The sequence below is a fragment of the Pseudohaliea sp. genome (assembly GCF_040217025.1).
GTDB lineage: Bacteria > Pseudomonadota > Gammaproteobacteria > Pseudomonadales > Halieaceae > Pseudohaliea.
In genome coordinates, this window is the sequence record NZ_JAVJOA010000008.1 from 797,717 (window position 1) to 855,156 (window position 57,440).

General features: G+C 70.1%; 48 protein-coding genes and 1 pseudogene (2 of these 49 running past the window's edge). 12 read left to right on the forward strand and 37 right to left on the reverse strand.

Translation table 11 applies throughout. The features are described 5' to 3' along the window. From RKE50_RS07880 to RKE50_RS07890, 3 genes are all read left to right on the forward strand, one after another. Positions 1 to 1,413, forward strand: partial view of a fibronectin type III domain-containing protein gene (locus RKE50_RS07880; RefSeq protein WP_350035677.1) — the 3' portion only. Its footprint begins 624 nt before the window's first position; the window shows 1,413 of its 2,037 coding nt (coding positions 625-2,037); the start codon falls outside the window, past its left edge; the stop codon is at positions 1,411 to 1,413. Positions 1,414 to 1,677: 264 nt separating this feature from the next. Next, on the forward strand, positions 1,678 to 2,652 hold the full coding sequence (locus RKE50_RS07885) for a universal stress protein (protein ID WP_350035678.1): 975 nt from the start codon (positions 1,678 to 1,680) through the stop codon (positions 2,650 to 2,652). Further along, the gene (locus tag RKE50_RS07890; protein WP_350035679.1) at positions 2,645 to 4,363 is read left to right on the forward strand and encodes a cation:proton antiporter; all 1,719 of its coding nucleotides are present in this window, start codon (positions 2,645 to 2,647) and stop codon (positions 4,361 to 4,363) included. Before RKE50_RS07885 ends, RKE50_RS07890 begins: the two co-directional genes overlap by 8 nt. A gap of 18 nt (positions 4,364 to 4,381) precedes the next feature. Here RKE50_RS07890 and RKE50_RS07895 read toward each other — a convergent pair whose 3' ends face one another. The 3 genes from RKE50_RS07895 to RKE50_RS07905 form a co-directional block, all read right to left on the reverse strand. Continuing rightward, positions 4,382 to 4,558 (reverse strand): hypothetical protein, encoded by a 177-nt coding sequence (locus RKE50_RS07895; RefSeq protein WP_350035681.1) that lies wholly within the window; start codon positions 4,556 to 4,558, stop codon positions 4,382 to 4,384. Positions 4,559 to 4,577: 19 nt separating this feature from the next. After that, positions 4,578 to 5,753, reverse strand: a complete 1,176-nt coding sequence (locus RKE50_RS07900; protein WP_350035683.1) for a helix-turn-helix transcriptional regulator — start codon at positions 5,751 to 5,753, stop codon at positions 4,578 to 4,580. Positions 5,754 to 5,993: 240 nt separating this feature from the next. Beyond that, the gene (locus RKE50_RS07905; protein ID WP_350035685.1) at positions 5,994 to 6,335 is read right to left on the reverse strand and encodes a hypothetical protein; all 342 of its coding nucleotides are present in this window, start codon (positions 6,333 to 6,335) and stop codon (positions 5,994 to 5,996) included. 349 nt (positions 6,336 to 6,684) lie between these two features. Here RKE50_RS07905 and RKE50_RS07910 point away from each other — a divergent pair, with 349 nt between their 5' ends. Continuing rightward, entirely contained in the window at positions 6,685 to 7,896 is a 1,212-nt protein-coding gene (locus tag RKE50_RS07910) for a hypothetical protein (RefSeq protein ID WP_350035686.1), read from the forward strand. A 12-nt stretch (positions 7,897 to 7,908) separates the two neighbouring features. Here the strand turns inward: RKE50_RS07910 and RKE50_RS07915 are convergent, their stop codons facing one another. Next, positions 7,909 to 8,484 carry a hypothetical protein gene (locus RKE50_RS07915; RefSeq protein WP_350035688.1) on the reverse strand — a complete coding sequence of 192 codons (576 nt, stop codon included), beginning with the start codon at positions 8,482 to 8,484 and terminating at the stop codon, positions 7,909 to 7,911. A 284-nt stretch (positions 8,485 to 8,768) separates the two neighbouring features. Between RKE50_RS07915 and RKE50_RS07920 the strand changes: the two genes are divergently transcribed. Continuing rightward, positions 8,769 to 9,200, forward strand: a complete 432-nt coding sequence (locus RKE50_RS07920) for a hypothetical protein (protein WP_350035690.1) — start codon at positions 8,769 to 8,771, stop codon at positions 9,198 to 9,200. A 12-nt stretch (positions 9,201 to 9,212) separates the two neighbouring features. On the opposite strand, the gene RKE50_RS07925 is transcribed toward RKE50_RS07920, so the two are convergent. The 24 genes and pseudogenes from RKE50_RS07925 to RKE50_RS08040 form a co-directional block, all read right to left on the reverse strand. Further along, positions 9,213 to 11,198: a transglutaminase TgpA family protein gene (locus RKE50_RS07925; RefSeq protein ID WP_350035692.1), complete on the reverse strand. Its 1,986-nt coding sequence runs from the start codon at positions 11,196 to 11,198 to the stop codon at positions 9,213 to 9,215. Beyond that, positions 11,195 to 12,214 carry a DUF58 domain-containing protein gene (locus RKE50_RS07930; RefSeq protein WP_350035694.1) on the reverse strand — a complete coding sequence of 340 codons (1,020 nt, stop codon included), beginning with the start codon at positions 12,212 to 12,214 and terminating at the stop codon, positions 11,195 to 11,197. The genes RKE50_RS07925 and RKE50_RS07930 overlap by 4 nt, the downstream gene beginning before the upstream one ends. Beyond that, entirely contained in the window at positions 12,198 to 13,133 is a 936-nt protein-coding gene (locus tag RKE50_RS07935; protein WP_502937874.1) for an AAA family ATPase, read from the reverse strand. Before RKE50_RS07935 ends, RKE50_RS07930 begins: the two co-directional genes overlap by 17 nt. After that, complete coding sequence (locus tag RKE50_RS07940; RefSeq protein WP_350035695.1) at positions 13,130 to 14,335, reverse strand: O-succinylhomoserine sulfhydrylase; 1,206 nt, start codon at positions 14,333 to 14,335, stop codon at positions 13,130 to 13,132. The genes RKE50_RS07935 and RKE50_RS07940 overlap by 4 nt, the downstream gene beginning before the upstream one ends. 22 nt (positions 14,336 to 14,357) lie before the next feature. After that, the gene (purF, locus tag RKE50_RS07945) at positions 14,358 to 15,884 is read right to left on the reverse strand and encodes an amidophosphoribosyltransferase (protein WP_350035696.1); all 1,527 of its coding nucleotides are present in this window, start codon (positions 15,882 to 15,884) and stop codon (positions 14,358 to 14,360) included. Between the two features lie 21 nt (positions 15,885 to 15,905). Then, complete coding sequence (locus RKE50_RS07950) at positions 15,906 to 16,436, reverse strand: CvpA family protein (protein WP_350035697.1); 531 nt, start codon at positions 16,434 to 16,436, stop codon at positions 15,906 to 15,908. 18 nt (positions 16,437 to 16,454) lie between these two features. Further along, positions 16,455 to 17,081, reverse strand: a complete 627-nt coding sequence (locus RKE50_RS07955) for an SPOR domain-containing protein (RefSeq protein WP_350035698.1) — start codon at positions 17,079 to 17,081, stop codon at positions 16,455 to 16,457. Beyond that, positions 17,074 to 18,357 carry a bifunctional folylpolyglutamate synthase/dihydrofolate synthase gene (locus RKE50_RS07960; protein ID WP_350035699.1) on the reverse strand — a complete coding sequence of 428 codons (1,284 nt, stop codon included), beginning with the start codon at positions 18,355 to 18,357 and terminating at the stop codon, positions 17,074 to 17,076. Before RKE50_RS07960 ends, RKE50_RS07955 begins: the two co-directional genes overlap by 8 nt. Before the next feature lie 283 nt (positions 18,358 to 18,640). After that, positions 18,641 to 19,486 (reverse strand): annotated as a pseudogene (gene accD, locus RKE50_RS07965) (acetyl-CoA carboxylase, carboxyltransferase subunit beta); the annotation flags it as partial. 43 nt (positions 19,487 to 19,529) lie between these two features. Next, positions 19,530 to 20,354: a tryptophan synthase subunit alpha gene (gene trpA, locus RKE50_RS07970; protein WP_350035701.1), complete on the reverse strand. Its 825-nt coding sequence runs from the start codon at positions 20,352 to 20,354 to the stop codon at positions 19,530 to 19,532. Between the two features lie 11 nt (positions 20,355 to 20,365). Beyond that, on the reverse strand, positions 20,366 to 21,586 hold the full coding sequence (trpB, locus tag RKE50_RS07975; protein WP_350035702.1) for a tryptophan synthase subunit beta: 1,221 nt from the start codon (positions 21,584 to 21,586) through the stop codon (positions 20,366 to 20,368). Then, positions 21,583 to 22,335: a phosphoribosylanthranilate isomerase gene (locus RKE50_RS07980; protein ID WP_350035703.1), complete on the reverse strand. Its 753-nt coding sequence runs from the start codon at positions 22,333 to 22,335 to the stop codon at positions 21,583 to 21,585. The genes trpB and RKE50_RS07980 overlap by 4 nt, the downstream gene beginning before the upstream one ends. Further along, entirely contained in the window at positions 22,332 to 23,171 is an 840-nt protein-coding gene (truA, locus tag RKE50_RS07985) for a tRNA pseudouridine(38-40) synthase TruA (protein ID WP_350035705.1), read from the reverse strand. Before truA ends, RKE50_RS07980 begins: the two co-directional genes overlap by 4 nt. After that, positions 23,164 to 25,602, reverse strand: a complete 2,439-nt coding sequence (locus RKE50_RS07990) for a motility hub landmark protein FimV (RefSeq protein WP_350035707.1) — start codon at positions 25,600 to 25,602, stop codon at positions 23,164 to 23,166. The genes truA and RKE50_RS07990 overlap by 8 nt, the downstream gene beginning before the upstream one ends. Before the next feature lie 335 nt (positions 25,603 to 25,937). After that, a complete protein-coding gene (locus RKE50_RS07995; protein WP_350035709.1) occupies positions 25,938 to 26,963 on the reverse strand; it encodes an aspartate-semialdehyde dehydrogenase in 1,026 nt (341 codons plus the stop codon). A gap of 41 nt (positions 26,964 to 27,004) precedes the next feature. Further along, positions 27,005 to 28,102 (reverse strand): 3-isopropylmalate dehydrogenase, encoded by a 1,098-nt coding sequence (gene leuB, locus RKE50_RS08000; RefSeq protein ID WP_350035710.1) that lies wholly within the window; start codon positions 28,100 to 28,102, stop codon positions 27,005 to 27,007. A gap of 1 nt (position 28,103) precedes the next feature. Beyond that, the gene (gene leuD, locus RKE50_RS08005) at positions 28,104 to 28,763 is read right to left on the reverse strand and encodes a 3-isopropylmalate dehydratase small subunit (RefSeq protein ID WP_350036494.1); all 660 of its coding nucleotides are present in this window, start codon (positions 28,761 to 28,763) and stop codon (positions 28,104 to 28,106) included. Between the two features lie 7 nt (positions 28,764 to 28,770). Beyond that, positions 28,771 to 30,198 (reverse strand): 3-isopropylmalate dehydratase large subunit, encoded by a 1,428-nt coding sequence (gene leuC / locus RKE50_RS08010; protein ID WP_350035711.1) that lies wholly within the window; start codon positions 30,196 to 30,198, stop codon positions 28,771 to 28,773. A gap of 104 nt (positions 30,199 to 30,302) precedes the next feature. After that, a complete protein-coding gene (locus RKE50_RS08015) occupies positions 30,303 to 30,782 on the reverse strand; it encodes a PaaI family thioesterase (protein WP_350035713.1) in 480 nt (159 codons plus the stop codon). A 67-nt stretch (positions 30,783 to 30,849) separates the two neighbouring features. Then, positions 30,850 to 31,314, reverse strand: a complete 465-nt coding sequence (locus tag RKE50_RS08020; RefSeq protein ID WP_350035714.1) for a flavodoxin family protein — start codon at positions 31,312 to 31,314, stop codon at positions 30,850 to 30,852. Between the two features lie 255 nt (positions 31,315 to 31,569). Beyond that, positions 31,570 to 33,774 (reverse strand): bifunctional 23S rRNA (guanine(2069)-N(7))-methyltransferase RlmK/23S rRNA (guanine(2445)-N(2))-methyltransferase RlmL, encoded by a 2,205-nt coding sequence (gene rlmKL / locus RKE50_RS08025; RefSeq protein ID WP_350035715.1) that lies wholly within the window; start codon positions 33,772 to 33,774, stop codon positions 31,570 to 31,572. Positions 33,775 to 33,782: 8 nt separating this feature from the next. Continuing rightward, positions 33,783 to 34,478: a helix-turn-helix domain-containing protein gene (locus RKE50_RS08030; RefSeq protein ID WP_350035717.1), complete on the reverse strand. Its 696-nt coding sequence runs from the start codon at positions 34,476 to 34,478 to the stop codon at positions 33,783 to 33,785. Between the two features lie 62 nt (positions 34,479 to 34,540). Then, positions 34,541 to 35,668: a hypothetical protein gene (locus tag RKE50_RS08035; protein ID WP_350035719.1), complete on the reverse strand. Its 1,128-nt coding sequence runs from the start codon at positions 35,666 to 35,668 to the stop codon at positions 34,541 to 34,543. Continuing rightward, positions 35,668 to 36,354 carry a hypothetical protein gene (locus tag RKE50_RS08040; RefSeq protein WP_350035720.1) on the reverse strand — a complete coding sequence of 229 codons (687 nt, stop codon included), beginning with the start codon at positions 36,352 to 36,354 and terminating at the stop codon, positions 35,668 to 35,670. Before RKE50_RS08040 ends, RKE50_RS08035 begins: the two co-directional genes overlap by 1 nt. Before the next feature lie 136 nt (positions 36,355 to 36,490). Here RKE50_RS08040 and ppdK point away from each other — a divergent pair, with 136 nt between their 5' ends. Together ppdK and RKE50_RS08050 are read left to right on the forward strand one after the other, a co-directional pair. Further along, entirely contained in the window at positions 36,491 to 39,091 is a 2,601-nt protein-coding gene (gene ppdK, locus RKE50_RS08045) for a pyruvate, phosphate dikinase (protein ID WP_350035721.1), read from the forward strand. A 39-nt stretch (positions 39,092 to 39,130) separates the two neighbouring features. After that, complete coding sequence (locus tag RKE50_RS08050) at positions 39,131 to 40,309, forward strand: pyridoxal-phosphate-dependent aminotransferase family protein (protein WP_350035722.1); 1,179 nt, start codon at positions 39,131 to 39,133, stop codon at positions 40,307 to 40,309. A gap of 9 nt (positions 40,310 to 40,318) precedes the next feature. Here RKE50_RS08050 and RKE50_RS08055 read toward each other — a convergent pair whose 3' ends face one another. Genes RKE50_RS08055 through RKE50_RS08065 form a run of 3 tightly spaced genes read right to left on the reverse strand, consistent with a single transcriptional unit; the run spans position 40,319 to position 45,931 of the window. Then, positions 40,319 to 43,528 (reverse strand): translocation/assembly module TamB domain-containing protein, encoded by a 3,210-nt coding sequence (locus tag RKE50_RS08055; RefSeq protein WP_350035723.1) that lies wholly within the window; start codon positions 43,526 to 43,528, stop codon positions 40,319 to 40,321. Then, complete coding sequence (locus RKE50_RS08060; protein ID WP_350035724.1) at positions 43,525 to 45,330, reverse strand: autotransporter assembly complex protein TamA; 1,806 nt, start codon at positions 45,328 to 45,330, stop codon at positions 43,525 to 43,527. The genes RKE50_RS08055 and RKE50_RS08060 overlap by 4 nt, the downstream gene beginning before the upstream one ends. Continuing rightward, positions 45,311 to 45,931, reverse strand: coding sequence for a class I SAM-dependent methyltransferase (locus RKE50_RS08065; protein WP_350035725.1), 621 nt, complete (start codon positions 45,929 to 45,931; stop codon positions 45,311 to 45,313). The genes RKE50_RS08060 and RKE50_RS08065 overlap by 20 nt, the downstream gene beginning before the upstream one ends. An 85-nt stretch (positions 45,932 to 46,016) precedes the next feature. On the opposite strand from RKE50_RS08065, the gene pap reads away from it, so the two are divergent. Both pap and RKE50_RS08075 read left to right on the forward strand, forming a co-directional pair. Beyond that, a complete protein-coding gene (pap, locus tag RKE50_RS08070) occupies positions 46,017 to 47,567 on the forward strand; it encodes a polyphosphate:AMP phosphotransferase (RefSeq protein ID WP_350035726.1) in 1,551 nt (516 codons plus the stop codon). Between the two features lie 32 nt (positions 47,568 to 47,599). Further along, positions 47,600 to 48,103 (forward strand): asparaginase domain-containing protein, encoded by a 504-nt coding sequence (locus RKE50_RS08075; RefSeq protein WP_350035727.1) that lies wholly within the window; start codon positions 47,600 to 47,602, stop codon positions 48,101 to 48,103. An 89-nt stretch (positions 48,104 to 48,192) separates the two neighbouring features. Here RKE50_RS08075 and RKE50_RS08080 read toward each other — a convergent pair whose 3' ends face one another. Then, complete coding sequence (locus RKE50_RS08080) at positions 48,193 to 48,663, reverse strand: DUF6316 family protein (RefSeq protein WP_350035728.1); 471 nt, start codon at positions 48,661 to 48,663, stop codon at positions 48,193 to 48,195. A gap of 357 nt (positions 48,664 to 49,020) precedes the next feature. Between RKE50_RS08080 and RKE50_RS08085 the strand changes: the two genes are divergently transcribed. From RKE50_RS08085 to RKE50_RS08095, 3 genes are all read left to right on the forward strand, one after another. Continuing rightward, on the forward strand, positions 49,021 to 49,470 hold the full coding sequence (locus RKE50_RS08085; RefSeq protein ID WP_350035729.1) for a CBS domain-containing protein: 450 nt from the start codon (positions 49,021 to 49,023) through the stop codon (positions 49,468 to 49,470). 161 nt (positions 49,471 to 49,631) lie between these two features. Continuing rightward, positions 49,632 to 50,132, forward strand: coding sequence for an ASCH domain-containing protein (locus tag RKE50_RS08090; protein WP_350035731.1), 501 nt, complete (start codon positions 49,632 to 49,634; stop codon positions 50,130 to 50,132). A 22-nt stretch (positions 50,133 to 50,154) separates the two neighbouring features. Beyond that, positions 50,155 to 50,568, forward strand: a complete 414-nt coding sequence (locus RKE50_RS08095) for a RidA family protein (RefSeq protein ID WP_350035732.1) — start codon at positions 50,155 to 50,157, stop codon at positions 50,566 to 50,568. A gap of 54 nt (positions 50,569 to 50,622) precedes the next feature. Here the strand turns inward: RKE50_RS08095 and RKE50_RS08100 are convergent, their stop codons facing one another. The 5 genes from RKE50_RS08100 to RKE50_RS08120 form a co-directional block, all read right to left on the reverse strand. Next, positions 50,623 to 51,297 (reverse strand): type 1 glutamine amidotransferase domain-containing protein, encoded by a 675-nt coding sequence (locus RKE50_RS08100; RefSeq protein WP_350035734.1) that lies wholly within the window; start codon positions 51,295 to 51,297, stop codon positions 50,623 to 50,625. A 163-nt stretch (positions 51,298 to 51,460) separates the two neighbouring features. Beyond that, positions 51,461 to 53,812: an efflux RND transporter permease subunit gene (locus RKE50_RS08105; RefSeq protein ID WP_350035735.1), complete on the reverse strand. Its 2,352-nt coding sequence runs from the start codon at positions 53,810 to 53,812 to the stop codon at positions 51,461 to 51,463. Between the two features lie 10 nt (positions 53,813 to 53,822). Beyond that, complete coding sequence (locus RKE50_RS08110; protein ID WP_350035736.1) at positions 53,823 to 54,950, reverse strand: WD40/YVTN/BNR-like repeat-containing protein; 1,128 nt, start codon at positions 54,948 to 54,950, stop codon at positions 53,823 to 53,825. Then, positions 54,950 to 56,314, reverse strand: a complete 1,365-nt coding sequence (locus tag RKE50_RS08115) for a DUF1329 domain-containing protein (RefSeq protein ID WP_350035737.1) — start codon at positions 56,312 to 56,314, stop codon at positions 54,950 to 54,952. Before RKE50_RS08115 ends, RKE50_RS08110 begins: the two co-directional genes overlap by 1 nt. A 47-nt stretch (positions 56,315 to 56,361) precedes the next feature. After that, positions 56,362 to 57,440 carry the 3' portion of a DUF1302 domain-containing protein gene (locus RKE50_RS08120; RefSeq protein ID WP_350035739.1) on the reverse strand. The gene runs 754 nt beyond the window's last position, so only the last 1,079 of its 1,833 coding nucleotides appear in the window; the start codon falls outside the window, past its right edge; it ends in the stop codon at positions 56,362 to 56,364.

Below are 57,440 nucleotides of genomic sequence, written 5' to 3' on the forward strand. Positions count from 1 at the left end.
ACGCGCACAGGCCCCCAGCAGCCCAAGCGGGCGCGCTACCTGGATACCCGCGTGAAGGGCAACGTGCGCTATCGCTACGCGGTGGAAGTCTGCACCCAGCGAGGCTGCTCGACCCCCGTCGTGGCCTTCGGCAAGAAAGTCCCCGGGGGGCCCGATAACGCCGGTGGCGGGACCGGTAATGGCAACGGCGGCGACAATGCAAAGCCACCAGCGCCGAACGCTGTAAGCGCCACCGATGGCGGTCTCGGGGACCGCATCGAAGTCACCTGGCAGGCCGCACCGCGGGCCAAGCGCTACCAGATCCAGCGCTCCCGCTTCGGGGGGGCCGGGCCTTTTGTCTTCCACGGGCAGGTCTTCCAAAGCGGTGCCGGGCGCGTTGCCTTCACGGACAGGCGCGTTCAGGAGGGGTTCACTTATGCCTACCGAGTCAAGGCATGCAACCCGGCGGGCTGCTCAGCGTTCAGTGCCTTCGACGAGGGGCGCATCGCCGGGGGCAACGAGGGCGCGTCCATGCGCCCGGCCCGGGTCGCCGGCGTGACCGCCTCAGACGGCACCCGCAGCGACGCGATCCGCGTCAGCTGGCCCACCGCACAGGACGCGGTCCGCTACAAGGTCCAGCGCTCCCGACAGCGCAACGGCCCGTTTTTTTTCGTCGGTCAGGTCTTCGAGCCTGTGACCTTCTTCGAAGATGGGAAAGTCCCCCCGGGCGAGACGTTCTACTACCGCGTCCAGGCCTGCAACCCCGCCGGCTGTGGGCCTGCAAGCGAGCCGGACGCCGGCCGCCGCGGGCGTGACGATAATGGCGGCAATGGCAATGGCAATGGCAATGGCAATGGGAGCACAGTGACTACCACGCTGCGTATCAGCAACGATGTCCTAATCGACGAGATCGTTCAACGATGTAGTGATCCATCAACGACCTTTAATCGGATCGACGAGGTTATAGCGAGATACGAATTCTCTCTTCGCGTACCGGAACTCGAGCAACGGCGACTTTATAGGTTGTTGTTCGGCCCCGGATTGACCATGACCGTGGCCGCAACCCCCTACGATGTGCTGCCCAATGTGGTATTTCTGGAGCGAGTGGACTACTCACTTCCTCGCCCACTGCCGAGCCCTGAACAGGTTTACCTTACACTGCGTGTCGAATTCTACGCCCCAAATCATAACTACACTTACTCATATACCGACGAGGAGCTTCCGGACGTTGGCGAACGCTGGTCAAAGGATTTCAGGACGTCCGATGATTATCTGAATTTTGAACCCAATGACAACCCCGCCCTGCTCCGCCCGCCTTATGGCGCGTATGGAGAGTTTGCTCGCGTCGGCGATGGCAGGCGCAGGAGTTACGAGACCGTAGTGCTTGTAGGCCTAAATTGCGGCAGAGTGAATCAGGGCTCGGCTGCGCAGTAGCGGATGAGGCCGAGCCAAGGTCCCGCACCAACTGCTGCTACGAATGTCTGCCCGCGGGCACCGGCGGCTACCGCGAGGGGGGGCCTACTGACGAGCGACTGAGCGCAGCCGCACACTGACCACCCTCAACACCGTTTCGTCAAAAGCGAGCGGACGAAGACTCCCGACCCGGGCGCTTGACGGGCTGCGGGGGTCCGCTATCCTGCAGCCGATGCGCTTACTTCTCACCCCCGCGCTGCCGCGCACCGTCCCGGAGACCCCGCCGTGAACGAAGTCCACCGCGTGCTCTGCGTTGCCCGCCAAGCCGACGCGCAGGCCGCGACGTTGGTACAGCACGCCGGCACCCTGGCGGGGGCGCACCAGGCGGAGCTCACGCTGCTCGACGTGCTGCCGGAGCTGGATCCGGACCTGCGACTGATCCCTCACGCCCAGCCCTTCTCGAAGCTGAACGAGCGCCGCCAGCGGCTGCGCAAGGAGGAGCTGGCTGCGCTCGCGCAGGCGGCCGGTGCCGGCAAGGCTAAGCTCGCGGTGCGCGAGGGCATCTTTTTTATCGAGGTCATCCGCGAAGTGGTCGGCGGCGGGCACGACCTGCTGATCACCAACGCCGGCAACGCCGTGGGCCTGCAGCGCTTCTTCAGCAACGAGGACCTGCGCCTGCTGCGCAAGTGCCCCTGCCCGGTCTGGCTGCTGCGCCCGGAGCGCCCGCCGCAGCCGCGGCGCATCCTGGTCGCGGTGGACTGCGGCCAGGAGTACGACGACGAGCGCCTGGAAACCAACCGGCGCCTGAACCGCCGGCTGCTAGCGCACGCGCTGGAGCTGGCCACCGCCAACCACGCCGAGGTACACCTGGTGCATGCTTGGCGCACGCTTACCGAGAGCTACGTCCACACCCTGCTCAGCGATGTGTCCCGGGAAGAGCGGGAGGAATTCGTGGAAGAGCTGCAGCACCTGCACGAGGAAGGCATGCGCGCGTTGCTCTCCGACGCCGCCGGCGCCGGCCTCGAAGAGGCGCTGGCCTTCACCTCGCCGGCGACACACGTGATCAAGGGCGACCCGCGCGAGGTGGTGCCGGCGCTTGCCCGGGACCTCGACGTCGACCTCACCGTCATGGGTACCATGGCGCGCACGGGTATCGCCGGCTTTTTCATGGGCAACACGGCCGAGGCCATCATCGACCAGCTGCACTGCTCGCTGCTCGCCCTGAAGCCCGAAGGCTACGTGACGCCGATCGATGCCTGAATTCGTCGCCCTCCTCCACGCCTCGCCCTTCTACGAGCTCGCGGCGCTGCTTGCGCTCGCCGCCGCCGTGGCCTGCGTGGGCGGCCTGCTGCGCCAGCCGATCGTGGTCAGCTTCATCGCCGTGGGCATTCTCGCCGGGCCCTCGGGGCTGGACCTGGTGCACTCCCACGACAAGATCAACCTGCTGGCGGAACTCGGCATCGCCGTGCTGCTGTTCCTGGTTGGGCTGAAGCTGGACCTGCAGCTGCTCAAATCCCTCGGCGCCGTGTCCCTCGCCACCGGCCTGGGCCAGGTCGCCTTCACCGCCGGCTTCGGCTTCTTCATCGCCCTGGGCCTCGGCATGGCGGTGGTGCCGGCCCTGTACGTGGCCGTGGCGCTGACCTTCTCGAGCACGATCATCATCGTCAAGCTGCTCTCGGACAAGCGCGAGCTGGACGCGCTGCACGGGCGCATCGCAGTCGGCTTCCTCATCGTGCAGGACGTGGTCGTGGTCTTCGCCATGCTGGCGCTGTCGTCCTTCGGCGTGGGTGCCGCGAGCGAGGGCGCCGCCGGCGCGGCCTTCCTCGGCATCCTGCTCAAGGCGCTCGCCATGGGTGCCGCGGTGCTCCTGTTTGCCCGCTACGCCGCCGGGCCGGTCACCCGGCTGGTGGCGCAGTCGCAGGAACTCATGGTGACCTTCGCCATCGCCTGGGCCGTGCTGCTGGCGGCCCTGGGCAGCCACCTGGGCTTCAGCAAGGAGCTGGGTGGCCTGCTCGCCGGGGTCAGCCTGGCCTCCACGCCGGTGCGCGACGCCATGAGCGCGCGGCTGGCCACGCTGCGCGACTTCCTGCTGCTGTTCTTCTTCATTGGCCTCGGCAGCCAGCTGCAGCTGGGGCTCCTCGGCGAGCAGCTGCTGCCGGCACTGGTGCTGTCGGTGTTCGTGCTGGTGGGCAACCCGCTGATCGTCATGGTGATCTTGGGCCTGCTCGGCTACCGAAGCCGCACCGGCTTTCTTGCCGGGCTGACGGTGGCGCAGATCAGCGAGTTCTCGCTGATCTTCATGGCCATGGGCGTGACCCTGGGCCACGTCGGGCAGGGCGACCTGGGGCTGGTGACCCTGGTGGGGCTGGTGACCATCGCCCTGTCGGTGTACATGATCACCTACTCGCACAGCCTCTACCGCTGGCTGGAGCGCTGGCTGCGCATCTTCGAGCGCGCCGACCCGTCCCGGGAGAGCAGCACCGCCCCGGCGGACACGGTGGCCGCCGACACCCTGCTCATCGGCCTCGGCCGCTTCGGCGAGGCCATCTTCAACCGGCTGCGCGAGGGCGGGCGCAACGTACTGGCCGTGGACTTCAACCCGGCGCTGGTGGGCCGCGCCCAGGGCGCCGGGCTGCCGGTGCGCTACGGCGACGCGACCGACCCGGAGTTTCTCGCCCACCTGCCGCTGGACCGGCTGGAGTGGGTGATCGCCGCCCTGCCCCACACCGAGACCGGCCTCACCCACGAAGACCCGCGGCAGGTGCTGCTGGCGACGCTGAAGGCCCAGGGCTACCGCGGCAAGGTGGCCCTGTGCACCTACGACCCGACCGAGGCCGACGAACTGCGCGCCGCTGGCGCCACGGTGGTGTTCAGCCCGCACGCGGATGCGGCGGCCTGCGCGGCGACCTTCGTGCTCGGGGAGGACGCGCCGCCCGCGGTGGCGGCAGCGGTGCGCCCTCCCGATGCATGAACCCGCTGTGGCAGCGAGCTAGGAGGGCGGCGAGCCCAACCAGGCCTGCAGCTGCGGAAGCACCACGGCAGCGGTGATCAGGCCGAGCATCCAGGTTTGCAGGCCCTGTCTGCGCTCCAGTTTCGTGAAGCGCGACTCGAATTTCTCGTCCGGCGCAACCTGCGCGTCGAAAGACCTCGGTAAACGGTGCGGCATGCCCCGGATCGAAACAACATCAAAGGTGGTCGACCGGGATATTGACGCTGTGCGCCAGGTGCACCAGGTCACCGCGGCGGCGGCAGCCGGTCTTCTGCAGCAGCGACTTCATCTGGGTAGCAACGGTCTCCGGGTCCACGTTGCGGATGTCGGCCACCTCGCGGTTGGTATGGCCGCGGACGACGAGGTCGAACACGGCCGCCTCGGCGGGTGTGAACCCGAACAGCTCCCCCACCCTTTCGCCGTTGACGATCGACGTCCGCTCCGGGTCGACGATCACCGCGAGGATGCCCCGCTCGCCGCTGGCGGTGCCCAGCTCCGCGGAGCGCAGCAGAGAGAAGTCGGCCACGTAGGGTTCGCGCACGGCCGGGTCGCCGAAGCGGCGGCGGACCGAGCGCGCGGGACCGCCCTCCCCGCCCTGGCACAGTGTCGCCACCGCCTCCGCGAGGGCGCTCCGCGCGTGCGGTGACACCCCCGTCAGTCGCCCGTCCGCCCGGAGCTGGAAGGCGTCGCGGTTGCCGATGATTTCCTGCGCCGAGTCATTGCTGAGCCAGACGCTCAGATCCTCGCCGAGTATGAGTACCCCGAGGCGGAAGCGGTCCAGCACCTCCAGCACGGCCCGGAAACGCCGCTTGAGCAGTACGAAGGGCCGGTTGATCGCCATGGCCTTGGCCAGGTGCGGCAGCAGGAGGTCGCCCAGGGCGACGCGGTCCGCCGGGAAGCGTGGATCGTCGTAGTGGTGCGGGTAGTGCAGGGTGAGGAATTCGTAGTGGTGCGGTTCCCGGTTCAGCGGCGCCGTGTAGCGGCTGCGTATGCCGTAGTCCCGGTCGAGGATGGCTTCGATCTGGCTCATGTCCACGGGCGGATAGCCCCGGCGGTGGTACTCGGCCTGGATGTCCCGGGAGGCAATGAGCCGCGACTCGGTGACGATCTCCTGGATCGCCGCGTAGGTTTTCTGCTCTTCGACGAGCGCCGGCTGGTAGCTGGGCGTGGTGAAAATGTCGGCAAGGCCGGGGCTCAGCCACACGGATTCGAGCTCCTGCTCGACGGCGTCGCCCTGGAAAACGTTGCACTCTTTCGCACCGACGGCGGCCGCCACCCGGTCCAGCACCGTATCCCAGCGGTCCGGGTCGGTGACCGTGTCGTAGATGCCGAGAATCAGCTCGTTGGTCTCAGGAGCCAGCATAATCGCCATGGTAGGCCAAGCCTCGCGAAGCGCAAGCTGAAGCAGACCCGGCCGTGGCTGCCAAGGACCTCGCCTGCTACGACGGCGCGGTGGCGCCGTCAGCATTAACAGGACTGGAGACGCTTAGGCAAAAGCAGTATCAGAATAATCAGCGTCAGCAGAAAAGTCTTCAGCCGCAGCATGCGGTCGATACTTCTGAACCGGGCCTCCAGTCGCTCGTCGATAGAATACCGGTCTGTTTCCATACCTTCAGGCCAGCCAGGCCTGCAGCTGCGGAAGCACCACGGCAGCGGTGATCAGGCCGAGCATCCAGGTTTGCAGGCCCTGTCTGCGCTCCAGTTTCGTGAAGCGCGGCTCGAACTTCGCGTCCTGCGCGGCGAATCGTTGTTCGAGCTTGACATCCTGCTGCGCAAAACGCGCATCCATGCGTGCATCCTGCTCAGCGAAGCGGGCATCGATGCGCGCCTCTTGCTCCGAAAAGCGGGCGTTCAGCACCTCGGTGAAGTGATCGCGGGTCAACAGGTTGTCGGCGTAGAAGCCGAAAGCCTCGGCCATGAGTTCTGCCTGTGCGTCGGCCTGCTGCTCTGGCACCGGATCGCCGGACCGACCGCCTCGCGGAGGCGGCGCGCGTAGCGGAGCGTGTCAAAAGCCATTGTTGCCATCGTAGCCTACCCTGCGGCCTGCGCAACCTGCGCGTCGGAAGACCTCGGGAAAGGGTGCGGCATGCCCCGGATCGAAACAACATCAAATGTGGTCGACCGGATATTGACGCTGTGCGCCAGGTGAACCAGGTCGCCGCGGCGGCGACAGCCCGCCTTCTGCGGTAGCGATTTCAAGCGCAAGCCAAGGCAGACCCGGCCGCTACCAAAGCCGCCCTTCCGGTTGACCGGAAAGCGCGCCCGCGTCATCTTTAGCGCCCCCGCCGAGAGAGACTGCCAGGATGTCACACCGCCAACGCCTTTCCCGCCACCGCTCATTCGCGAGCTACCTTCTCACGCTCGTTGCCGGCGGCTTCGCCCCGGCCCTGCCCGCCCAGGACCTCGCCTGCGACCCGGGCGCGGTAACGCTGCAGGGTGCGGAGATCCGCGTGAGCCCCGGCGGCCAGGATACGGCAAACCTGCAGTGCGCCCTGGACGAGGCGACGCGCCTTGGCGTGCAGAAGGTCAAGCTCGACCCGGGCACCTTCACCCTGGACGCCGTGGTTTCCGCCCGCGATTTCCAGGGCCAGGTGGAGGGGACCACCCGCGCCTCGACGATCGTGGAGGCGCGGGGCCAGGGCGCTTTCCGCTTCGAGGTGGGCGCACCGAGCGTGAAGTTCATGACCATCCGGCTCACCAACCCCGGGGGGGCGGTCGCCGTCGAGTTCAGTTCGGACGCCAGCGATTGCAGCCGGCGCACCATCTTCGCCGAGGTGGACCGGGTCGACTTCGAGGCCACCCAGGGCGCCTCGGCACGGACCGCCGGCGTGATCGCCGTGGCGGCAGACGGGTGCGGCGGCAGCGACCAGCGCCTGCTGGGCAAGCTGACGGTGAACCGGTCGGCCTTTGCGGCCATCTGGGACGGCGTGGCGACGGCGATGACCGGCAACGCCGTGGTCACCGTCAGCTTCAACGATTTCCAGACGCTCAACTTCTGCTACCTGGGGCGCGATTCGTCCCAGGACACGTCCATCATCGGCAACAGCTGCGAGTTCGGCAGCCACGGCACCGCCGTCGAGCAGGGCTCGGCCTCCGCGCCCGCCTCCACCCGCATGCGGGTGGTGAACAACCGGTTCACCTACCGGGGAAGCCAGCTACCGGGTTTCTCGGGCACACCGGTGTGCATGGCCTGGGTCGGCAACCAGGTGTCGACGGTGGTCGGCAGCGCCGAGGAGAACAGCTGCAGCACCGGGCCCAGCCGCTTCGAGATGGTCGGCGCCTTTGCCGCGGGAACGGCGCGGTTGCGCCTGAGCGGTAACGCGTTTGGCGGCGATTATGAGCGCGCGGTGTGGCTTGCCCAGGCATCGGACACGGTGCTGGACGCCAACCAGTTCTCGAACTCGTTCTCGACGGCCGATGTGCTGGTGGAGGTGAGCAGTGCGCGGACGATCATCGGCCCGCAGCAGACGGCGCAGGTACTCAACAACAGCAACAGCACCTACATTCTCAACTGAGCCGGTGTCGGCTCACGAAGCCCTGCGCCGGCGCCAGCCGAGGGCCAGCAGGCCGACGCCGATCAGGGCCGCCGGCGCAGGGATGGGAACCTGGCCCGCGCTGACGGTAACGTCGATGGCGTCGGTGTTGTCAGCGTAGTTGGAATCCCAGTAGAGGAGCGACAGGGTGCCATCCACCGGCGCCGTGCCGGCGAAGCTGGTCCCGATGAAGAAGAACGCGCTGTCCAGCTGGCCGACGAGGGCACCGTAGGGCGCGGTGAAGCCGCCGTTGGAATACGGGCCGAAGTCCCGGCCGATGCGCGTGCCGGCCGCCTCGCCGGATTCATCGCTGCCGGTGGCGAACAGGTCGCCCACCAGGCCGTCGGCGTTGGACCAGCGCGGCAGCGCACCGGCGTTCCACAGATCGTCCGGGTCCACAGAGACCTCGAAGGCGTCGCCGGCCAGCAGCGCGATGCCCGTATTGAGCGGGCTGACGCGGGTGTCAGTCAGGGCATCCACGGTGAACACCATGGGCGCGGCCTGGGCACCGGCGGAACAAAGGAAACCGGCGGCGAGTACCGGGGCGAGCAGTTGACGAAGGGTAAGCACGGCGTTTCTCCCGTTGTGGTTCGGTGCCGGATCCGGCGGCTGCTGCGTTGCAGCCAGCCCGTGAGCACGACTTTCCAAAAGGATATCAACTGTTTAGCGCCATTCCCTCCCCCAATACGTAAAGAATGCTGACAGTAGCGTGACCGGCTTCACCGTATCGAGTATCCGGTTTGCCCAGCTACAACCGGAGAGACTGAACAGCAAGCGGCCAACATCCCGCGCTGGCACTGCCCGGCAGGCTTTCGTAAGCTAAACGCCACAGACATCGCGACGGGACAGCAACCTTGCGCTACCTCCTCTTGCCTCTCGCCGGCTTCTTCTTTTCCCTTACCGCCGGCCACAGCCTGGCCCAGGGCCGCGCGCCTACCTGCGACGACCTCGCCTGGTCCGCCGCGGCCCTCGCGGCGAACCCGGATGTCGGCCTGCTCTGCCAGGGCGTCTACGTGAAGGGCGATACCTACTATGCCAAGGCGACCATCCGAATCACCCGTGTCGACGGCCTGCGCGTCACGTTCGTGCCCTACCGGCGCGACGGCAGCCTGGGCAAGGCGCGCAACGTGTCCCTGGGGCGGGACTGGAAAGTCATGATCAACGGCGAGGCGCTCACGGCGAGCAACCTGGTGAAGGGGCAGGAGCTGACCGTTTTCATCCCCCAGGACCGCTTCGCCATCAGCATCGGCGGCCCGGATGCGGGGGAACTGCTGCCGATCGAGTAGGCCCGGGGCGGGTCAGGTCCGGCGCCGCAGCCGCAGCTTTCGCAGTCGCGCACGCAGCTGCCGCAGGTCGCCGCCGGCGCCGGGGCGGTAGAGCAGCGCCGTAAAGTCATCGGCGAGCGCGTCGAGTTCCACCCGGGACCCGGGGAAGGCGATGCGAGCCCGCGCCAGCGCCGTCGCCGGGCTGTCCCCGGCGTACACAGGCAGGCCCCGCGCGACGAGCCTTCGCCGTAGCCGCCCCCAGGCGCGTGCCACCGGGTCGCGCCGGGGGCCCGCGCGCACCAGCAGCGACAGCGCCACGACGGCGAGCACGACCCCGAAGGCTCCGAGCAGCACGGCAATGAAGCGTTTCGCGTCGATGCGGCCGAACCACTCCCCGAGCAGTTCCACCTGCTGCTCCGCATCGAAGCCCACGACCCAGGACTGCCAGCGGTAGGTGAGCGCGTCGTAGCGCAGGCGCAGGGCGTTCACCCAGTCGACACCGCGGTAGCGCAGCGGCGACAGCGGCGAGTCGGCGAGAAAGCTGCCCTCCCCCCGCACCGCCGTCTCCAGGCCGAACTCCACCCGCGCCGGCGACACGGCCGCCGTCGGGTCGACGCGCACCCAGCCCTCGCCCGCCAGCCACACCTCGTTCCAGGCGTGGGCGTCGAACTGGTGGACGAGCACCGTGCCGTTCATCGGGTTGATCTCGCCGCCCTGGTAGCCGGCGACGATGCGGGCGGGCACGCCGGCGGCGCGCATGAGCACGGCGAAGGCGTTGGCGTAATGCTCGCAGAAGCCCGCGCGGGTGCCGAAAAGGAAGTCGTCCACCGGCTCCGCCCCGAGCAGTGGCGGCTGCAGCGTGTAGCGGAAGGGCTGCTCGCGGAACAGCGCGAGCACCCGATCGATGTAGGCTTCGTCGCTGTCCACCGCCGCGCGCAGTTCCGCCGCCAGAGCCCGGCTCTGCGGGTTGCCGCCTTCGGGCAGGCGCGTCTCCAGGCGCTGCCGCCAGGGGTCGAGCTCCTGGCCGATCACGGCCTCCGGCCAGCTGCGCACCGTGTAGCGCCGCTCGCTCTCGAGCACGGCGGGGGAATAGAGCGTGTAATCCGCGAGCGCCATCACGCCGCCATCCCGGGGCCGGGCGTAGCGCAGGGCGTAGAGCCAGTTCTGCTGCGTCGGCTCGATGATCACGCTGTAGTCAAGGGGCTCCCCCTCGGTCTGCACCGGGGCGGGGCGGCGCTGCGACGGCGGCAGGTCGAAGAAACGCAGGCTGCGCCAGGTGTCGTCCTCGAGCACGCTCATGACCAGCCCGCGCCAATAGAGGTCCGCGGCGCGGGGCACCTCGCCCTCGAAGCTGACGCGGAAGGCGACGTCCGTGGACTGGGTCAGCCGCGCGACGTCGCCCGGGCGCAGGAAGTCGCTTATGCCCGTCTGCGCCGCGTGCGCGCGGATCGGCACGTTCCAGAGCGGGCCGATGCGCGGGAACAGGAAGAACAGCACCAGCATCAGCGGGAAGGCCTGCGCCAGCATCACCCCGGCCAGCCGCGCCGGCGCCAGCTCGAAACCCTCGCCGGTGCGGTGCAGCGCGACCAGGGCCGTGGTCAGGAGCCAGGCGACGACCACGGCGTAGAGCACGATCAGCAGGTCCTGGGAGAACAGGAACTCCGTGATCAGCAGGAAGAAGCCCAGAAAGATGAGCACGTAGGCATCCTTGCGCGACACCGATTCCACCAGCTTCAGCGCGTAGGCGGCGAGCAGCAGCGCCACCGTCGGCTCGAGGCCGATGAGGCTGCCGTAGCTCCAGCCGATGCCGGCCATGGCCGCGCCGATCAGCACCAGCTTCAGCCAGCGCGCCGGCGCCGCCAGCCGGTCGCGGTACAGCTGTACGCGCCAGCCGAAGGCGGCGAGGTAGAGCACCAGCAGCCAGGCCGGCACGCGCAGGGCGTGCGGCGCCAGCAGGAGCACCTGGCAGAGGATAATCCAGGCGAGCGCATTGCGCGGTATCTGCTGCGCCGCTTTCACGCAGCACCCTCCCCCCGGTCGCCACGGGCCGGCGCCCCGAAACGACCGAGCGCCCGCAGCACCCGGTCGCGCTGGCCGTCGCCGGCGCCCGCGGCGAGCTGGTTCCCCGGCAGCCGCAGGCCGAAGCGGCGGCCGCGCCGGTGCAAGTCCAGGCACTGCTGGCAGAGGAAGGACAGGCGCCGCTCCGTGTCGACGCCGGGAAAGGCGTCCCAGTCGAGCCAGTCGAGGGACGCGGCGGCATCCGCGTACTGCTTGCTCTGCAGCGACTGGCCGCGGGCCAGCCCCTTCCAGTACACCTGCCGCAGCCGGTCCCCGGCGCGGTAGTCACGCAGCCCGAAGAACTCGTCCTCCCCGGGCCGCGGCGAGGGCCGGCCCCGGGGCTGGCCGTTGTCGGCGCCGAGCGGCTCCGGGTAGGGCCGGGGCCGCGGGTAGGCCAGCCCGACCAGGTCGAGGTCCACCCAGGTCCAGCAGCGCAGGAGACCGAGGGGGTAGCTGCTGTCCACCCGCAGGCGCCCGGGACGGAACGGGCCCCGCGGCCCGGCCTCGCGGTAGAGCGTGACCGTGGTGGCGCGCTCCGGCAGAACGCTCACGCTGACTGCCTGCGGGTCGTCCTCGAAGCCGAGCCAGAGCGCGTGGTGCCCGCGCCGGTTGGCGCAGGCGAGGCCGATGGTGAAGGGCACGGTCTGCCCCGGGAAGCCCTCACCGGCGCGCAGCGACCGCAGCGTGAGCCCGGACAGGTTGGCATAGCTGTGCAGTACGGCCACGACGAACAGGGTGGCGAGCAGGAAGGTGAGCGCGTAGCTCATGTTGTTCTGGTAGTTGATCGCCGCGAGCAGCATGACCAGCAGGCAGGCGAAGAAGAAAAAGCCCACCCGGGAGGGAAAGATGAAGATCCGCCGCTGGTCGAGGGTGACCTGCCGCGCCGGCGGGATGCGCCGGGCGAGCCAGCGCCGGAAACGCGCGCGCAGGCGCTCGCGCAGGTCCATGACCCCGGCCCGTTCAGCCGGCGACCACATCGACCTCGCGCTGGAGCAGCGCCACCAGGGCCCGGCCGTCGCCGCCGAAGCTGTCTGCGGCGATCACGCGGTGGGCAGCCACCGGCTCGAGCACCGCCTGCAGGTCCTCCGGGAGCACGTGGTCGCGGCCGTGCATGACGGCCCAGGTCTTGCCCGCCGCGAGCAGCGCGAGCGCCCCCCGGGGCGACAGGCCCACGGCGAACTCGCCGGGCTCGCGGGTGCGCGCCACCAGCCGCTGCAGGTAGTCGAGGAGCGCCGGGGAGCAGTGCACGGCGTCCACCGCCCCGCGCACCGCGGCGAGCTCGGTCGGCCCCATGCGCTGGCGCAGCCCGCCGCTCTGCCGGTCGCTGCCGCCGCGGCGGAGCAGCTCGCGCTCCGCCCCCGGATCCGGGTAGCCGAGCTCGATGCGCATGAGGAAGCGGTCGAGCTGGGACTCGGGCAGCGGGTAGGTGCCGGATTGTTCGAGGGGGTTCTGCGTGGCGATGACGAAGAACGGCTCCGGCAGCGGCCGCGTCTCCCCTTCCACGGTGACCTGGTGCTCGGCCATGGCCTCGAGCAGCGCGCTCTGCGTGCGCGGCGTGCTGCGGTTGATCTCGTCGGCGAGCAGCACCTGCGTGAACACGGGGCCGGCGTGGAAGCGGAAGCTGTTGTCCTCGGGCTGGTAGATCGCGACGCCGAGGATGTCGGCGGGCAGCAGGTCGCTGGTGAACTGCACCCGGTTATAGGACAGGCCGAGCACGCTGGCCAGGGCGTGCGAGAGCGTGGTCTTGCCCATGCCGGGCAGGTCCTCGATGAGCAGGTGGCCGCGGGCCAGGAGGCAGCACAGCGCCAGGCGAATCTGCGGCTCCTTGCCGAGCAGGACCGTCGCGACCTCGTCCACCGCCGCGTCGATGGCGCCCTGGATGCCGGCCGCGCTCACAGGGCCTCCGCCGCGGCGAGGCCGCGGGCGAGATCGGCCTCGAGGTCCGCCACGTCCTCGAGCCCGACGGCCACCCGCACCAGGTTCTCGCTGATGCCAGCCCGCTCGCGCTCTTCCGCCGTGAGCCGGCCGTGGGTCGTCGTGGCCGGGTGGACGATGGTGGTCTTGGCGTCGCCGAGGTTCGCCGTCAGCGACATGACCCGGGTCGCGTCGATACAGCGCCAGGCCGCCTCGCGCCCGCCGCGCACGCGGAAAGCCAGCACGCCGCCGAAGCCGCTCTGCTGGCGCGCGGCCAGCGCGTGCCCCGGGTGGTCCGGCAGGCCGGCGTAGAACACCTGCTCCACCGCCGGCTGCGCCTGCAGCCAGCGGGCGAGGCGATCGGCGCTCTCGCTGTGGGCGCGCATGCGCAGCGACAGGGTCTCCAGCCCCTTCAGGAACACCCAGGCGTTGAAGGGGCTCATGGTGGGGCCGCAGGTGCGCAGGTAGGCGCGCAGCTCGTCCATGTGCTCGCCGGCGCCGACGGCCGCGCCGCCGAGACAGCGACCCTGGCCGTCCAGGTACTTGGTGGCGCTGTGGATGACGATGTCGGCACCGAGTGCCAGCGGCCGCTGCAGCGCCGGCGTGCAGAAACAGTTGTCCACCACGAGCAGCGCGCCGGCCTCGCGGGCGAGGGCGGCCATGGCGCCGAGGTCGGCGACCTCGCAGAGCGGGTTCGAGGGCGTCTCCAGGTAGAGGAGCCGGGTGTTCGGCCGCAGGGCGCTGCGCCAGGCCGCCGGGTCGGCGAGCGGGACGAAGCTGGTGTCGATACCGAAGCGGGCGAGGTACTTGCCGAAGAGCCCCGCGGTGGCGCCGAACACGTCGCGGGAGCAGATGACATGATCGCCGCTCTCGAGGAGCGCCACGCAGACGCCGAAGATCGCCGCCATGCCCGAGGCGGTGGCCACCGCCGCCTCGCCCTCTTCCAGCGCTGCCAGCCGCACCTCGAAGGCGCGCACCGTGGGGTTCGTGTAGCGCGAGTACACGTTGCCCGGGCTGTCGCCGGCGAAGCGCGCGGCGGCCTCTTCGCAGGAGGCGAACACGTAGCTCGAGGTGGTGTAGATCGGCTCGCCGTGCTCACCCTCGGGGCCGCGGGCGATGCCGGCGCGCACGGCGCGGGTGGCCGGGCCCAGGCTGCGCAGGAAGTCGCTGTCGTCGTCGGTCATCGGCTGTCTGCCCCGGTCTGCGCTAGCGGTCGTTGTAGATACCGACCACGGCACCGTGCGCCCGCTCGCGCGCGTCGCCGCGCGCCTTGGCGGCATCGTTGCGCGCGTCGCTCAGGTCTTTCAGGTAGCACTCGTCGACGTCGCCGGTGATGTAGGCGCCGTCGAAGACCGAGCAGTCGAAGCCGTCGACGGCCGGGTTGCCCTCCGCGGAGCAGTGGATGAGGTCGTCGAGGTCCTGGTAGATGAGGTAGTCGGCGCCGATGGCGCTGCAGATCTCCTCGACGCTGCGGCCGTGGGCGATGAGTTCCTCCGCCGCCGGCATGTCGATGCCGTACACGTTCGGGTAGCGCACCGGCGGCGCCGCGGAGGCGAGGTACACCCGCGCGGCGCCGGCATCCCGGGCCATCTGGATGATCTCGCGGGAGGTGGTGCCGCGGACGATGGAGTCGTCCACCAGCAGGACGTTCTTGCCCTCGAACTCCAGCCGGATCGGGTTCAGCTTCTGGCGCACCGATTTCTTGCGCTGGCTCTGCCCGGGCATGATGAAGGTGCGGCCGATGTAGCGGTTCTTCATGAAGCCCTCGCGGAACTTGAGCCCCAGGTCGTGGGCCAGGGACTGCCCCGCCGTGCGGCTCGTGTCCGGGATCGGGATGACCACGTCGATGTCGTGGTCCGGCCACTCGCGCAGGATCTTCCGCGCCAGCGTCGAGCCGGCGCGCATGCGCGTCTTGTACACGGAAATCTGGTCCATCATGCTGTCCGGCCGCGCGAAGTACACGTGCTCGAAGATGCACGGGCGCAGCTGCGGGTTGTCGGCGCACTGCCGGCGGTGCAGCTGGCCGACCGCATCGATGAACACCGCCTCGCCGGGGGCCACGTCGCCGGCGAGCGTGTAGCCGAGCACATCGAGGGCCACGCTCTCGGAAGCGACCATGTAGTCGCGGCCGCGCGGCCCGTCGCGGTAACCGTAGACCAGCGGGCGGATGCCGTTCGGGTCGCGGAAGGCGAGCAGGCCGTGGTTCACGATCACGGCCACCGCCGCGTAGCCGCCGCGGCAGCGCCGGTGCACGGCGCCGACCGCGGCGAAGATGTCCGCCGGCTGCGGCTGCAGCTTGCCCAGACGCTGCAGTTCGAAGGCGAGCACGTTGAGCAGCACTTCCGAGTCCGAATCGGTGTTCAGGTGCCGCAGCTCGCTGTCGAAGAGGGCCTGGGCCAGGTCCGCCGAGTTGGTCAGGTTGCCGTTGTGGGCCAGCGCGATGCCGTAGGGGGAGTTCACGTAGAACGGCTGCGCGAGCGCCGGCCCGGAGCTGCCGGCGGTCGGGTAACGGGTGTGGCCGACGCCGATGGCGCCGTCCAGGCGCGCCATGTGCTCCTGGCGGAACACGTCGCGCACCAGCCCCTCGCTCTTGCGCTGGTGAAAGCGCCCGCCGCTGCAGGTCATGATGCCCGCGGCGTCCTGCCCGCGGTGCTGCAGCACCGTCAGCGCGTCGTAGATATCCGGGGCGACGTCCACTGCGCCGCTGCCCACGATTCCCACCAGGCCACACATGGCTAAGGCTCCCGTATTCCGTCAGGTCGTCAGCGCGGGAAAGCGCCCCGCCCCGACCTCATCAAAGGCGCGCAGGCTCCAGTCCAGCAGCGGATCCAGGTACGGGACCAACTGCGCGCGATGCAGCCACTGCTGCTCCGCCGGCGGCACCAGCTGCCGCAGCAGGAAGAGCAGCACGATGACGATCAGCAACCCGCGCAGCATACCGAAGACACTGCCCAGGATGCGATCGAGGAGACCGAGCCCGGAGGCGCGCACCAGGCGCGCGAACAGGCGCGAAGCGAGCCCGGCGAGGAGCAGCACCGCCACGAAGACGAGCGTCCAGGCGACGATGTAGCGCCCCGTGGGGTTCTCGATCAGGTCCGCCAGCACGCTCGACAGCCGCGAGGCGAACAGGTTGGCGAGCACGAAGGCGAGGACCCAGCCCGCCAGGGACAGCGCCTCGCGGGAGAAACCGCGCCAGAGGCTGACCAGGGCGGACAGGGCGAAGATCACGACCACGAGCCAGTCGAAGCCGTTGAAGGCGGTGAGGTCCGGCCAGTGGTTCAGCATGCCACGCGCTCCCGCCGTTCAGGGCACATAGCGCGATACCAGGGATTTCACGCCGTAGCGGGCGTCGACGCGGGCCTTGATCGGCGAGAGCTGGGCGCGCTCGAACTTGGGGCCGACGTACACCCGGTAGAGGGTGCCGTTGTCCCGGCGCAGGGGCTCGTAGAAGGCTTTCTCGCCGTTGTCGATGAGCTCGTCGCGGAGCCTGCGCGCCTTCTCCACGCTGCTCACGGTGGCCACCTGCAGGACCCAGGCCACCGGCAGGCCGTCGTCGTCGAAGGCGGCCACCTCGGGCGCCTCGTCCCGGGTGGGATAGGGCTCATCGGCACTCGGCTGCGGTACCGGGGCGGGCTCCGCGGCCGCTTGCCCGGGGGATTCTTCCGCCGTGGCGCCTGCGGCGGGCTCGTTGCCGTCCGGGAGGGTGACGTCCGGCTGCCCGGCGGGGGCCTCCCGCGGCGGTGAACCGCGCAGCCCGGCGTCGCTCGGCGCGGGCAGGGGCTCGCGGCTCACGGACGGCGGCGGCGGCGCCATGACGCCCTCGCGAAGCCGCGCCTCTTCCGGGGGAACGAAGATGATCGGCCAGAAAACGATGCCCAGCGCCAGCAGGATCAGCGCGCCGACGAGGCGCTGTTTGAGGATGTTATCCACGGGCGCAGGCAGGCTCCTCGGTGGCGGGGTTCGCGAGCTGCGGCATTATACCCGCTACGGTAAAAAAGGACCCGAAGACCACGCCGCGCGCCCCCCCGGCGACCCGCGGCGCGAGCAGGCGCCAACCGGCCTCGAGGTCCGGCGCGCTCTGCACCGCGGCCACGCCGGCGGCGCCGGCCGCGGCGGCGAGGCGCGCCACCGGCGCCGCCCGGGCGTTCCCCGGCAGGCCGCAGACCACCAGGCTGGCGAGCTCCGGGGCGAGCGCGGCGAAGATACCGGCGAGGTCCTTGTCACCCATGATCGCGCAAAGTCCGTGGGTCGCCGCGGCCGGCGCCCGCCGGAGGGCGGCGGCGAGGCCGGCGGCCGCGTCGGGGTTGTGGGCGACGTCGAGCCACAGCTCGCCACTGCCCAGGGGCTGCCGCTCCCGGCGCCCGGGCACGACGAGGCCCTCGAGCGCGCGCACGGCGGCGCCCGGGGAGAGCGTGAGCAGTTCATCCACCGCGCACAGGGCGGCGGCCACATTGGCGGGCTCGAGGGCGTCGGGCAGCGGCACAGTGAAGCGCCGCCCGCGGGCGCTGGTCACGGCCAGTTCTCCGGCCGCGGCCGTCCAGGACCACTCCCGGCCCGCGCGCAGCGGACGTGCGCCCGCGGCGGCGAGCGCCGGTTCCAGGGTGCCGGGCGAGGCGCGCTCCGCCAGGACCACGGGCTGGTCGCGGCGGGCGATGCCGGCCTTCTCGATGGCGATCGCCTCCACCGTGTCGCCCAGCCACTCGCGGTGATCGAGGCCGATGCGCGTCACTACCGCCACGTCGGCGTCGAGGATATTGGTGGCGTCCAGGCGCCCGCCCAGGCCGACCTCGATCACGGCGAGATCCACCCGCTCCTCCCGGAACAGCCAGAGGGCGGCGAGCGTGGCGGTCTCGAAATAGCTCAGGCTGATGTCACCGCGGGCGGCCTCGATCGCCTCGAAGGCGCGCACGATCGCGCCGTCGTCCGCCGGCGTGCCGTCGAGGGCGATGCGTTCGTTGAAACGGAGCAGGTGCGGTGAGGTGTAGGCACCCACGCGGCGCCCGGCGGCCGCCGCGAGCGCCGCGGCGCAGTAGGTGACGGTGCCCTTGCCGTTGGTGCCGGCCACGGTGAGCACCGGGGCCGGAAAGGGGCGCAGGCCGAGCCGGTCGGCGACGGCACCGACGCGGCCGAGGCCGAGGTCGATCTCCCGCGGGTGACGCCGCTCGAGGCGCTCGAGCCAGCCGGCGAGGTCCGACGGCTCAGCCATCACCGCGCTTGGGCGTCTCCCCGTCTTTCTCTTCGCCGGCGTCTTCCCGGGCGTCGGTAGCTTCCGCCGAGCTGTCCGTGTCGTCCTCGGCGCTGGAGGCATCGGCGGCGGACTCGCTGCCGCCAGCTTCACCGTCGTCGCCGCCGGCGTCGACGGCACTGTCGTCGGCCGTCACCGCGGGGGCCGCGTCAGCGGCCAGGGCTGCGGCGGCGGCAGCCTCGGCGGCCGCGGCCGCCTCCGCCGCGGCCTCTTCCTCTGCCAGCCCCGGCTGGGGCTCGCCGAGGAACTTGGCGAGGAGCCGGGCGATCGTGTCGCGCAGGTCGCCGCGGTCGACGATCATGTCGATGGCGCCGTGCTCGAGGAGGAACTCGCTGCGCTGGAAGCCCTTGGGCAGCTTCTGGCGGATGGTCTGCTCGATGATGTTCGGGCCGGCGAAACCGGCGCGCGCGTCGGGCTCGGCGATGTTGAGGTCGCCGAGGAGCGCCAGCGATGCCGAGACACCGCCGTAGATCGGGTCCGTGAGCACGGAGATATAGGGTACGCCGGCACCGTGCAGGCGCTCGATGACCGCGCTGGTCTTGGCCATCTGCATGAGGGAAATGAGGGCCTCCTGCATGCGCGCACCGCCGGACGCCGAGAAGCACACCAGCGGAATCCGCTCCGCCAGGGCCTGCTGGGCGGCGCGGGTGAATTTCTCACCCACCGCGTAGCCCATGGAGCCGCCGTGGAAATTGAACTCGAAGGCCAGGGCGATCACCGGCTGGCCGTGCAGCGCGCCCTTCATGGCCACCAGCGCGTCGCGCTCGCCGGTGGACTTCTGGGCCCCCGCGAGACGATCCCGGTAGCGCTTCTTGTCGCGGAACTTGAGGCGGTCCACAGGCTCGATGTCGCCGAAGATCTCCTCCCGGCCGTCAACGTCAAGGAACAGGTCGAGACGGCGGCGCGCGCCGATGCGCATGTGGTGGCCGCACTTCGGGCACACCTGCTGGTTGCGCTCGAGGTCCGGGATATAGAGCACCGACTCGCACTTGATGCACTTCTTCCACAGCCCCTCGGGCACCGTCGCACGGCGCGTGCCCGCGTTGCTGCTCTTCACGCCGGAAGGCAGAATCTTGTCAATCCAGCTCATGGCTCCCCCTGTTGTCGGCGTGCATTATACGTTCCGCGACCGGTCAGGCCGCAACCGCCGCATCGATGCCACTGCGGATCTCCGCCACCAGCGCGACGACCCGCTCCCGCGCCGCCTCCGCGCTGAGCCCCTCCTCCATCGCGCGCGCATAGCAGTCGACCAGCGCGGAACCGACCACGACGCCATCGGCGCTGCCTGCCACCGCGGCCGCGGAGGCCGCGTCCTTGATGCCGAAGCCGACGCACAGCGGCAGCCCCGTGTGCCGGCGGATCGCCGCCAGGTGGCTGCCGACGTCCGCGACGTCGAGGTTGCCGGCACCGGTCACGCCCTTGAGCGAGACGTAATAGATGAAACCGCTGGCTTCCCGGGTAATGAGGTCGAGGCGCCCCTCCGGCGTGGTGGGGGCGACCAGGAAAATGTTGTCCATGCCCACGCGCTGGAGCTCCCGGTTCACCCGTGCCACTTCCTCCGGCGGGATGTCGACGGTCAGCAGGCCGTCGACGCCGGCCCCGGCGGCCGCGTCGGCAAACCCGGCATAGCCCATGTGCTCCACCGGGTTGGCGTAGCCCATGAGCAGCAGCGGCGTGTCCGGGTCGTCGCGGCGGAACTCGCGAACCATGTCGAGCACCGAGCGCAGGCGGGTACCCCGGGCCAGGGAGCGCTCGTGGGCGCGCTGGATCACCGGCCCCTCGGACATCGGGTCCGAGAACGGGACGCCGAGCTCGAGGACGTCGGCGCCGGCCGCCACCAGGGCGTGCAGCAGCGGCACGGTTGCCGCGGGGTCCGGGTCACCGGCGACCACGTAGGGCACGAGGGCCTTGCGCCCGCTGGCCGCGAGCTGCCGGAAACGCTCGGCGATACGACTCATGGCGCCTCCTTCTAGAGCTCGATTCCGTCGAGGCGCGCGACGGTCAGGATATCTTTGTCGCCCCGGCCGGAAAGATTGACCACGATGTGCTGGTCCGGCCGCATGGTCGCCGCGAGCTTCTCCGCGTAGGCCAGCGCGTGCGCCGTCTCCAGCGCCGGCATGATGCCCTCGGTGCGGGTCACGCGGTGGAAGCTGGCGAGCGCCTCGGTGTCGTCCACGGCCACGTAGTTCACCCGGCCGATGTCCTTGAGCCAGCTGTGCTCGGGGCCGACGCCCGGGTAATCGAGGCCCGCCGAGATGGAATGGGTCTCGATGATCTGGCCGTCGTCGTCCTGCATGAGGTAGGTGCGGTTGCCGTGCAGCACCCCCGGTGTCCCGGCGGAGAGCGGCGCGGCGTGGCGGCCGGAAGCGAGGCCGTCACCGCCCGCCTCGACCCCGTACATGGCGACACCCTCGTCGCGCAGGAAGGGGTGGAACAGGCCGATGGCGTTTGACCCGCCGCCCACGCAGGCGACCAGGGCGTCGGGCAGCTGCCCGGCCTGGGCGAGGCTCTGCGCCCGGGCCTCGCGGCCGATCACGCACTGGAAGTCGCGCACCAGCATCGGGTAGGGGTGCGGGCCGGCGACGGTGCCGATGATGTAAAAGGTGTCGTCGACATTGGTGACCCAGTCGCGCATGGCCTCGTTCATGGCGTCCTTCAGGGTCCGTGAACCGGAGGTCACCGGTACCACCGTGGCCCCGAGGAGCTTCATGCGGTACACGTTGAGCGACTGGCGCTCGACGTCCTCGGCGCCCATGAACACGTGGCACTCGAGGCCGAGGCGCGCCGCAATGGTAGCGCTGGCCACGCCGTGCTGGCCGGCGCCGGTCTCGGCGATGACCCGCGGCTTGCCCATGTGCTTGGCGAGGAGCGCCTGGCCCACGGTGTTGTTCACCTTGTGCGCGCCGGTGTGGTTGAGGTCCTCGCGCTTGAACCAGATGCGCGCGCCGCCGATCTCGTCGGAGAGGCGCCGCGCCTCGTACAGCGGCGAGGGCCGGCCGACGTAGTGGGCGAGGTCATCGTCCAGCTCGCGCTGGAAGGCCGGGTCCGCCGACAGCTCCCGGTAGACGCGGTCTAGGTCCGCCAGCGCGGCCATCAGCGTCTCGGACACGAAGCGGCCGCCGTAGTCGCCGAAGCGGCCGTCCGCGTCCGGTACCGTGCTCGTGAGTTGGGGGTCGAGCTTGATGGTCATTGGTTGCTCCCGCTTTGCCGCTTTCCCGTTGTCGCGCTTGTTTCTATGCCTCGGCGCCCGCTGTCCGCGTCGCCCACCGCGGCCACGAAGGCGGCGATGCGCTCGGCATCCTTGACGCCCGGCGCGGCCTCCACGCCGCCGCTGACGTCCACCGCCGCGGGGCGCACCCGGGCGATGGCATCGCCCACGTTCTCCGGCGTGAGCCCGCCGGCCAGCACCAGCCGCGACCGCAGTGCCGCCGGCGCGCGGCCCCAGTCGAAGGTCTCGCCGGTGCCGCCGGGCACCCCGGGCCGGTAGCTGTCCAGGAGGATGCCGCCGGCCGCGCCGTAGGCCGCCGCCGCGTCCTCTACCGCCAGCCCCGGCGCCATCCGCAGCGCCTTGAGAAACGGGCGCTCGAAGCGGGCACAGTCGGCCGGGCTCTCGTTGCCGTGGAACTGGATGAGCCCGACCGGTACCGCCGCCAGGACCTCGAGTACCAGAGCCTCCGGCGCGTCGACGAACAGCGCGACCACGGTCACCAGCGGCCCTGCCGCACGGGCGACGGCGGCCGCCTGTGCCGGCGTCACCGCCCGCGGACTGGCCGGGTGGAACACGAGACCGATGGCATCCACGCCGGCCGCCGCGGCTGCCGTTGCATCCTCCGGACGGGTGATGCCGCAGACCTTGATGCGTGTTCTCGTCACCGCCTTGCTGCCCGCCTGCTGGCCAAGGCGCGAATGATAGCAGAAGGCGCCGCGCGCCCGCCTCAACCCGGGAACAAAAACGGCCGCGGCGGCGTCGCCAGCGCAAACTGCGCCGGGTAGGTCACGGCCACCAGGTACAGGCCGTCGGGGGGCGCCGTCTCGGCTCCCCGGCGGCGGTCGCGGCAGGCGATCAGCTGCGCCAGCCAGTCCTCATCGCGATCGCCGGCACCGATGGCGAGGAGCGCGCCCGCGATATTGCGCACCATGTGGTGGAGAAACGCATTCGCGGTGATATCGAGGCAGACGAGCGGCCCGGCGCGGCTGACGCTGATCGCGTCCACCCGCCGCCAGGGTGTGCTCGATTGACAGCCCGCCGCGCGGAAGCTGCTGAAATCCTGTTCGCCGAGGAGCTGCTGCGCCGCAGCGTGCATGCGCCCCGCGTCGAGGCCGCCCCGCCGCCAGGTGACGAGGCCGCGATAGAGCGCCGGCGCCACGGCGGTGTCGGTGATGAGGTAGCGGTAGCGGCGCGCCGTCGCGCTGTGGCGGGCGTGAAAGTCCGCCGGGACGGCCTGCGCGTGCAGCACGCGAACGGTCCCGGGGAGATTGGCGTTGCTGCCGAGGACCCAGGCCTTGGGGCTCCGCCCCGTGGGATCGTCGAAGTGCACCCACTGGCCCGTCGCGTGCACCCCCGTGTCGGTACGGCCCGCGCAGTGCGTCCGCACCGGCGTCGCGGCCACGGCCGCGAGGGCGGCCTCGAGCGCATCCTGCACGCTGGCGGCATGGGGCTGGGACTGCCAGCCGCAGAAGGCGCGGCCATCGTACTCGACGAGCAGGGCCACCCGGGTGCCGGGTGGCTGCGGTGTGGCGGAGAAGCGATCGGTCGGCGCGGACGCGTCAGCCAAGGCCGTCCAGCAGGGTTTTCGCCTCTTGCTGCTGCTCGGCGTTGCCGCCCTCGGCAACCTCCTCGAGGATCGCGCGGGCGCCATCCTGGTCGCCCATGTCGAGGTAGGCGCGGGCCAGGTCCAGGCGGGTCGCCATCCGGTCCCCCTCCTCGGCGAACACCATCTCGTCGTCGCTGTCACTGCCGCCGGCCGTGCCTTCAGTAGTTTCTTCGCCGGCATCGTCACCGGCTGCTTCCTCGAGCGCGGTCGGCGCGCCGAAATCGGCGGCCTCGGCGGCGTCTACCGGGTCGGCGACCGGCTCGTCGAGCTCGAGGTCCAGGGGTTCCCCGGCCACCTCGACCGGCGGCTCCTCTTCGATATGCAGCCCGTCGAAGGCACCGAGCGTGTCCTCTTCGCCTTCGTCCAGGGCCGCCTCGTCCGCCGCATCGAACGCCGGCGCAGCCTGCGCGGGCTCGACCGGCGGGATGGGCGCCGGGGCCGGTTCGGGTTCGGGTTCGGGCTCCGGCTCGGGCTCGGGTTCCGGCGTGCTTGCTGCCGGCGCGCGCTTGCTGACCGAACCCGCGCCGCCGACGATGCGTTCGCCGCGGGCGACGGCCTCGGCGTCACCGTGTTCGCGCAGCGCGTCGAGCTGCTCGCTGGCCTTGGCGGCCTCGCCCATGTCGGCGTAAAGCTCGATGAGCTTCAGGCGGAAAGCGCTGTTCCCGGGCTCGCTGCGAATGGCCGTGGTGAGGAGCTCCGCGGCCTGCAGGTAACGCCCGTAGGCGATGTAGATGTCGGCCTCGGCGAGGGCATCCCCGCCGTCGGCATCGTCGATGTAATCGTCGTAGCGGCGCTCGCCGTAGCCGCGCTCGGCCACGTCGCGGCGCGCGGGCTCCCCGGCCTCCGCGGGCTCCTCGGCATCGGCGGAATCATCGATGCCGTCGCCGCGCAGGGTGACACCGGCGAACACATCACTGTCTTCTGCGGGAGCCGAGGTGGAAGCCGGCGCCGGCGCCTGCGGGCGTGCGGCCTCGGCCGGCGCCGGCGCGGCGCCACCGCGGGCGCGGCGCAGCCCGAGCACAGCCAGCAGGCCGAGCACCACCGCCCCGGCAATGCCGTAGATCCAGGGCATGAAACCGCCCGACGATGATGCGGCCGGCGCCTGCGCCGGTGCCGCGGCCCGGGCGCGGGCGGCGGCCGCGTCGGCCGCGGCGGCTTCGGCGCTGTCCCGCGCCTCGCGAAGGGCGGCCTCGAGGCGGGCGATCTCCTGGTCCTTGACCGAGACCGTGGCCTCCAGGGCATCGAGGCGCTCGGCCATGGCCGCGAGCTGGACGGCGAGTTCACCGTCCATCGCCGGGGGCGCTGCGGCCGGGGGCTCGGCTGCCCGGTCCGCCGGCGGCGGAGCGGACGGTGCCGGCGCGGGCGCTTCCGCAGCCGGAGCGCTACCCGCCCCGGCGTCCGCTGCGTCGCTGCGCTCGGAACCTGCCGACGCAACGCGATCGGTCTCTGCCGGGGCCGGGGCACTGGCGGCACCGTCGTCGGCGGAGATCCGCAGCGTCGCCGCCGCGGTCACGCCCGGCGTGCGGCCGCGGCCGGACTGCCAGGCGCGGTTCTGTGCCTGCACCTCCGCCAGCGCGTCCGCCAGGTCATCGGAACTGATATCGGCGGCGCTCGGCAGGTAGATGATGTAGCCCGCCTTGATGCGGTTGATGTTGCCGTCGATGAAGGCCTCGGGGTTGAGGCGCTGGATGTCCAGCATGGCCTGCTGCACGCTCGCCCCGTCCGGCCGCGCGCGGCTGGCGATCTGCCAGAGCGTCTCGTCGCGCTTGACCAGGTAACGGCTGCCGGCCTGCGGGCTGTCAGCCGTCGCCTCCGAGAAAGGGCGCCGTGGCATCTCCCCCGGGCCGAGGTCGCTGTCCAGCACCTGGACCCGGTCGCCGCTCTCGGCGGTCATCGCCCGTTCCTCGAGCTGCGCCTCTGCAGCCGCCGCCTCGCCCTCGGTCTCGGCGACGCGCTGGCTCGCCGACACCGTGAGGGTCTCTGCGCGGAACGCCGGCGGGTCGACGAGCACCGTGTACTCGCGCAGCAGCCGGCCGCTCGGCCAGCGCGCCTCGATGATCAGGTCGAGGAAGGGCTCGACCACCGGCTCCTGCGTGGACAGCCGGATCACCCCGCGGTTCGTTGCCGGGTCGACGCTGACGGTGAACTCGATGCTGGTCAGGAAATAATCGCGGTCGACGTCGAGGCGATCGAAATCCTCGACCGCCGCCAGGCGGATGCGAATATCGTCCGTGGTGAGATCGCGGGTGTCGAGGAGCGAGACCTCCGCGTCGAGCGGCTCGTTGAGAAATGAATTGAGCGTCATCTCGCCGAGACCGAGCGCTGCCGCCTGTCCCGCGTGCAACAGCCCCCCGGCAAGGAGCACAGCCGTTGCCTGAACCCGTTTAGCCATAGCGCTGCCTTGTTATGGTCCCAAACCCGCGGCGCTGCCGCGCCCCCTCTGGTGACATCAAAATGCCATGCATCCCAATGACTTGCAATGCATTATGCATTTTTTACTAAACGTCCTGCCGGGCCTCCTGCCCGGCCTGGTGCCCGGCGTCGCCCGGCGCACCCCCCGCTTCCCCTGCCGGGTGCGGGAGCTCCCCCTGTTCCGGGCCGCTTTCTGCAACCCCTGTGGCAACTGGCTTTCTACGCTTCACGAGCTGTTTACAACCCAGCTGCCGACTGCCTGCCAAGTATCTGCCAAGGGCCGCAGCCTAGGCAAGGCAGCGTGCGCGCGGCAGGTCAGGCCAGGTAGTCGCGGGCGAGGGCCTCGGCGATCTGCACGCTGTTGAGCGCAGCGCCCTTGCGGACATTGTCTGCCACGACCCAGAGGTCCAGGCCGCGGGGGTGCGAGATATCCTTGCGGATGCGGCTCACGAACACCGGGTCGTGGCCCGCCGCATCGCTCACCGCGGTGGCGTAGCCGCCGTCCTCGTGCTCGTCGAGCACCGTTACCCCGGGGGCGGCGCGCAGTAGCTCCCGCGCCGCGTCGGCGTCGATGGGGTCGCGCGTCTCGATGTGCACCGCCTCGGAGTGCCCGTAGAACACCGGCACCCGCACGCAGGTGGGGTTCACCAGGATCTCCGGGTCGTCGAAGATCTTCTGCGTCTCCCAGACCATCTTCATCTCTTCCCGGGTGTAACCGTTGTCCTGGAAGCTGTCGATGTGCGGCAGCGCGTTGAAGGCGATCTGCCGCGGGTACACGCTGCATTCCGCGGGCTGGCCGTTGAGCAGCCGCGCGGTCTGCCCGGCGAGTTCCTCGATCGCCTCCTTGCCTGTGCCGGAGACCGCCTGGTAGGTGGCGACGTTGATGCGGGTGATGCCCACGGCATCGTAGATCGGCTTCAGCGCCACCAGCATCTGGATCGTCGAGCAGTTCGGGTTCGCGATGATGTTGCGGTCGCTGTAGCGGGCCAGCGCTTCCGGGTTCACCTCCGGCACGACCAGCGGGATGTCCGGGTCGCGGCGGAAGTGGGAGGTGTTGTCGATGACCACGCAGCCGGCCTCGGCTGCCTTCGGCGCAAACTCCGCGGAGATCGAGCCGCCCGCGGAGAAGAGACCGATGGCGACCTTGCTGAAGTCGAACTCGGCGAGGTTCTGCACCGTCAGCCGGCGCTTGCCGAAGCTGACGCTCTTGCCGGCGGAACGCTCGCTGGCGAGGGCGTACACCTCGCCCACCGGGAACTCACGCTGGGCGAGAATCTCCAGCATCGTCTCGCCCACGGCGCCGGTGGCGCCGACCACCGCTACATCAAACTGCTTCGCCATTGTTCCCTCCTGTCCTGCTTGCCTGCATCTTGCGTGTCTGTTTACCGGCCCGCGAGCGCGGCGACCACGGCGTCACCCATGACGGCCGTGGACACCGGCTCCCGCCCCGCGGGGCAGATGTCTGCCGTGCGCAGGCCGTCGTCGAGCACCCGCCCCACCGCCGCCTCGATGGCCTCGGCTGCCGCCGGCTCGTCCAGCGTGTAGCGCAGCATCATGGCCACCGACAGGATCGTCGCCAGCGGGTTGGCCACGCCCCGGCCGGAGATATCCGGCGCCGAGCCGTGGCAGGGCTCGTAGAGGCCCCGTCCCGCGGCGTCCAGGGAAGCCGACGGCAGCATGCCGATGGACCCGGTGAGCATCGCGGCCGCATCGGACAGGATGTCACCGAACAGGTTGCCGGTCACCATCACGTCGAACTGCTTCGGTGCCATGACCAGCTGCATGGCGGCGTTGTCGACGTACAGGTGCGACAGCGTGACCTCCGGGAACTCCTTGCCGACGCGCTCGACGACCTCGCGCCAGAGCACCGTGACTTCCAGCACGTTGGCCTTGTCGACGGAACAGAGCCGCCCGCCGCGCTGCGCCGCCAGCCGGAACGCCAGCCGGGCGATGCGCTCGATTTCCGACTCGCGGTAGACGTAGGTGTTGAAGCCCTCGCGCTCCCCGGAGTCCAGGGTACGGATGCCGCGCGGCTCACCGAAGTAGATGCCGCCGGTAAGCTCGCGCACGATGAGCAGGTCCAGGCCTGCGACCACCTCCGGTTTCAGGCTGGAGGCCTCGGCGAGCTGCGGGTAGAGAATGGCCGGGCGCAGGTTGCCGAAGAGCTCGAGCTCGGCGCGGATGCGCAGCAACCCCTTCTCCGGGCGCAGGGCGCGGTCGACCCCGTCCCACTCCGGGCCGCCGACGGCACCGAGAAGAATGGCGTCGGCCTCCCGGGCGCGGGCCAGGGTCTGTGCCGGCAGCGGGTCGCCGCAGGCGTCATAGGCGGCGCCGCCGATAAGGGCATGCTCCAGCGTCAGCCCCAGCTCGAACTGGCGGTCGACGGCCGTGAGCACCTTCTCGGCCTCGGCCATGATCTCGGGACCGATGTGATCCCCGGGCAGGACCAGGATGCGGCGCCCGTTCTTCTCCGTCGCCATGTCAGGACGCCGGGCGGTCGAAACCAGCGAAGAGCCAGGGCGACTGCTCGCGCCAGCGCGCCTCGTAGGCGCGGATCGCGTCGGCACTCTTCAGCGTGATGCCGATGTCGTCGAGGCCCTCGAGGAGCCGCTCCTTGCGGTAACCGTCCACGTCGAAGGACCACTCGCTGCCATCCGGCGCGACCACGCGCTGAGCCCGCAGGTCCACGGTGAGCGTGTAGCCCTCGTTGCCGTAGAGCGCAGTGAACAGCGCATCGACCACGTCCGCCGGCAGCACCACCGGCAGGATGCCGTTCTTGAAACAGTTGTTGTAGAAGATGTCGGCAAAGCTGGGCGCGACGATACAGCGGAAGCCGTAGTCCGCGAGCGCCCAGGGCGCATGCTCACGGCTGGAGCCGCAGCCGAAGTTCTCCCGCGCGAGCAGGATGCTGGCGCCCTGGTAGCGCTGGAAGTTGAGTGGAAAGTCGGGGTTCACGGGCCGCCCGCTACAGTCCTGCCCCGGCTCACCCTCGTCGAGGTAGCGCAGGTTGTCGAACAGGTTCGGCCCGAAGCCGGTGCGCTTGATCGACTTCAGGAACTGCTTCGGGATGATCAGGTCCGTGTCGACGTTGGCGCGGTCCATGGGCGCGACGAGGCCCTCGTGGACGGTGAGCTTCTGCATCATGGTCTCAGGCCTCCGTGAGTTCGCGAACGTCGATGAAATGGCCGGCGATCGCGGCCGCGGCGGCCATGGCGGGGCTGACCAGGTGGGTGCGGCCGCCGGCGCCCTGGCGCCCCTCGAAGTTGCGGTTCGAGGTCGAGGCGCAGTGCTCGCCCGGGCCGAGCTTGTCGGCATTCATGGCCAGGCACATGGAGCAGCCCGGCTCGCGCCATTCCATGCCGGCGTCGAGGAAGATGCGGTCCAGCCCCTCGGCTTCCGCCTGCCGCTTGACCTCGCCGGAGCCCGGCACCACCAGCGCCTGCTTCACGCTCCCGGCCACGCGGCGGCCCTTGACCACCGCGGCCGCGGCGCGCAGGTCCTCGATGCGCGAATTGGTGCAGGAGCCGATGAAGACCCGGTCCGGCCGGATGTCGCGGATCGGCGTGCCCGCCGCCAGGCCCATGTACTCGAGGGCGCGGCGCGCCGCCTCGGCGCGGGTGGGGCTGTCCATGCTGTCCGGGTCCGGGACCACGCCGTCCACCGGGGCGACCATTTCCGGGGAGGTGCCCCAGGTCACCTGCGGCTTCACGTCCTCCGCGCGCAGCTCCACCACCCGGTTGAAGACCGCGTCGGCATCGGAGTGCAGGTCGCGCCAGGCGGCCACGGCCTTGTCCCAGAGTTCGCCGGTGGGGGCGTAGGGGCGGCCGCGGACGTACTCGATGGTGGTGTCGTCGACGGCGATGAGGCCGACGCGGGCGCCCGCCTCGATGGACATGTTGCACAGGGTCATGCGCCCTTCCATGCTCAGCGCCTCGATCGCCTCGCCGGCGTACTCGATGGCGAAGCCGGTGCCGCCGGCGGTGCCGATCTGGCCGATGATGGCGAGGGCGAGATCCTTGGCGGTCACGCCCTCGCTCAGGCGCCCGCTCACGCGCACCTGCAGGTTCTTCATCTTCTGCGCCAGCAGGCACTGCGTGGCGAGCACGTGCTCGACCTCCGAAGTGCCGATGCCGTGCGCGAGGGCGGCGAGCGCGCCGTGCGTCGAGGTGTGGGAATCGCCGCAGACCAGGGTCACGCCGGGGAGCGTGATGCCCTGCTCCGGGCCGACGACGTGGACGATGCCCTGGCGCACGTCGTTGATGGGAATCTCTACGATATCGAACTCGGCGCAGTTCTCGTCCAGCGTCTGCACCTGCAGCCGCGACACCGGGTCGAGGATGCCGGCGACACCGCCTTCACGCTCCGCGCTGTCGGTGGGCACGTTGTGGTCCGGCACCGCGATGTTGGCGTCGCGGCGCCAGGGCCGGCGGCCCGCGAGGCGCAGACCTTCGAAGGCCTGCGGAGAGGTCACCTCGTGCGTGAGGTGGCGGTCGATGTAGATCAGCGCGGATCCGTCATCCCGCTCCTCGACGAGGTGACTGTGCCAGAGCTTGTCATAGAGCGTCATTCCAGCCATGGAGTCACCGTTTCAGTCATGGATCCCCGTGCCGCGGGGCGAGGTGCCGGGGCCGGGCCCCGGTCTGGCAGGGCGGGAAGCCTACCGCGACAGCGCCGGGAACGCTACTCCCCGCCGGCGAGACGGCGCAGGGCGGCATCGCCCGCGCCGTCCTTCCACATGCCGTCGTGATCCGGCAGGTAGAAGGTGCCGCTGTAGCGCAGCACGGGCTTGTCGCCGTCCTCGATCACCCCGGCGCAGAAGCCGAAGCGGCGCTTGACCTCCACCAGGTGCGTGCGCGTCTGCAGCCAGTGGCCGAAGCGCCCCGGCGAGACAAAATCGAAACCCAGGTTGATGGTCGGCAGGCCGGCGGGTTTGGGCAGGCGGATGTTGATGCTGGTGGCCGCGGCGATATCGGCGAGCGTCATCAGGCAGCCGCCGTGGCAGATGCCCATGAGGTTGGCGTGCTGCTCGAGCACCACCAGGCCGAAGTTCACGGCGTCGCCGTCGACGCGGCGGTAGAACGGCTGCAGGCTGTCGCTGTAGCCGAGCCCCTCGCCCAGCTGTTCGAAGCCTTCCGGTACCGATGCCAGTTCGTCGCTCACGTGTGCTCCCGTTGCCAATGCGTGAAGTCGCCGGGCGCCGCGTCCCCGGGGGGAGCCGCGGGGCGCGCTAGAACAGCCCGAGCGCGAGCCCCGTGGCCAGCGCCTCGCCGAGCTCCTCGGCCCGGGCGAGGTCCCCGGGGCCCGGCAGGCCGCGGATTATCAGAGGCTCCGTTGCCGGTGTAAAGGGAATGCCCTTGAGCATGCGCTCGATGTCGCCCACCGCGTTGCGGCCGTCGTTGCCCGCCGACACGAGCACCGCGGCCGGCAGCACGAGATCGCGGTCGATGCTCGGGTAGAACACGCGGTCGAGGAACTGCTTGGCACCGCCGGCGAGGCGCCCGGCGTTCTCGGCGGCGACCAGCAGCAGCCCGCTGGCGGCCGCGACCTCGACACTGCCGAGGTCCTCGCAGCGCCCCGCGCTCACCGCGGCCCCGTCGGCGCGGCCGGCGCCGGCGAGCGCCGCGGCGGCCAGCCGGGCGCAGGTGCCGCTCTGGCTGTGCCAGGCAATCAGCAGCTGCGGCGCCGCCGTCACTGTGGATAACTCTGGGGGCAGACCCGCTGCCCCGGTGCCGCCCGGCCGGGGCGCACGCTTTCTCCCAGCGGCATCACCACCAGCATATCCCGGTACTTATTCCTAATTAACAACTGGTTATGAAATCTTCTAGAGAAAGTACACGAAGTGAAGCCGGCAACCGGCGGGACGCGGGGAAGGCGGGAGGCATCTGTGGATAAACAATCTGTCAAGTGAGCATATCCTTACGCGCCTCATCCCGTGCGGTTTGGCGCCCTACCCCGCATCCGGCGGACGCTGGAAGCGGAAACAGTGGTGCACATTCGGCCGCCGCGCAAAATCCGGGTCGAGGGTATCGGCGGTGATGTCCTCGCAGCCCGGCAGGCCGGCGAACTCGGGGTCGAGGCGGAAACGGCGCCGGTTGTTCGAGAAGTACAGCACCCCGCCCGGGCGCAGGCAACCCAGCGCGGCCTCTACCAGGGCACGGTGGTCCCGCTGCAGGTCGAAACTTGAGTCCATGGCCGCGCTGTTGGAGAAGGACGGCGGGTCGAGCAGCACCAGGTCCCAGGCCGGCTCCGCCTCGGCCAGCCAGGCCAGCACGTCGGCCCGCACGAGCCGGTGCCGGCCCTCGGCCAGGCCGTTCTCGGCGAGGTTGCGCCGCAGCCAGCCGAGGTAGGTGTTGGAGAGATCGACGCTGGTCGTGCTCCGGGCCCCGCCGAGCGCCGCGTGCACCGTGGCGCTGCCCGTGTAGCAGAACAGGTTGAGGAAGTCGCGGCCCTTCGCCTCCCTGCCGAGGCGCAGGCGCAGCGGCCGGTGGTCCAGGAAGAGCCCCGTGTCGAGGTAGTCGTGGAGGTTCACGAGCAGGCTCGCCGGACCTTCCCACACGGGAAAGAACTCGCCGCGGTCGCCCTGGCGGCGGTACTGCTCGCTGCCGCGCTGGCGTTCCCGGGTCTTGTAGACGATGTGCGCCGCCGGCACGCCGAGCGCGTCCGGCAGCGCCGCGCGCACGTCCTCGAGGCGCCGCGCCGCGGCCGCCGGGTCCACCCCCTTCGGCGCGGCGTACTCCGCCACCTGCACGCGGTCGCCGTAGCAGTCCACGGCCACCGCGTACTCGGGCATGTCCGCGTCGTAGACGCGATAGGCGGTGATGCCCTCGCGCCGGCGCCAGCTGCGCAGGCGCTTCTCGTTCTTGCGCACGCGGTTGGCGAACATCGTGGCGCCCTCCCCCAGGGACGGCCCCTCCTCCGCCGGCGCAGGCGGCGCCTTCGCGGCGGGGGCGGCGGCCCGGGCCGGCGCCGCCGGGTTCCAGCGGTTGTCCGCGGAGAGGTCGAACAGCAGCAGGGTCACGGGCAGCGCCCCGTTGTAGAGCGCGTACTGGCGGTGGCTGCGCAGGCCCGTGGCCCGGCCGAGCTCGCTGTCACCGGTGAGCACCGCCGCCTGCCAGCCGGCGAACTCCTCGTGCAGCACGCGGCCCAGGCGCCCATACAAATGGGGCAGGCTGTCCCGGTCGCCGAGCCGCTCGCCGTAGGGCGGGTTGCAGACCACGAGCCCCTCCGGCAGCGGCCGGTGCGTCGGCCGCTTCACCTCGGCCAGGGCCTTGCAGCTGACCCGCACCACCTTGCCGAGGCCGAGGCGCCCGATCGCTTCCTGGGCAGCGCTGATCACGCGCGGGTCGGCATCGTAGCCGCGGATCTCGGGCAGGGGACCGTCGGCGGCGCGCTCGGCGCGCAGGCGGGCATCGCCGAGCACGGCGCGCCACTGCGTCTCGTCGTGGCCGCGCCAGCCGCCGAAGCCCCAGTGCCGGCGCTCGAGCCCCGGCGCCCGGTCCAGGGCCATGAGCGCCCCCTCGATGAGCAGCGTGCCCGAGCCGCACATGGGATCGATCAGCGCCCCGCCGCGCGCCGCCAGGGTCGGCCAGCCGGCACGCAGGAGCACCGCGGCCGCGAGGTTCTCCTTCAGCGGCGCGGCGCCGCTGCGCTGGCGGTAGCCGCGCTGGTGCAGGCTGCCCCCGATCAGGTCAAGGGCCGCGTGGGCACGGTCATGGCGCAGCTGCACGCTGATGCGCAGGTCCGGGCGCTCGAGGTCCACCGCGGGCCGCGCCAGGCCCGCCTCGAGGCAGCGGTCGACGATGGCGTCCTTGCTGCGCTGGGCGCCGAAGCGGCTGTGGCGGATGGCATCGTTCTGGCCGTGGAAATCGATGGCGATGCTCGCGCCGGGGGCGATGAGCGCCGGCCAGTCGATGCCGCGCAGGCCGCGGTAGAGGGCGTCGCCGTCCACCGCGGAAAACTCGCCGAGCGGCAGCAGCAGCCGGTTGGCGAGGCGGCTCCACAGGCAGGCCCGGTAGAACACCGCGCGCGGCCCGCGGAAGCTGACCGCGCTGCCCTGCTCGCGGGCGCCCTCGGCGCCGAGCGCCGTCAGCTCCTCGACCAGCAGCGGCGCAACGCCGCGCGGGCAGACCGCCAGCCAGGTTTCCCGTTCCATGGCTGCGCTCAGTCGCCGCTGCGTTTGCCGGTGCCCCGGCGTGTGGTCGCGGGTCGCTTTTTACGCCTTGGCGCCGGCTTTTTCCGCACAGGCTTCCAGGCGGCCTTTTCCCGCGCCATGACGTCGGCCACAAGGTGCGTGGAGCTGTCCATGTAATCGATGAAGCGGGCGAACTCGTCGTCGCTGAGCTCGCGCAGGAAATCGTGCTGGCGGTAGAGGTTGATGAAGCGGCGCTCGCGCTCGAACTGCTTCGGCAGCGCCATCACGCCCCAGTCTTCCAGGGCCCGCTCGAGCTGCGGGTTGTAGGTGCGCAGGAAACGGATCAGGAACGGTACCGGGTCGTGCCGGGCGAGCAGCGAGGCGGCCCGGAGCACGTGCTCGATGGGCAGGATCTTCTCGCCCCGCTCGACATCCGCGAGGAGTTCCGGATCCGCAAGGCCCAGGTCCTCTGACAGTTCGCGCAGCGAGAGGCCGGCGGTCTGCCGCAGGTCGCGGAGCAGGTGCCCGGCCTCGGCCATGGCCTCGTGCCGCTCCGGCGAGAGGGACAGGGCGAGGGCGTTGCGCAGCCAGGTCTCGCCGAACATGGCGCCGAGGGTGCCGGTGGCGACGGCGAGGTCCATGGTGCCCCCGGCTACCTGCCCGGTGAGGCGCTTTAGCGCGTCGAGCAGCGATTCCTGGGGCGTCTTGTCGTCGGCGTTGGCCATGGGGGGCAGCATAACCGCTTATGGCGCTCGCCTGAACTTCCGGCGCGGGCGGCCGGGGGCGCTCAGGGCATCCCGCCGGACTCCAGGGCGAAGATGCGCTGCAGGATCCGGCGCCACTCGTCGTACTGCGTGGCCAGGGAACCGCTCAGGCGATAGACCCGGTCGTCGACGTCGATGACCGTTTCCGTGACCTCGTTGTCGAAGCCCTCGGCGAGCTCCTCGAGGTCCTGCTCGTGCATCTTCACGCGCCGGAACCGGCCGTAGGTCTGCTGCATGGCGGCGTAGGTCCCGCGGCGCGCATTGATCTCGCGCTCCCCCGCCCGGGCGAGGTAGTCGGTCTCGTAGCGCGCCAGCTCGTGCGCGTACTGGCGCCAGAGGTGATAGGTGGGCGCGAAGCGCTCGACCAGGTCGGCGTACTGCTCGTCCGCCGCGTCGATGAACAGGTATTCCTGGTTGCGCAGGCGCTGCACGCGCGCGAGCATCGGGTCGCCGGGCGCCGGCGCCCGGCGCAGTTCCCGCCGCCCGTCGTCGCCGGTGGCCAGGTAGTCAGCGAACACGCCCGGGGCCAGTGCCTCTGCGTAGCGCAGCAGGGCGACGGTGGGCAGGCGAGTCACGGACCGGGCGCGCTGCGCCTCGGCCAGGTCGTTGGCAACCCGGCGGTACAGGTCGCCGAAGGGGTCCGTCCCCGGCGCGACCGGGTAGTCGGAAGCCGCGGCAATGTCGCGGTACTCGCGGTCCAGCCAGACTTCACCCCGGGCATCGACCGCGCGCACGGCGAGCACGAGGTCCACACCATCGGAATGCACGATGCGGCCACTGAGCGACAGGGCGGCCGTCGCACTCGACCGCGGCGCCACGCGGACCACGCCCCAGCGTCCGCTCTCCACCAGCGCCTCGCGCAGCCGGAGTGGCATGTAGAACGCCTCGGCCTTGCGCACGGCGGCGAAGACCGGCTCGTCGCCGGGGGTCGCCGCCGCCTCGGCCAGGCCGGTGTCGAAGACCTCGATGATGACGTCCAGGGCCGTCGCCGGCGGCGTGCCGGAACGCTCGAGGGTCACGGCACCGACCGCCGGCGGCCAGGCGTCGGCGGGGTCCGCCTGCGCGGGCTTCGCCCGCTCGGGCGCGCCGGCACAGGCGGCCAGGACCAGGCCGGCCAGGCCGAGGACGGCAAGGCGCAGCAGCGGGCGCATCAGGACCCCCCCTCCGTGGTGCACACGCGGCCGCGGCTGAGCGTCTCCTCGCAGCGGTAGCCGCGGCTGCCGGGCTCGTAGCGGTCGTAGATGCGGCGCACCGTGAACGGCGCGCTGACCTGGTCCGAGAACACGGTGGTGACAATGCCGAGCTGCTCCCCGGAGCCCGACAGCGCCACCCGGTGGCGGATGGACAGGCCCTCGGGCAGGCTGATGACGAAGACCAGCTGCTGGCCGTCCCAGCGGCAGCTCTCCCGGCCGACGCCGAGGTCGTCGATACGCCCGGGATCGCGCAGGAAGTCGCAGCTGAGGGCGAAGTTGCCCTCGCGGTCGATGCGGATGCGCGTGCGGCCCTGGTCCACTTCGAGCAGCTGCGACGAGGTGATCAGCTCGGCCATGCGCGCCAGGCCCACCACCGACGGCGCGCTGTCGGTACCGCTGCCACCGAGCACCAGGCCACCGCGCTCGCTCTGCAGGTTGGAGGCGCGGGCGCTGCGTCGCTGCAGCTCACGCACCAGGGTCGTGAGCCGGGACTGGATATTGTCGCTCTGCCCGTAGTTCAGCTCCCAGTGGCCGCTGAAATCGACCGGGTCCGGCTCCCGCGGCGGCGCGGTGAGGGTCGGGTCCGACGCGCAGGCCAGCAGGCACAGCAGCGGGACGAGGCTGACGAGAGCTTGGCGGATCACTGCGTGGGCTGCTCCGTTCCGGATGGGGCGGGATGCACCCGCGGGCGCTCCCGGCGGCCGGTATGACGCACCTGCCGCCTTACCAGTATACTGCGCCACCTCGCCAGCTAGACACCCGAAAGGGGAAGGGGTTCCCATGGCAAAGCGCGTCTACCTGTTCAACGAGGGCAACCGGGAGGATCGTGACCTCCTCGGCGGCAAGGGCGCCAATCTCTGCGAGATGACCAACCTCGGCCTGCCGGTGCCCTTCGGGTTCATCATCACGACGCCCACCTGTCGCGAGTTCTTCGAGAACGGCAACAAGTTGCCCAACCTCCTCGAGCAGGAGTACCGGGTGGCCCTGGACCTCGTCGAGAAGAAGATGGATGCGCGCTTCGGCGACCCGGAAGATCCCCTGCTCTTCTCGGTACGCTCCGGCGCTCCGATCTCCATGCCGGGCATGATGAACACGATTCTCAACCTCGGCCTCAACGACGACATCGCCGAGGGCCTGGCGCGGAAGACCGACAACCCGCGCTTCGCCTACGACTCCTACCGGCGCTTCATCCAGATGTTCGCGGAGGTGGTCATGAACCACGACGCGCACGCCTTCGAAAAGGAGATCGAGCAGTACAAGAAGCAGCACGGCTACGAAACCGACGTCGACATGACCGCGGCGGACTGGCAGGCCATCGTCGAGCGCTTCAAGGCCATGGCCGATTTCCCGCAGGATCCCTTCGTGCAGCTGCGCATGGCGGTGGAGGCGGTTTTCCTGTCCTGGCACACGCCGCGGGCCAACGTGTACCGGGAGATGAACAACATTCCCGACTCCCTCGGCACCGCCGTCACCGTGCAGTCCATGGTCTACGGCAACTTCGGTGACGACTCCGGCTCCGGCGTCGCCTTCACCCGCAACCCGTCCACGGGGGAGAACCAGTTCTTCGGCGAATTCCTGTTCAACGCCGCCGGCGAGGACGTCGTCGCCGGCACGCGCACGCCGCAGCCGATTTCCGCCCTCAAGGACAAGCTGCCGGCGGTCTACGACCAGCTGAACGAGACCCAGGCCCTCCTCGAGCGCCACTACCGGGACATGCAGGACATCGAGTTCACGGTGCAGGAAGGCCGCTTTTACATGCTGCAGACACGCAGCGGCAAGCGCACCGGCCGCGCCTCCGTGAAGATCGCCGTGGACATGGTCCGCGAGGGGCTGATCAACGAGAAGGAGGCACTGCTGCGCGTCTCGCCCGATCACGTGGAGGCCTTCCTCCACCCCATGGTCGACCCGGAGGCGAAGACCGACATCATCGCCACCGGCCTGCCGGCAAGCCCCGGCGGCGCGACCGGGGCCATCGTGTTCTCCGCCGACGAGGCGGTCGAGGTGGCCCGCGACGGCACCGCGGTGATCCTGGTGCGCCGGGAAACGACACCGGAGGACATCCACGGCATGAAGGTCGCCGAGGGCATCCTCACGGAGCTCGGCGGCATGACCTCGCACGCGGCGGTGGTCGCCCGCGGCATGGGCGTGTGCGCCATCACCGGCGCGAGCAGCCTGTCGGTGAACGCCGACGCGGGCACCGCGACGACGAAAGACGGCGTGACCCTGAAGCGCGGCGACATCATCACCCTCGACGGCACCGCCGGCGAGGTCATGCTCGGCGACATCCCGAAGACCGAGGCGAGCTCCAGCGACGACTTCCAGACCCTGCTCTCCTGGGCCGACAAGCACCGCCGCCTGAAGGTGCGCGCGAATGCGGAGACCCCGGAAGACGCAGCCCGGGCGCGGGAGCTCGGGGCCGAGGGCATCGGCCTGTGCCGCACGGAGCACATGTTCTTCGACAGCGATCGCATCGACCTCATGCGCGCGATGATCCTCGCCCCGGACCGGAAGGCCCGGAAGGGCTACCTGAAGAAGCTGCAGGTCTTCCAGCAGGAGGACATGGTCGCCCTGTTCAAGGCCATGGACGGGCTCCCGGTCACCGTGCGTCTCCTGGACCCGCCGCTGCACGAGTTTCTCCCCCACGGCGAGGAGGAAACGCGGGCTCTTGCCAAGCGCCTGGACCTGCCCGTCGAACAGGTGCAGGCCGCCGCCGCCGAGCTGTCGGAAGTGAACCCGATGCTCGGTTTCCGCGGCTGCCGGCTGTCCGTGGTCTACCCGGAGATCACCCGCATGCAGGTGCGCGCGATCATCGGCGCGGCGCTGCAGGCCATCGAGGAAGGCTACCAGCCCTACCCGGAGATCATGATCCCGCTCACCGTGAACGTGCGCGAGATCCGCCTGGTCGGCGACATCATCGACGCCAGCATCCGCAAGGTGCTGGGCGAGAAGTCCGTGTCCCTGCGCTACAAGGTCGGCACCATGATGGAGACGCCCCGGGCCTGCCTCGGTGCGGACCGCCTCGCCACGGCGGTGGAATTCATGAGCTTCGGCACCAACGACCTGACGCAGATGACCTACGGCTTCTCCCGCGACGACGCCGGCCGCTTCATCCCGCAGTACCTCGACAAGAAACTCATCGAGCACGACCCCTTCATCAGCCTCGACCAGCGCGCCGTCGGCCGGCTCATGCGCCTGGCGGTGGAGGAGTCGCGCGCCGTGAACAAGGGCATCAAGTACGGCATCTGCGGCGAGCACGGCGGCGACCCGCGCTCGATCCAGTTCTTCCACGAGCTCGGCCTCGATTACGTGTCCTGCAGCCCCTACCGCGTGCCCGTGGCCCGCGTGGCCGCGGCGCAGGCGCACGTCCTTGCCGAGGGCTGACCCCCTCCCCCGCTTCCATAGCAAGAATGGAGAAAAACGATGACCGCCAGCTTCCACCCGCCGCAGCGCACGCTGCTCGGCCCCGGCCCCTCCGACGTGCCGGCCCGCGTCCTCGGTGCCCTGGCACGGCCGACCATCGGCCACCTCGACCCGCTCTTCGTCGACCTCATGGACGACATCAAGCGCTTGCTGCAGTACGCCTTCCGCACGGAGAACGCGCTGACGCTGCCGGTCTCCGCGCCGGGCTCGGCGGGCATGGAGGCCTGCTTCGTGAATCTCCTCTCGCCCGGGGACACGGTGATCGTCTGCCAGAACGGAGTGTTCGGCGGGCGCATGCGCGAGAACGTCGAGCGCTGCGGCGCCACGGCGGTAATGGTTGAAGACAGCTGGGGTGACACGGTCAGCGTGGACAAGGTCCGCGAGGCCTTCACCGCGCACCCGGAAGCGTCGGTGCTCGCCTTCGTCCACGCGGAAACCTCGACCGGCGCGCGCTCCGACGCCGCGGCGCTCTGTGCGCTGGCCCGGGAGCACGGGGCCCTGTCCATCGTCGACGCGGTCACCGCGCTCGCGGGCATCCCGCTGGAGGTGGACGCCTGGGGCGCGGACGCCGTCTACTCCGGTACGCAGAAGTGCCTGTCCTGCGTACCCGGCATCGCACCGGTGACCTTCAGCGAGCGCGCCGTGGAACGCATCCAGGCGCGCGAGGGGCGCGCGCAGAGCTGGTTTCTCGACATGCAGCTGGTTATGGGCTACTGGGGTGGCGGCAGCAAGCGCGCCTACCATCACACGGCCCCGGTGAACGCCCTTTACGCCCTGCACGAGTCCCTGGTGATGCTCGAGGAAGAGGGCCTGGACGCGTCCCATGCGCGGCACCGCCGCAATCACGAGGCGCTGGTCGCGGGCCTTGAAGCCCTGGGCCTGTCGCTGGTGGTCGCCCCCGAGTGGCGGCTGCCGCAGCTGAACGCGGTGCACATCCCCGAGCGCATCGATGACGCCGCGGTGCGCAGTGCGCTGCTGGCGGACTTCGACATCGAGATCGGCGCGGGCCTCGGCGCCCTCGCCGGCAAGGCCTGGCGCATCGGCCTCATGGGCCACTCCAGCCGGGAGCGCAACGTCTACTCGCTGCTCACGGCCCTCGCCGCGGTCCTCGGCCAGCAGGGGCACGACTGCGATGCCAGTGCCGCCATGGCGGCCGCCCGCGCCAGCTACGGGGCCTAGGCTCCCGCGCTAGTCGATGTCGAAGCGGTAGTAGATATCGACCGAGTTCTCGAGCGCCGAGACCATTTCCAGCCACAACCGCGCGCGCAGGTACAGGCGCGCGGTGAGCGTATTGACGGGCTCGTAGAGGCCCATGCCGTAGGACAGGTACAGGCGGTCGCCGACGTAACCGCTGATCGTGGCAGCGGTGCCATTGCTGCCGGTCTCCGTTCCCAGCGCCACGTTGCTGAGCAGCGGCAGGCGGTTCAGGGAACGCACCAGCGAGGTCTGGTTTAGTGCCGAGGCACCGACGGACAGCGCCAGCGCCGTGCCGTCCATGCTCGCCCCCGCATCCGGCGGCCGGCCGCGGACCAGCCAGGACAGCTGCGCCTCGCGGGGCAGCTGCGGCTCCGAGTACAGGTCGAGGCGCGGCTCGCGCAGGCTGCCGCCGACGGTGAAGCCCACGCGCAGCGCCTCGGAGGGGAACTGGCGCTCCGCCCGCAGGTCGAGCTGCGGGTTTTCCGGGTCACCCGCGAACGACATGCTGCCCTCGCGCAGCTCGAGCTGCTGGCCGTAGGCACGCAGCTCGCCCCCGACCACGTCGACACGGCCGAACAGCTGCGCCGATCCCGCCGGCGCCTGGCGCAGCCGCAGGTCGCCGCCGACGGTGGCATCGACCAGGTCACCCACCACCCGGAAGCGCTCCTCCACGAGGATCCGCAGGTCGATCCGGGTGCGCAGGAGCGGCTGCCGGACGTCCTCCCCGACGATTTCCGCATCGGGCGACAGGGCGACGCCGCTGCCGCCGACCTGGTCCGGTGCCAGCCGCCCCCCGTGCACCCGCAGTTCCCCTTCCAGGGCCGCCGTGCCATCGGCGTAGGCGAGGGAAAGCGCGGGCGACACCGTCGCATCGAGAAGCCCGGGCCAGTGCACGGCGTTGCGCTCGCCCTCGAGATCGAGCGCCAGCCGGGGCGCGGTGGGGTCGAGGGTGCCGGTGATGCGCACGGGGCCGGCGCCGTAGCGGCCGTCTCCCTCGATGGCGAGTTCGCCGTCGCCGGCGGGGCCGAGCGTGAGGGCGAGCGCTTCCAGCTCGGCATCGCTGCCGCGCAGGCGCAGGCGACCGCCCTCGAGCGCGAGGGCGCCCCCGGTCACGAAGGTCGGGCCCGGCGCGGCGAGCGCCAGCTCGCCGCTGACCGTCCCGTCCAGCAGCGCGGCCCCGGAGAGCAGCGGCTGGAAGTAGGCGAGCGGTGCGCCCGCCACGGCCAGGTCGCCGCGCCAGCCCGAGGCCCCCCGCGTCGCGGCCAGGTCCCCGGCGACGACGGCGCCGCCGGCGAGTTCGCCCCGCAGCGACAGTTCCTCGCGCAGCGACGCGCTGAGCTGCAGCCGACCCGGGTCCGCGAGCGGCTCCGCCAGCCCCGCCGGCTTCACGCGGATCGCGTCGAGCGCGAGGTCCGCCTCCAGCTGCGGCGGCCGGTCGCCACCCCAGCGCGCCGCCAGCGCACCGGAGACGTCGGCGCGGGCGTCCTCCAGCGCAGCGACGGTGCCGGCCGGCAGCACCAGCGCCCCGTCGAGCTGCGCCGTGAGTTCGCCTTCGCTGCCGGCCTCCCCCGCCGCCAGGCAGAGCGTCAGCGCGTCGAGGGACCAGCAGTGCGCCGGGAAGGCCGCGCGCCAGGGACCGGGGCGCAGTGCCAGCGACAGCGGCTCCTCGCGGGACAGCTGTCCGAGGGGCGTCGCCAGCGACAACGGGTCAAGCTCGACGTCCCAGCGGCCGCCCTCCCCCGCCGTCGCCGCCAGGGCCAGATCGCCGGCGACAGCACCGGCGACGGAGAGCCTGGCCCTGCCACCGCCCGCGTCGCCTTCGCCGTCGAGACGCAGCGCCTCGAGGGCCTGCCCCGCGACGAGCGCGCGCCCGGCGGAAGCGCGGGCCGTTATCGACAGCGCGTCGGCAAGGCGGACCGTGGCCTCGAGCGCCAGGCTCGACGCGCTGACGGCGCCGGCGTCGACGCTGGCGGCACTGCCGCTGGCGCGGAGCACGCTGCCGTCGGCGGCGAGCTCGCCCTGCGCTTCCAGGCCGTCGAGCGTGACATCGGCCACCGTGAAGGGCGCCCGGCTGCTGACTTCGAAGGCGACCGGCTCCCCGCCGCCGCCGCGCGCCTGCCAGGGGAGCCCGGCGAGCGCACCGGACAGGCCGACGCGCGGAAGCGTCATGCCCGGCTCCCAGGCCGTCTCCCCCGAAACGCTGAGCGGCCTTTCCTGCCAGCCGCTGGTGAGCTGCAGCCGCGACAGCGCGACCCGGGTTGCCTCGCCGAGGTCCAGCAACAGCCGACCGCTGCCACTCGCCGCTGCGAACGGCCAGTCCACTCCCGCCGGGGCCAGGTTGCTGACAGTCACCGCGAGCCGCGCCCGCCGGTCGGCAAGGGCCACGTCACCCCGGGCCGTGGCGCTGCCCGCGGCGCTGTCGAGGGCCAGCGATTCCAGCGCCAGGGCGGGCCAGCGCAGCGTGCCGCGCGCGCGACCGTGGACCCGGCCGCCGAGTAGCGCCACCTCCCCGGCGGCCTCCACCGCGAGCTCAAGGGCCGTGGGCGGCCCTTCGGCACTGACCGCGAGCGGCCCGGCGAGGGAGAAGTCCTCCGGCAGACCGGCCACCAGGGTGTCGGCCGGCTCAAAGGTCCCGTCGATACGCAGCGGCCAGTCCCGGTCTACGCTGAGCTGCGCCTGTGCCCGCGCGCGCCCGACGCCGTCGAGCGCCAGGGCGAGCTGCCGGGCGCTGACCTGTCGCCCTGCCGCGCGCAGCCGCGCCGCCGCCACGTCGGCGAAGGCCAGGGTCATCTCGTCGATGTGCAGCGCGAAGGTCGCGATGGACAGGCGCTCGGTACGCAGCGGGAACGGCAGCGGTGCCGGCCTCGCGTCATCACTGTCACCCGCCGCCGTGCTGACGGTGAGGTCGAGCGCGGCGGCCTCGAGCAGCTCGAAGCAGAGCTCACCGCGCGCCAGGCAGGTGGGGCGCAGGGCCGAACGGAACTGCTTAAGGACCAGCCCGACCCCCGGGAATTCGAGCGCGATCCGCTCGGCCCGCAGCGTCCCGAACAGGCGGCCGTCGACACCCGCCAGCGACACCCCGGGCAGGCGGTTGGCGAACGTCGCCAGCAGCCGCGTCCCCGGCGCCGTCGCGGGCGCCAGGAGCAGACCGAGCAGCGCCAGCAGCACGGCGCCGGCCAGCCAGCGACGCCAGCGCCTCACAGTTCCGCACCGATGTTGATGTGCACGCGCCAGTCCGGGTTGGCCTCGCTCACGCTGTTGGCCAGCTCCAGCTTGAGCGCGCCCACCGGCGTCAGGAAGTGCACGCCGAAGCCGGCGCCAACCTTGAAGTCCGGCTCCTCACCGACGAAGGCATCGCCGGCATCGGCGAACACGGCAAGCCGCCAGCTGTCATTGAGATAGCGCTGGTACTCGATGCTCCCGGTGACCAGGCGCTCGCCGCCGACGGTGACACCGGCGGGCGGCGCGCCCGCGCGCGCATAGAGCACCTCGTAGCCGATCGACTGGTAGTCGTAGCCGCGCACGCTCTGGTCGCCGCCGGCAAAGAAACCCAGCGAGGGGGCCAAGGTCTCGGGGCGCTGGGAACTGCCGAAGAGCGCCCCCAGCTCCAGCCGGCCCACGAGGCGGTTGGGACCGCCGGGGCTGCCGATCCAGCGCCAGTTGCCGTACAGGCGAACCAGATCACTGTCCGAGCCCAGCCCGCTCGCGGCGGTCTCGACGCTGTAGAACTGGCTGAAACCGGCGACGGGGTCGATCACGCTGCCGCGGCGGCTGCGCCGGGAGAGGGTCAGGCCGGGGAGGAAATAATCGGCATCGAACTCTTCCTCAAGCACGGACCAGTCTTCCCGCAGCGCACGCAGCCCGACACTGGACACCCATTCCCCGCCCGCGTGCTCGTAGCGGACCCCGGCGACGGTCTGCCGACTGTCCAGGTCGCCGTAGCGGTTGTCCTCGAGGCTGGCGCGCAGCTGCACGCTGTCGCGCATGAGGTCGCCGAGCGGCATGCGGTAGACGGTGCTGCCGCCGGGGTTGACCGGCGACCAGCGCAGCCGCGTTTCCTGGCTGTGGCCGGCGCGATTGAGCCGCGGACTGCGCCAGAGCGCCGAAATGCGCCCGCGCGTATCGGTGCGGAAGCCGACGCCGAGCTCCAGCGAGTGGCTCGGGGCCGGCACGAGCTCCACCCGTACCGGCACCTCCCGGCCCGCCGCCCGGTCCGCCCCGGGCACAACGGAGACGCCGCCGAAGAGCCCCGTCGCGCGCAGCCGCGCGCCGAGCTGCTGCAGCTTGTCCTCGTCATAGGGGTCACCGGGCGCGAACGGCATCAGCGCTTCGAAGCGCTGCCGGTCGAGCTGCGCCTCGTCGTGACTGATCGTGCCGAACGCGTAGCGGGCGCCGCTTGCGAACACCAGCTCCACGTCGGCGACGCCGGCGGCCGGGTCGACCCGCAGGCTGTGGCTGGTGAAGCGCCCGTCGAGGTAGCCACGGGCGCGCGCCCGGGTCTGCAGCTCCCGCTTGAAATCCGTATAGCGTCCGTGATCCAGCGGCGCATCGGGAACCAGCGCGCTCTCTTCGACGAACCCGGTCAGCGCCGGGTCCTCCGCTGCCTCGCCGTCCAGCTCGATGCGCACCGCACCGAGCCGTACCCGCTCGCCCGGGTCGATGCGCACTTCCAGGCGCGCCACGTCCGCCGGCGCCGCGGCCGGACCGAGCGCCTTGCCGTCGGCATCTAGGGTGCGAAGCTCGATGACCGGACGGTAGTAACCCAGGGCCTGCAGCGCCTCCGCGACGCGACCGCGTGCCGCTTCCAGGGCACGCGCTACCGCGGCGCTCTCCTTCGGCGGCGTGCCCAGGTAGGCGCGGACGTTGTCGCGCAGCGCACCGTCCACACCGGAGACGCGGTAGTCCAGGGCGAACGCGGGCGCAGCCAGAAGGACCAGGGCGCCCAACCCGGCGGCGAGGAGGCGGCGGCAGCAGCCGCACGCCTCAGGCGTGAACCGCAGCACCCCAGGTATTGAAGCCGGCGATGCGCGGCGTCCCGGGAAGGTACATGGCATCCTGCTCGACGGTGCGGAACCCGCCGGCGCTCAGCAGCGCCGGGATGTCCCGGTCGAGGTGGCAGCCGCCGGCGATGCGACGCCAGAGCGGATTCAGGCGGCGCTGCCAGCGCTGCACGCCCTCGTCGGGCGCCAGGCCGTGCTCGCAGAAGATCAGCTCGCCCCCGGGGCGCAGCACGCGCGCCATGCCCGCGAGGGCCTGAAGGGGAGCCGGGATCGTGCACAGGCTGAAGGTCATGACGATGCAGTCCACGCTGTTGTCGGCGAGGGGAATCTCCTCCCCCGGCAGGCCGATGAACTCCACCGGGAACGGCAGGTCCCTGCCCCGCTCGGCGGCCAGGGCCCAGGAGGCCTCTGACGGATCGAGGCCGACCAGGCGCTCCACCGCTTCACCGTTGTAGAACGGCAGGTTGAGGCCGGTGCCGATGCCGATCTCCAGCACCACACCCCGGGCGCGCGGCACGACTTTCTGTCGCTGCCGTCGCACCGGCTTCGTGCCGCAGGCGCAGTTGATCACGTGCGGCAGGATGTGGCGTTCATAGAAGTTCATCGGTTTGTCCCCGCGCGGTGGCAGCCCCTATTATACGCGGGGTGTCGCGGCCGCAGCCGGCCGGGCCAGTGCCAGGGAGCAGGCCATGTTCGAAGCACTCGAGACAGGGAAACACCTCACGGAGGAGCAGTTCAAGGCACAGCGCGCGGAGCTGCGCCCGGCGCTCCTGAAGGCACAGTTCGAGCTCGCCGAGTGCGACTATCCGCTCATCATCGTCATGGGCGGCTTCGACGGCGCGGGCAAGGGTGCAGTAGTGCACCGCCTCAACGAGTGGATGGACCCGCGCCTCATCGAGACCCACACCCTCTGGATGCACTCCGACGAAGAGGAGAGCCGGCCCTATTTCTGGCGCTTCTGGCGCCGCCTGCCGCCCCGCGGGCGCACCGGTATCATGCTGGGCAACTGGTACCAGCGCGCCGCTTACCGCGCCATGGCCGGCAGCCTCGACGCGGACGGCTTCGAACTGGCCATGCGCCGGGCGCTGGCCTTTGAGCACATGCTGGTCGACGACGGCGCCCTGGTGGTCAAGCTGTGGCTGCATGTCAGCCGCGACATGCAGCGGCGCCAGCTATCCTACGAGGCGCCGCGACAGCACCAGAACCCCCGCGTGCCGGTGAACCCGGAGGCATGGTGGATCAGCCGGGAAGCCGCCCGGGGCGACACGCCGTCGAACGTGGCGCCGATGCCGGCAGACCCGGACGAATGGTGGGCCCGCTACCCCCGGGCGCTGGAGGTGTCGGAGCAATTGATCCGGCTCACCGATAGCGGCGGGGCGCCCTGGCACCTCATCGAGGCCAATGACAGCTACTACCGGGACACGACTGTCGCCGGGGTGCTGCTCAACGCCCTGCGCAGTCACGAGCCGGCCAACGGTGGACGAAAGCACGGCGACCGCGATTCACGCCCGGCAGATCCACAGCCAACGATACTCGACGCCGTCGATCTTTCCCGCCGTGTGCCGCGCGACGAATACAGGCCGCGGCTGGCGAAGCTGCAGGCGCGCATTCAGGACCTGTTCTGGCAGGCGCACCGGGAGCACCGCTCGCTGGTCGCCGTCTTCGAGGGCTGGGACGCCGCCGGCAAGGGTTCGGCAATCCGCCGCCTCACCGCCGCCGTTGACCCGCGGCTGTACATGCTCGTACAGTTCGCCGCGCCCACGGACGAGGAGCGGGCCCAGCACTATCTGTGGCGCTTCTGGCGGCGACTGCAGCGCGACGGCCGCGCCACGCTTTTCGACCGCTCCTGGTACGGGCGCGTGCTCGTGGAGCGGGTCGAGAAGCTGACGCCGCCGGCGACCTGGCGGCGCGCCTACAGCGAGATCAACGATTTCGAGTCACAGCTCGTGGAGCACGGCTGCATCGTGGCGAAGTTCTGGCTGCACATCAGCAAGGACGAACAGCTGAAGCGCTTCAAGGACCGGGAGGCCAAGCCGCACAAGCAGCACAAGATCACCGACGAGGACTGGCGCAACCGCAAGAAGTGGGATGACTACGCCCTCGCGGTGGGAGACATGGTGGCGAACACGAGTACCGGCGCAGCGCCCTGGCACCTGGTAGCCGGCAACGACAAGAAAGCGGCGCGGCTCGAGATTCTCGAGCTGCTCTGCGAGCACTTCGAGAGCCGCCTGGGCGCCTGAACGCGGCACCCGGCGCGGCGGGACAGGGGCCCATGCGACTGCACATCATCACCACCGGCGGCACCATCGACAAGGTCTATTTCGACGCCAAGAGCGACTATCAGGTCGGCGACCCGGTGATCGGCGACCTGCTGCGGGACCTGGGCGTGGCGCTGTCCTTCACCGTGGAGTCCGCCATGCGCAAGGACAGCCTCGACATGACCGACGCCGACCGGGCCCTCATCCGGGAGCGCGCCGAGGCCTGCGACGAGCGGCACGTGCTGATCACCCACGGCACCGACGGCATGGTCGCCACGGGCCAGGCGCTGAAAGGACTGGCGGACAAAACCATCGTCCTCACCGGCGCCCTGCAGCCCGCGGCCTTCCAGCGCACGGACGCCGACTTCAATATCGGCTGCGCCGTGGGCGCGCTACAGAGCCTGCCACCGGGCGTGTACATCGCCATGAACGGCCGCGTGTTCGACATCGACAACGTGGTCAAGAACCGCGCGGAGAACCGCTTCGAGGCCCTCGACGAAGCCGCGCTGAAGTCGTGATCGCGACGCGCGCGTTCCGGCGTGCATGCAGGTAATGCGCATGGTCGGTGCCGATTCCCAGGCTGGGCGGGCGGGCTGTGCCCGCGCGGCTACCAGTCGGCCTCGTTCAGGAAGTAGCGAATGGCCTCTGCGCGCAGTCCCGAGCGCGTACCGGGCTCACTGACCCCCTCGATGGCATCGAGGCGCTGCTGCGCCATGATGCAGGCGGCGGCGATACCCCTCGCCGTGGCATCGCGTCGGCACACCACCAGCTCGTCGCGCTGCACCTCGAGCGGCGTCATCGTGTCCCGGGACCCTGTCTCACCCGTGCTCCCGGCGTCGGCCGCCTCCTCGACCTGCAGCGCCAGGTGCCAGGCAAGCCGGAGCTCCGCCTCGCTGCGAGAGCTGAAGGGCCCGATCTCCTTGTTTTCGCGCGTATGGGCGTACCACTCGTGCCCGACCGCAAAATAGCGGGAGCCTCGAAAAAGCGGACCGCCCTCGTCACTGCGCCGACGCAGAACATCGTTGGAAACGATGGCGTCCCTGGATGGCGTTTCGAGGGCTCGTTCTTGTAGTTCCAAAAAAAGCGCTCCCTGAGATGGCGCTCTCCACGCGTCGGCCTACCCGTCGACATTCCCGGGTCAGCCGCAGCTTTCGCAGGACCTGGCGGCAGTAGGATCACGGGCAAACAGGACCCGCAGCAGATTCCGTGCCATTGCCCACAAGCCATTGAAAAGCCGAGAGTTATTGAAGGGGTCGCGGGCTCGCCGTAAACAGCTCTCACCCGGTTGTAAAGAATACTGACCACGATCACGGACGCTGCAGCCGAGGCCGGGCACGCGGGCGCTCTTCCCGCGTACAGGAGACCCGAACGCGGGGATCTATCGCAGCAGGATCAATAGTTTATAGTAGGCGTAGCAGGCAGAGGGACAGTCACCATGATCGTGAGAGATGTCATGGCCACCGGCGTGCTTTACGCGCGACCCAGCGATGAAGTGCGCTCGGTGGTTACCAAGATGCTGAGCCGCCACTGCGGGGCGGTCCCCGTCGTTGACGATGACCACTCGCTGCTCGGCATGGTCGCGGTCAGGGACGTGCTCCTGCCGCTCTATCCGAATTTCGGCGACTACGTGCACGACAACGTCCACAGCCGCAACTTCCTCGACATGGAGGAAGGTTATGTCGCGGTGCTGGCCAAGAAGGTCGAAGAGGTCATGAGCCGCAACCCGCGCACGGTCAGTCCCGAGGACCCGGTGCTGAAGGCGGCCTCGCTCATGGGCGTGCACAATTTCCGGCGCATGCCGGTGGTGGAAGACAACCAGCTGGTGGGCATGGTCAGCATCGGCGACATCAACCGGGGGCTCTTTTTCCAGCTGTCGTCCGAGTGAAGGCAAAGAGCGCTTCGGCAGACCTGTCGATTGCAAACGCTCGCCGACGCAGCCGTCCCACGTCCGGACCGTTCAAGCCAACCCGCTGTCCATGCTCCCCTGGAACAGGCTTTCCAGCGCGCCGACACCGGGGGCAAAGCCCGCTTGCAGAAGGAGAATCCATGGCACGATCCGTTCTCATCGCCGACGGCCCCGCCGTGCCGAAGGACGCGGACCTCGACCCGTTCTGGGAGCGGGCCCGGGCCGCTCACAGTGACCTCGGCGACGATCACCAGGTGCGCTCCCTGGGTATCGATGCCGAAACCACGGAAACGATCCTCGAGTTCATCCGCGCCGGCACCAAGGTGGCCACCTTCAGCCTGCCCTGGGTCATGCAGGCCAACGGCTTTCCCGAGCCCGCCGCCGGCATGCCGCTGCTGCTCACGGACTATCGCGGCAAGCCGCGCATGGTCGTTCGCCTGACCGATGTCCGCGAGACCACCTTCGGCGCCATCGGTCCGCGGGAAACGTCCCTGGACGGTCCGCCGGTGCAGAATCCGGATGTCTGGATTCCCCTGCACCGCGAGTACTGGAATGGCCTGCTCAGCAACTACGGGCGCAGCTGCACGGACGACATGCCGGTGCTCGTCGAACCCTTCGAATTCGTCTACGACGAGCACTGAATTTCCTGCCAGGAGACCAGCGATGAAGCGCGACTTTCCCTCCGCCACCGGCGTGTCCTCGGTGGTGCCCGATGGCCTCGAGGCCCTGTACGACAACTGGCACTTCTCTCCCGCCATCGTTGCCGGCGACACGCTGCACCTGTCGGGCATTATCGGTGCCGACGCGAACCTGGCCGTCAGCGACGACCCGGAAACGCAGTTCGTGCAGGTTTTCGAAACCATGGCGCACACGCTGCGAAGTGCCGGCACGGACTTCTCCCGGGTCCTCGAGATCACCAGCTACCACGTGGATATTCATGCCCACTTTGCCGTATTCAGCGCGGTAAAGGACCGCTACCTGCCGGAGCCCTGGTGCGCCTGGACGGCCATCGGCATCACCGAGCTGCTGCTGCCGGCAGCCCTGGTGGAGGTGAAGGCGACCGCCCGCGTGGACTGATTCAACCCCGCCTGCCCGCCCGCAACGCGGGCAGTTGTGCCGGAGGGCCCGGTATCAGGGACTTTCCGGCTCGAGCAACCGCACCATTTCCTCGGCGACCAGGGCGGCCGACGGCAGGAACATGGAGGAAACGATGCGCTGGTCCACGACGACCGCGTGCTTGTCGGCCAGCGTTTCCTTGTTCTCGGCCTGCGCCCCGTTTCTGCGCAGCTGATCCTCGACGAGAAACGGCAGCAGGCTCCCCTGCTCCGCCCAGGGCTTGGAACGCTCCGTGGCGTTCGGGAATCCGGCCACGCGCTTGCCTTCCACCAGGTAGCCGCCGTCCTTCAGCCTGGCGTTGGCAAAGCCCCCCGGACCATGCCCGCAGCCGCCCACGACACCGCCGTTTTCGTAGATGACACCGATCAGGGTCATGAGTTCCTCGTTGAACGCGACGTCGAACAAGGTGCCGTAGCCGCCGCCGACATACACCGCCCTGTAGTCGGCAGCGTCAATGTCACCGGGCTCGAGCGTGTTTCCCGCCTTGCCCAGGAAATTCTCATACTTGATCGCATAGCTGCTGATGCCCAATGGGTCCATTACGAACTCGACCGGGCCACCGCGAGGAGAAACGAAGTCGACCTCGTAACCGTGCATCACGAACACGTGGAAAGGCGGCGCATACTCCCAGAGGTTGTTGCGCGCGTCGTGCTGCCCGGGATCGCCCATGTCGAGCACGCTGGATGCCACGAAGAGGACCCGACCCTTGTCAGCGGCGAGTGCTGCCAGCGGAACCAGGGGCAGTGCGACCAGGCAGCACGTGAGCGCCAGCGCAGACGATTGCCCCCTTGAAAGCCTCACTGAAAGCGGCGTCCTCACTCGCGCACTCTGCCGCAACGGGCGTTCGCGGTGGTCAGGCGTGCTTGCCCCGCGGTGCCAGGAGCCAGGACAGCGCCGGCAGCGCCAGCAGTGCGCCGAGCATGTTCCAGAAGAACATGAAGGTCAGCATCAGCCCCATGTCGGCCTGGAACTTGATGGGCGAGAAGATCCAGGTGCCCACGCCCACGGCGAGCGTGAGACCGGTGAAGGCGACCGCGGTGCCGCTGGATTTCAGGGCGGCGAAATACGCCTCCTTCAGCGGCTCGCCGCGGCGCAGGTAGAACTGCAGCGCGGAATAGATGTAGATCCCGTAGTCCACGCCGATGCCCACGCCGAGGGCAATCACCGGCAGCGTCGCCACCTTCACACCGATGCCGAGGAGCGCCATCAGCGCCTGGCCGAGCACCGAGGTGATCGCCAGGGGAATGATGATGCAGGCGGTGATGCGCACGGAGCGGAAGTTGAGCAGGCAGAGCACGATCACCACGCCGTAGACCCAGAGCAGCATCTTCGTCTGCGCTTCCTCGATGACGATGTTGGTGGCCGCCTCGACGCCCGCGTTACCGGCCGCCAGCTCGAAGGTGACGTCACCGGTGTCGTAGGTCTCGCGGAAGTCCTTCACGGCGGCGACTACGCGCTCCAGGGTCGCGGCCTTGTGATCGTCGAGGAAGAGAATCACCGGCGCCATGGAGCAATCGGTGTTGCGCAATTCGCTCGGCGCCCGGCTCAGGCTGTTGTTGAGGATGTACTGGTTGCGGCTGATCTCGTGCCACTTCGGGCTGCCCTCGTTCATGCCCTGGATCACGAGCTTGGAGACATCGAGGAGCGACAGCGCCGACTGCACGCCGCTGACGGCCTCCAGCTCGGCCTGGAAGCGATCCACCGCCGAGATGAACTCGTAGCTTCCGCACTGCTGCGGCGCGGTCCGGGCCATGACCACGAACACATCCGTGCTGGTGGAGTAGTTACTGGTGAGGAAGGCGTTGTCGCGGTTGTAGCGTGAATCCGGGCGGAGCTCCGGGGCACCCGGGTCGAGGTCACCGATCTCCTGCTTCTGCCCGTACCAGAGGCCCACCGCGAGCATGACTGCACAGAGGCCGAGCATGGTCATCGCCGGGCCGCGCTCGGTGATGCGTGCCACCAGCGCCCAGTGCGTGAAGGGGCTGTGGTCCTTGTCCGCGCGGTAGCGGACGCAGCGGTGGGTGATACCCGTGTAGGACAGCACCAGCGGCAGCAGCACCAGGTGCGTGAGGATGAGCACCGCGATGCCCGTGCTCGCCACCACCGCCAGTTCCTTGATCACCGGGATGTCGATCACCCGCAGCGTGAAGAAACCGACCCCGTCGGACAGCAGCGCGATGAACCCCGGCTTGGACAGGCGTACGAAGGTCAGCCGCGCCGCGTCGATACGCGAGACCTCGTGGTAGATGAAGTTGCCGAAGCGGTTGACGATCTGCACCGAGTGGCTGATGCCCACGGCGAACACCAGGAACGGCACCAGCATGCTGTAGGGGTCCAGCCCCATCCCCAGCGCATTGAGAATCCCCATCTGCCAGACCACGGCGACGGTCGAACACAGCAGCGAGGCCAGCGTCAGCCAGCCGCAGCGCGAGTAGATGAACAGCATCACCGCCGTGATGGCGAAGGCCACGAGGAAGAACAGGCCCACGAGGCTGGCACCGTCGATGAGGTCGCCGACGAGCTTGGCGAAGCCGGTGATGCGAATGCGGACGTCCTCGGACTGGTACTTGTCCCGCACCAGGCGCTCGAGGTCGCCGGCGAAGGCGTGGTAGTCGAGCTTCTCGCCGGTCTCCGGGTCCCGCTCCACGAGCGGCGCGACGATGATCGCGGAGCGGAAGTCGTTGGCCACCAGGCGGCCGATCTGGCCGGACTTCAGCGTATTCTCGCGCAGGTCCTCGAGGGCCCGCTCGCTGCCGTCGTAGTCGTCGGGGATGACGGCGCCGCCGACAAAGCCCTGCTCGGTCACCTCCTGCCAACGCACGTTCGGCGTCCACAGCGACTGCAGCGCCGCGCGGTCGACCCCCTTCACGTAGAAGACCTCGTCGGTAATGGTCTTCAGCGTTTCCTGGAACTCCGCGGTGAAGATGTCGCCGTTGCGGCTCTCCACGATGATGCGCACGGAGTTGCCGAGGCCCTTGAGATCGTCGCGGCTGGCGAGAAAGTTGCGGATGTAGGGATGCGATACCGGGATCATCTTCTCGAAGCTGGCATCGGGCTTGAGCTGGCTCGCCTGCCAGGCGAAGAAGGCGGTCGCCACCGCAAACAGGAAAATCAGCAGCGGGCGCACCGCGAAAACCGCGCGCGCGATCAGCGGTCGCAGGCGGCCGTCGTCGTCCTCGAGGGTGTAGCTCTCTTGCACGCTCATCCTTTCACGCTCATTGGGCTACTGCCTCCACCAACCGGGCGATGCCGCCCATGCCCGCCAGGTAGACACGGTCACCCACCGGCAGGGCATCACTGAAAGTGTCGCGATCCGGGTGGCCCAGCCGCCGCACCTCGCCATCCGCGGCAAGGCGCAGCACGGCACCGCCGGCGCCGACCAGCAGCGCCTCGTTCCCGGCCAGGGCCGTACCGCCGTAGAGGCTGGGGCCCGGCGGCAGCGGCAGGCGTTCCCAGCTGCGGCCGCCGTCATCGCTGGCAAAGACATTGCCGCGCAGGCCGAAGGCGATCACGCCCCCGCCGCGGTTGGCGAGGCCGAAGAAGCTGCCCTCGTAGAGGCCCTCGATGCGCTCCCAGCTGGCCCCGTCGTCACGGGAGACGAAGAGCAGGCCCGCCTCGCCGCAGAGGTAGAGCACGCCATCGCGCTCGTGCAGGTCGTAGTAGTGATAGCGCCCGGGGTTGTCGAGGCCATCGATGGCGATGCGCCAGCTCTCGCCGCCGTCCCCGGTCCGGAAAAGGTGGCCGTAGGCGCCGAGGGCGAAGCCGCGGCGCTGGTCGAGGAAGAGCACGTCGAGGAAGGGATCGACGGGGCCGGTCTCCAGCGCCGCCTCCGCGTCTTCGAGGGCAAAGCGCGCATCCTCGAGGGCGTACTCGGCGTCCTCCCGGTCCGGATCGTCCTCGGGCAGCGCGTCGAGCGCCGCCTCGCGGGCCTCGACCCGGTCGGCCGCAAAGCGCTGGAACTGGCGGTTGACCTCGCGGCCGTCGAGTTGCAGCGTCCAGGACTCGCCGCCGTCGTCGGTACCGAGCACCACACCGCCGTGACCCACGGCCCAGCCGTGCTCTGCGTCGGCGAAGGTCACCGCCGTCAGCAGGACGCTAACCGGGGTCTGTGCCTGTCGCCAGCGCTCACCGTCCTCGCTGAGCGCGACCAGGCCCCGCTCGCCGACGGCGACCAGGCGGTCACCGGCGAGGGCGAGGCCCGTGAGCACTGCCTCTGCAGGCTCGGGAACCGGGGGTGCCGGCAGGAACGCGAAATCCTCCGCCGCGCTTGCCGCGAGGGCCAGGGACAGGAGCGCCCCGGCCGCTGCGGTGCGCAGCGCACACCGCAGGCCAGGCCACGCCATCAGCGTCGACCGGCCCGCCGCAGTGCCGAGGGCGTGAAGTCGTCGAAGCTGCCCTGGTAGTCAAAGTTGTACTGGTAGCCATCCTCCTCGTTATCGAGGCCGATGACCACGTAGCGGCCGGAGATCAGGTCATGCAGCGACTCGGCGGCGAGCCAGGGCACGGCCACCTGGTAGTGCATGATCTTGTGGCCTTCCTTGAACTTCCACAGCTCGCCGCGACCGTCGTAGTGATCGATCAGGGAGATCTGCCAGCTGTCCTCGTCGATGTAGAAGGTCCGGCGCGCGTAGATATGCCGTTCACCCTCTTTCAGCCGGGACTCCACGACCCAGACCCGGTGCAGCTCGTAGCGCAGGTACTGCGGGTCCATGTGGCCGGCCTTGATGATATCCGTGTACTTGAGGTCACCGCGGCGCAGCTGGTAGCTGTTGTAGGGAATATAGACCTCGCGCTTGCCCACCAGCTCCCAGTCGTAGCGGTCCGGGGCGCCGTTGAACATGTCGAGGTCGTCGGCGGTGCGCAGGCCGTCGGAGGCCGTGCCCGGGCCGTCGTAGGCGATGTTCGGCGCGCGGCGCACCCGGCGCTGGCCGGCGTTGTAGACCCACGCCGCCCGCGGGTCCTGTACCTGGTTGATGAACTCGTGAACCAGCAGCACATCGCCCTCGAGCCGTGCGGGCGCGAGCACCCGCTGCAGGAACGTGAACAGCAGGTTGGGGTATTCCTCCGGTGCGACGCGCGCAGCCGGGAGCGACTCGTCCTCGAACAGTACCGGGGCGAAGGCACCGTTTTCCTGCACCGGCGCCTGGATATAGCGCCGGGAAAGGCCCGTGTCATTGCGGTAGCGGGTAACGTGGTTCCAGATCGCTTCGAGACCGTTGTGCGGAATCGGGAAGGGAATGGTGCCGCCGTAGTTGACGATACCGTTGCCGCCGGGCACCAGCTCGACCTCCGAGGCGGTGTCGAGAATGCGCTGGAACTCGCTGTCCGGGTAGCGGGCACTGCGCCGGGTCGGGTAGACCGGCATGCGGAAGGTGTCCGGGTAGCGCTCGAACATGGCGAGCTGCCCCGGCGTGAGCTTGTCGGCGTACTGCTTGGCGTTCTCCGCCGTGATGGTGAACAGCACCTCGTCGTCGGCGAAGGGGTCGACCAGGCGCTCGCCTTCCACGTAGTCCGCGGGCAGCTCGCGCAGGCCGCCGGTCCACGGCGGGATCGTGCCGTCTGCGTTGCCCGCGCGCTCGGCGCCCATGGGGGTCAGTTCGTCACCGCCGAGGCGGGCGAGTTCCTCCGGGCTCAGCGCAGCGAACGCTGAGCCGGCGCCGGCCGCAATAAGGCCCGTGAGGGCGAGGCCGAAGAGTCGCTTCTGCATGGTGGTACTCCGCTATTATCGTTAAAACGCTGTTCTCGACGCTGTTCCTAAAACGCTACAGAAAAGCTGAGGGAAAGGAAATCCCGATCCGCCAGCTCATTGTAGTCGGCGCCGAAGAAGCTGGTGTAGGACAGTTCCGCGCGATAGACGTTGAGGTAATCTGCAGTCAGCGCCACGCTCAGGGCCTGGCGGCCCTCCACGAAATTCGGCGCCGGGCCGTAGCCGTCGACATCGTGCGCCCAGGCCACGCTCGGGGTCAGGTTAACACCGGCGAGCGCGTCGTTGTACTGCAGGCTGGCCCGGACCTGGTAGCCCCAGGAGGAACCGGTGGTGAAGCCGTCATCGTTGCAGTATTCGGCGTTGGCATTGGGCACGACGCCGAGCGGCTCGAGGGCGGGGTGCGAGTTGCAGCTCACCGGTACGCCGAAGATGGGGCTGGTGAAGGTCTCGAAGTCGGCCACGCCGTAGGCCGACGAGCGGCCGTAGTTGATGCCGTCCTCCATGCCGTCGACCCAGGCGCCGCCGACCTCGGCGGCGATAGACAGGCGGTCGGCACCGAACACCTGCTCATAGAAGCGGATCACGCTGATCTGCGCCTGCGTGTACTCGACGTTGTCGTACCCCGCCACGTAGGCGCCTGGTCCGGCGGCGAGGGAGCGCGCGGTCATCGGTGACCATTCGGCGAAGGCACCCAGCGCCAGGGACTGCAGCAGGTCGACGGTGTTGATCTGCAGCGGCAGGTCCGGCCGGTAGCTCAATTCGCCGGCGACGGCCCAGAAGCCGACGTTGGTGGCGAAAGTGAAACCGTAGACCTCGATATCCTCGGGGAACTCGAAGAAGAAGGTCGGCTGCACCGCCGGGTTCAGGAACGGCTGGCCGAAGGCCTCCGTCGTGTTGATAGCGCTGAAGATCGGCGTGCGGCTGTGGTAGTTGATGTAGTAAAGGCCGAACTCGGTGCCGTTCAGGGAATCCATGAAGTAGCGGGCCGAGATGCCGTACTGGCCACCGTCGTCCGGCTCGTCGTCCGGCGACCGGGCGATGGTCAGGCCCGCGGCTTCCTGGGCGCCGTCCGGCGCGCTGGTGACCGCCGTCAGGAAGTTGCAGCCGCCGCCGTAGGGGTCGGCGG

Bases quoted from the DNA above. Each gene is read 5' to 3' on its own strand.
- RKE50_RS07910 (WP_350035686.1), top strand. From the start codon at position 6,685: ATGTCACACCGCCAACGCCTTTCCCGCCACCGCTCATTCGCGAGCTAC.
- RKE50_RS07940 (WP_350035695.1), bottom strand. From the start codon at position 14,335: ATGACCGACGACGACAGCGACTTCCTGCGCAGCCTGGGCCCGGCCACC.
- purF (WP_350035696.1), bottom strand. From the start codon at position 15,884: ATGTGTGGCCTGGTGGGAATCGTGGGCAGCGGCGCAGTGGACGTCGCC.
- RKE50_RS08110 (WP_350035736.1), bottom strand. From the start codon at position 54,950: ATGGCGTGGCCTGGCCTGCGGTGTGCGCTGCGCACCGCAGCGGCCGGG.
- RKE50_RS08090 (WP_350035731.1), top strand. From the start codon at position 49,632: ATGGCACGATCCGTTCTCATCGCCGACGGCCCCGCCGTGCCGAAGGAC.
- RKE50_RS08050 (WP_350035722.1), top strand. From the start codon at position 39,131: ATGACCGCCAGCTTCCACCCGCCGCAGCGCACGCTGCTCGGCCCCGGC.
- RKE50_RS07990 (WP_350035707.1), bottom strand. From the start codon at position 25,602: ATGGCTAAACGGGTTCAGGCAACGGCTGTGCTCCTTGCCGGGGGGCTG.
- RKE50_RS08115 (WP_350035737.1), bottom strand. From the start codon at position 56,314: ATGCAGAAGCGACTCTTCGGCCTCGCCCTCACGGGCCTTATTGCGGCC.
- RKE50_RS08075 (WP_350035727.1), top strand. From the start codon at position 47,600: ATGCGACTGCACATCATCACCACCGGCGGCACCATCGACAAGGTCTAT.
- RKE50_RS07895 (WP_350035681.1), bottom strand. From the start codon at position 4,558: ATGCCGCACCGTTTACCGAGGTCTTTCGACGCGCAGGTTGCGCCGGAC.
- rlmKL (WP_350035715.1), bottom strand. From the start codon at position 33,774: ATGGAACGGGAAACCTGGCTGGCGGTCTGCCCGCGCGGCGTTGCGCCG.
- RKE50_RS07930 (WP_350035694.1), bottom strand. From the start codon at position 12,214: ATGTGGTCGCCGGCTGAACGGGCCGGGGTCATGGACCTGCGCGAGCGC.
- RKE50_RS07890 (WP_350035679.1), top strand. From the start codon at position 2,645: ATGCCTGAATTCGTCGCCCTCCTCCACGCCTCGCCCTTCTACGAGCTC.
- RKE50_RS08035 (WP_350035719.1), bottom strand. From the start codon at position 35,668: ATGCGCCCGCTGCTGCGCCTTGCCGTCCTCGGCCTGGCCGGCCTGGTC.
- RKE50_RS08030 (WP_350035717.1), bottom strand. From the start codon at position 34,478: ATGGCCAACGCCGACGACAAGACGCCCCAGGAATCGCTGCTCGACGCG.
- pap (WP_350035726.1), top strand. From the start codon at position 46,017: ATGTTCGAAGCACTCGAGACAGGGAAACACCTCACGGAGGAGCAGTTC.
- leuD (WP_350036494.1), bottom strand. From the start codon at position 28,763: ATGCAGAAGCTCACCGTCCACGAGGGCCTCGTCGCGCCCATGGACCGC.
- RKE50_RS08065 (WP_350035725.1), bottom strand. From the start codon at position 45,931: ATGAACTTCTATGAACGCCACATCCTGCCGCACGTGATCAACTGCGCC.
- RKE50_RS07960 (WP_350035699.1), bottom strand. From the start codon at position 18,357: ATGGCTGAGCCGTCGGACCTCGCCGGCTGGCTCGAGCGCCTCGAGCGG.
- RKE50_RS08105 (WP_350035735.1), bottom strand. From the start codon at position 53,812: ATGAGCGTGCAAGAGAGCTACACCCTCGAGGACGACGACGGCCGCCTG.
- leuC (WP_350035711.1), bottom strand. From the start codon at position 30,198: ATGGCTGGAATGACGCTCTATGACAAGCTCTGGCACAGTCACCTCGTC.
- RKE50_RS07900 (WP_350035683.1), bottom strand. From the start codon at position 5,753: ATGGCGATTATGCTGGCTCCTGAGACCAACGAGCTGATTCTCGGCATC.
- trpA (WP_350035701.1), bottom strand. From the start codon at position 20,354: ATGAGTCGTATCGCCGAGCGTTTCCGGCAGCTCGCGGCCAGCGGGCGC.
- RKE50_RS08085 (WP_350035729.1), top strand. From the start codon at position 49,021: ATGATCGTGAGAGATGTCATGGCCACCGGCGTGCTTTACGCGCGACCC.
- RKE50_RS07995 (WP_350035709.1), bottom strand. From the start codon at position 26,963: ATGGCGAAGCAGTTTGATGTAGCGGTGGTCGGCGCCACCGGCGCCGTG.
- ppdK (WP_350035721.1), top strand. From the start codon at position 36,491: ATGGCAAAGCGCGTCTACCTGTTCAACGAGGGCAACCGGGAGGATCGT.
- RKE50_RS07950 (WP_350035697.1), bottom strand. From the start codon at position 16,436: ATGCTGAACCACTGGCCGGACCTCACCGCCTTCAACGGCTTCGACTGG.
- RKE50_RS08095 (WP_350035732.1), top strand. From the start codon at position 50,155: ATGAAGCGCGACTTTCCCTCCGCCACCGGCGTGTCCTCGGTGGTGCCC.
- leuB (WP_350035710.1), bottom strand. From the start codon at position 28,102: ATGGCGACGGAGAAGAACGGGCGCCGCATCCTGGTCCTGCCCGGGGAT.
- trpB (WP_350035702.1), bottom strand. From the start codon at position 21,586: ATGACCATCAAGCTCGACCCCCAACTCACGAGCACGGTACCGGACGCG.